The sequence below is a fragment of the Alloalcanivorax balearicus MACL04 genome (assembly GCF_025532145.1).
GTDB classification, from domain to species: domain Bacteria; phylum Pseudomonadota; class Gammaproteobacteria; order Pseudomonadales; family Alcanivoracaceae; genus Alloalcanivorax; species Alloalcanivorax balearicus.
The window spans coordinates 1-57,671 of the sequence record NZ_ARXS01000016.1 but is presented as its reverse complement, the minus strand read 5'-3'; the positions used below and the strand labels follow the sequence as shown (position 1 = coordinate 57,671).

Genomic DNA, 57,671 nt, shown 5'->3' with positions numbered 1-57,671 from the left:
GTTCTCACACGGTATTGCTGCTGCTGGAAGCAGGCCACCGGGTGGTGGTGGTGGATAACTTCAGCAACAGCAGCGCCGAATCGCTGCGCCGGGTGGAAGCTCTGGCGGGCAAAAGCGTGGCGCTGGTGGAAGGGGACATCCGTGACGGCGGGCTCATGGAGCAGGTGTTGCGGGATCACCAGGTGGAAGCGGTGGTGCATTTCGCCGGCCTGAAGGCGGTGGGCGAGTCCGTGGCTCAACCGCTGCGTTATTACGACTGCAACGTGGTGGGCACGATTCGCCTGCTGGAGGCGATGGAGAAGGCTGGCGTGCGCCGCTTGGTGTTCAGCTCTTCCGCCACCGTCTACGGTGATCCCGCCACGGTGCCGATCCGCGAGGATTTCCCGCTCAGCGCCACCAATCCCTATGGCGCCACCAAGCTCCACATCGAGGACATGCTGCGCGATCTTTATCGCGCCGAGCCGTCCTGGGGGCTGGCGTTGCTGCGTTATTTCAATCCGGTGGGGGCGCATGAGAGCGGCCGCATCGGTGAAGATCCCAACGGCGAGCCGAATAACCTGATGCCTTATATCGCCCAGGTAGCGGTGGGCAAGCGTGAGAAACTGCGAGTATTCGGCGGTGATTACAACACGCCGGACGGTACCGGCGTGCGGGATTATATCCACGTCATGGATCTGGCCCAGGGCCACCTGGCGGCGCTGGAGGCACTGACCGGTCCGGGGCTGATCACCACCAATCTGGGCACCGGCCAGGGTTACAGTGTGCTGGATATGGTGCAGGCCTTCGCCCGCGCCAGCGGTCGCGATATTCCCTACGACATCGTCGAGCGCCGGCCCGGTGACGTGGCGGTGTGCTATGCGGACCCGGCTCACGCGGAGCGGGTTCTGGGCTGGAAAGCCACCCGCGGGGTGGATGCCATGTGCGCGGATCACTGGCGCTGGCAGGAGAGTAATCCCGAGGGCTATCGCTAGGGGGCCGTCCCGACTGCCTCCTCACAGTCGCTTTGTAGGCTTTTTGTGGGAGCTTGCCTGCAAGCGAATTGTTGCGGTGATTGGAGACAAGACCATTCGCCAGCAGGCTGGCTCCCACAGAGGCGCTACAGAGCAGCAGCAATGTAATCCCGCTGGCGTGTGGTGCGGGTCGGTGATACAAGGAAAGGACGCTTTGACGAGACCAAGGAGGTTGCCATGACGCGTTCATTGGGGATTCTGGGAGCCGGGGGGCACGGCAAAGTCATCGCCGATACCGCCATTGCGTCCGGGTGGCGCAAAATCGCTTTTTACGATGACGCCTGGCCCAAGAAGCAGACCAACGGGCGCTGGCAGGTTTCCGGGCGCAGCGGCGAACTGCTGGAGGAACTCGGCGCCATGGATTCGGTGACCGTCGGTATCGGACGCAATAATGTCCGCTTGCAGAAACTGTCGGAGTTGCTGGAGTCGGGCGCGACCTTGGCGACCATCATTCATCCCCATGCGTCGGTGAGCCGGTTCGCGGAGATGGGCGCGGGCAGCGTGGTCTTCGCCAGCGCCGTGGTTAACGTGGATTGCGTGTTGGGCATGGGCTGTATCGTCAATACCGGGGCCACGGTGGATCGCGATTGCCGGCTGGCCGCTTGTGTCCATGTCTGTCCCGGCGTGCATCTGGCCAGTGATGTGACCGTGGGGGAGGGCAGCTTCATTGGCATTGGCGCGGTGGTGAAGGAGGGGGTCACCATTGGCGCGAACGTGGTGGTGGGCGCGGGGGCCGTGGTGCTGCACGATGTGCCCGACGGCGTCACCATCATGGGTGTGCCGGCGCGATAAGGAGCCTGTTTTCCCCCGATGAGTCTGGATACTTTTCAGTGGGCCAAGGTAGTGGCCTCATTGGCGATGCCGGTGTCGCCGGTATTGCTGCTTTTGATCTGCGGTACCGTGTTGCTGTGGTGGGGCCGGGCGCGCCGTTGGGCGCTGGCCATGGTCACCACGGGCACGGCGCTGCTGCTGCTGTTCACCTTGCCGGGCACTGCCCGCTGGCTCGGCGGCCCTCTTGAACACGCCTATCCGCCACTGACCACGCCGCCGCCGGCATCCTGGGTGGTGGTGCTCGGCGGGGGCGCGCTGGACGATCCGGCCTTGCCGCCGCCTTCCCGATTACGACCTCATTCCCTGGCCCGCTTGGCCGAAGGGGTACGCCAGTTCCAACTGCAGCCCTCGGCGAAGCTGATTGTGTCCGGGGGCGCCCCGGACACCACCCCGGATACCGTGACCTCGGCGGATGCCATGGCGGCGGTGGCGACGGCCTGGGGCGTGCCGGAGGAAGCGATCTGGCGCTCCCGGGATGCGCTGAATACGGAGCAGGAAGCCCGGGCGGTGGCGCGCTGGGTGCCGCCGGAAGAGCGAGTGATCCTGGTGACGTCGGCGCTGCACATGCCGAGGGCGTTGGCGCTGTTTCGCCAGCATGGCATTGATGCGGTGCCGGCGCCGGCCGGGCCCTACTGGACCCCGGGGCTGGGGCGGGCTCACTGGGGGGACCGTTTGCCAGGGGCGGAGCCGCTCTATGTGCTGGAACTGAGCTGGTGGGAGAGGCTGGGTGCCTGGTGGCAGGGAGACACGCGGTAAACTGCAGCTTTCCACAGACAGGACTACGAAGCCGCTGTAGGAGCCAGCCCTGTCTGTGGGAGCTTGCCTGCAAGCGAACGGGCTCTTGGTCCCCAACAGATTCGCTTGCAGGCAAGCTCCCACAGCGGTTTCGTAGCTATGTCCGGGATATGTGGGGCATGAAATAAAATGCGCCTCTGAAAGAGGCGCGGAATGCGAAATCAAAAGGAGATAATGTCGTAAAGAAAGCTTTGATCATCACGCTCCGGCCACATCCATGTTGTTGCTCATCCATTGCGCGATAATCCGAGCATGCCGTGTCACTTCGCCGATTACAATTACCAAATGTTGCGGAGTGTTGCTCCCTGAGCCGACGTTGCTCTTTCCCCTGTTACAAAAATGTCGTTTTCGAACACTTCCTTGGGTATTAAACCTGTTATTATATCGCCCCTTCACCGGATGGATTCGGTCAGGTGTTGTCAATCCCCTGAACGGGGGATTTTCCTGCTCAGCCGGTCGCTGTAAAAATGTTAAATTATTGCAAAATCAGCAGGGCGTCGTGGGTGCGTCACATAGAGTGTCATGCATTCACATTTACACTCGGTTTACCTAACGCGCGGGCTATAAAACGTTACGTGCGGGCCTGGAAGTGTGAACTGCATCACACGATAATGGCTCTCTTTCGTTGACATCGAGACGACTAAGGACAGGTCCTATGCATACCGCTTCTTCACCACTGCACCGTGCCGTGGCTCGGGTGCTCAAGTGCCCCCGCTGGCAAAAAAGGGCCATCATGCTGGTGTCGGACGCGGTGGCACTGCCGGTAATGTTGTGGGCCGCCTACGCCTTGCGTTTTGGCAATCTGTTCCCGCCGATCGAGGACCCCTGGTTATTCCCCCTGACCGTGCTGGTGGGACTGCCCGCGCTCTATTTCCTTGGATTTTACCGTTCCATTGTCCGTTACCTTGGCGCCGAGGTGGCCTGGTCGGTGGTGCTTGGCATGACCGCCACGGTGGTGGTTTTAGCGAGCCTCTCCTATATGGTGCCGGCGATGGTGCCACGGTCCGTGTTTTTGATTTTCTGGGCCCTGGGCGTGCTGTATTTGGGATCCAGCCGGTTTTTGGCACGGCGGTTCCTGTACCGGATTATGTCCGGCTATTTTACCACCGAGCCGGTGGCGGTTTATGGCGCCGGTGGCGCCGGAGGACAATTGGTTACCGCTTTACAGCAAGGGCGGGAACTGCATCCGGTTTTAGTGGTGGATGACGATCCGGGTAAACAGGGCACTTTGCTTTCCGGTGTGCCGGTGGTGGATCGCCTGACCTTGAAGCAGGCGGTGGCGGAAGAACGTATTCGCACCGTATTGCTGGCGATGCCGAACCTGTCCCGGCAGCGGCGCATGGCGGTGGTCAGCTGGCTGGAGAAGTTGGATGTGCGGGTGCAGACAGTACCGGCCTTCGCCGACATCGCCAGCGGCAAGGCGCGCCTGGAAGAGATTCAGGACGTCGCCATCGAGGATTTGCTGGGCCGCGATGCGGTGCCGCCGCGGCTGGATCTGCTGAGCCGCTGTATCAGCGGTAAGCATGTGATGGTGACCGGGGCCGGTGGCTCCATCGGTTCCGAGTTGTGCCGCCAGATCCTGAAGTTGAATCCGAGCCGCCTGGTGCTGCTGGAACAGAGCGAGGTGGCGCTGTACGACATCGAGCGGGAACTGGGCGGGGTACTCCGGGAGAGTGGCAAGGACATCGAGCTGGTGCCGATGCTGGGTTCCGTGGTGAACCGGGGGCTGGTGAAGAGCCTGTGCGAGGAACAGCGCATCGATACCCTTTACCACGCCGCCGCCTACAAACATGTTCCCATTGTCGAGGCCAACCCGGACGCTGGGGTACGCAACAATATTATCGGTACCCTGGCCGCCGCCGAAGGGGCACGGGATGCCGGGGTACGGCATTTCATTCTGATTTCCACCGACAAGGCAGTACGACCCACCAACGTGATGGGGGCCACCAAACGCTTCGCCGAACTGGTACTGCAGTCCCTGGCCAGCAGCAGTGACAACACCATTTTCTCCATGGTGCGGTTCGGTAATGTGCTGGGTTCTTCCGGCTCCGTGGTGCCGTTGTTCCGCAAGCAGATCATGCAAGGTGGCCCGGTGACGGTGACCCATCCGGACGTGATCCGTTACTTCATGACCATTCCGGAGGCGGCCCAGCTGGTGATTCAGGCCGGTGCCATGGCCAAGGGCGGCGAGGTGTTCGTGCTCGATATGGGCGAGCCGGTGCGGATCATGGATCTGGCCACCACCATGATTCGTTTGATGGGGATGAGTGTCCGTGACACCACCAACCCGGACGGTGACATTGAAGTGGTGTTCTCCGGTTTGCGTCCTGGTGAAAAGCTGTATGAGGAACTGCTGATCGGTGAGTGCTCCATCGAAACCGAGCATGAGATGATCATGCAGGCCCACGAAGAGAAGTTGACGCCGGCTGAGATCAACGAGGCGTTGGACCGTTTCCGTACCGCGCTGGAACGCGGTGATCAGGATGCTCTGCGTGCTCTGCTGCGTTCTTATGTGAACGGCTACCAGCCACGTCAGGATGACGACGACGCTCTGGTTCTACGGCCGACCGCCGATCAGGCCGTGCACAAGAAGGCGGCTCCCTACAAGGCGCCTTCGCCAACGCACTGAGTTCCTTCAATCTTTTCTCGAGCCGCTGCTGTAGGAGCCTGCCTGCAGGCGAATCTTTTGGGCCTGAAGCCCAATGCCCAATTCGCCTGCAAGCAGGCTCCTACAGCGGCTGAGAAACAAGCCGTCGAAAGGGCGATCACATTCCCAGCGGATCATTCAAAAACCGTATCGCCCGCCGGTCACGGGTATAAGCCACATTGAGCCTCAACCAGGGCGAGGCCGTTTCACCGGGCAGGAACAGATGCCCCGGGGACAGGCTGACGCCGGATTGCCGGGCCAGATCCACCAGTTTTTGCGAATCCGCCACGCCCGGATAACGGGCCCAGATGAACATGCCTCCCGCCGGTTCGGAATGCACCTCCCAGCCCGCCGACCGCACCAGGTTGAGGGCGGTGACCATTTGCGCTGAAAGCCGAGTGCGCAGCCGTTCCACCAGCTTGCGGTAGGCGCCGTTGTGCAACATGGTCATGACCACCTGCTCGGAGAAACGGGAGGCGGAAATGCTGGTCAGCATTTTGATGTCCACCAGCGGCTTGATCCGCGCCGGTGCCGCGGCGATAAATCCCACCCTCAGTGAGCTGGAAAGGCTTTTCGAGAAGCTGCCGAGATAGATCACCCGCCTGAGGCCGTCGAGGGCCGCCAGGCGTAATGTCGGCTCATGTTGAAAGTCGGCATAAATATCGTCCTCGACGATCTGGAAGTCGTGCTGCTCCGCCAGTTGCAGGATGCGGTGGGCAAAGGTTGGCGCCAGAGTGGTGCCGGTGGGGTTCTGGAACACGCTGTTGGTGAAAAACAGTTTGGGTTTGTGGGTCTTGAGCAGGTGCGCCATGCGCTCCGGGTCGGGCCCGCCGGCCAGCCGAGGCACCCCCACTACCTGCACCTGCTGCAGCTTCAGCAGGCCGAGCAGATTGTAGTAACCCGGCGATTCCACGAACACGGTGTCGCCAGGCTTCAGCAGTAGCCGCACCAGCAGGTCCAGAGCATGACTGCCGCCGCCGGTAAGCAGGATCTGCTGAGTGCCGGCGTCGATACCGAGCAGCCGAAGGCGCTCTCTGATCAGTGAACGCAACTCCGGGGTGCCGAGGGGCGTGCTGTAATCGAGGATACCGGCGCTGTCCTGGCGGGTGACCTGGCGGATGGCGTAGGAGAGGTCTTCCACTTCCAGCCAACTGCCCGGCAGCCAGCCGCAGCCGAGCTTCAGCGTGGAAGCGTGGCTCTGAAACAGGCTCCAGCGATCGTCGGCGACCTCCTCCTCGGAGACCGGCTCGGTGCCGGCCAGCATTCTGGCGGCGCCATCCGCCACATAGAAGCCGGACCCGGGCTTGGAACGTACCAGCCCCTGAGCCACCAGGCGTTCATAGGCTTCAATGGCGGCGTTGCGGCTCACATGCAGTTCACTGGACAGGCGGCGTATGGAAGGCAGGCGGCTGCCGCCGCCAGCGCCGTTCCGCACGATCCAGTGGCGGATTCCGTCTTCGATTTGCAGCGCTATGGGAAGCCCCGAGTCCGGGTCCATATCCAGCTTCATGCCAAGTCCTTAAGGCCGTTGTGGGAAGCTTGCTTGCAAGCGAATTCTCGTGGAGCCCCGATTCGCCTGAATTCAGAGGTCGCTACAGGGCTGCTGTGGGAGCTTGCCTGCAAGCGAATTGGGGGGCTCCACAAGAATTCGCTTGCAGGCAAGCTCCCACAGTGGCTTACAGACCGCGATACCCGCGACCGTTACCGGAAAACCCGGAACAGTTCATCAATAACCAGAGCCAAGTGTACCTTACCGTCGAATCCGGCGAATACGACCATGGTGTGGTCCCGCCCAGGTCGGGGCGCGCATGCGTGCCCGAGTGAGGCGGCCCATGTATCCCGTTTTCTCAAGGTCCGTTATGCGCCGTTTCGACGCCCTGCGTTTGGCTTTTGCCCTCTGCATCATCACCTCCGCTTCCAACCTCCAGGCGCCGCTGTATAGCGCCCTGGCCGCCAAGGACGGTGTTGGCGTTGGAGCCACCACGGTGGCTTTCGCTTGCTACGTATTCGGCATCATCCCCGTGCTGTTGGCGTTGAATGGCTTGTCGGAGCGGGTAGGGCGCAAGCCGCTGATTCTGGCGGCGCTGGTATTGTGTCTGATGGCGACGACGCTGACCCTGGTCGCCCCGGGAATTCTGGCCCTGGGCGCCGCCCGTTTCCTGGTCGGGGTGGCCACGGCGCTGGCCTCCAGCGTGGCGCCCGGTTACATGTATGACCTGTTCTCCGGTGGGGACCACCGGCGTGCCGCCAACTGGGTCACCGCTGCCACCTCTCTGGGCTTCGGTCTGGGCCCGGCGGTGACCAGCCTGTTTCTGCTACAAGCCAGTAGCCTGACACCGCCCAGTTTTCCACTTTATCTGCTGGCCGCGGCGCTGGCCTTTGTGCTGGTCGCTGGCCTGAGGGATGACGCGGCCAGATCAAGCCTAGCGCCGCTGGCCCGGCTACCGTTCTTCCCGGCGGGTTCGTTGATCTTCGGATGGGCGATCCTGCTGGCCTGGGGCACGGTGGGGCTGGTCATCGCCATTCTGCCTTCGGCACTGCAAAAGCACGGCCTGAGCGAGTGGTCCGGCTTCGCGGTGCTGGCCACCTGCAGCTGCGGTGTACTGTTCCAGCCCCTGGCCCGGCTGCTGCCATCGCGCATTGCCACCCGTATCGGATTGCTGATCCTGCCGGTGGCCTACGCTCTGATCGCCTGGGGAGCGCTGCACGGGCAATTCGCCGGCGTGCTGGCGGGCGCGGTGCTGGCGAGCAGCGCCTGCTATGGCTTCATCTACCTGGGTGGCCTCAGCGCCGTGCTGGCGCTGGGCGAGGAACGCCGTGCCGCCGCCAGCGCCGGGTTCTTCCTGATGGCCTATTTCGGTTTCATCCTGCCGGTGATGGTGACCGGGGTGCTGGTGGACCTGTGGGGACATCAGGTGGCGCTGACGGCGTATGGAGCGGTGTTGGCTATCGGGGTTCTAGCGGTCATTGCTTCCCTGCATGGAGAGACCGCCACAGCGACGGGCCGTCTGGCCGCGAATAGCAAGTAGATTTGCCGCCAAGGCGACTTCCCGCGGTGGCTTCGTAGTTCCCCCGCTGTGGGAAGCTGGCTTGCCAGCGAATACGGCGCAAATTCATGTCTCCAAGGCCATGGTCTCCCCTCGGGCACTTCCTTACTGTGCAATGTCCCGTAAAACTTATGTGATAGCGCGAAAGGGTTCTGGTTCCTCCAAGGACAGAGTTGGGGCAAAGAGGTAGAATTCGTGGTTTGCCGGCTGACCAGCTCCAGGAAGGCAGGGGTTGAAGCTCCAAATGTAGGGGTATGTAAGTCAGAGTTGACGTAACTGATAGCGATGAATGGGACGCTGATAATGACCACCGCTTTATCCGATACTTTATTCCGAGCCTACGATATTCGTGGCATTTTCGAAGACACCCTGACTGTGCAGGCAGCGGAGTTAATCGGCCTGGCCATTGGGTCAGAGGTAATTGATCGGGGTGGGCTCTCTGTTGCCGTGGCTCGCGATGGCCGTTTGTCTTCGCCCACTCTTCTGGATGCGCTTGCCAAAGGGCTGCAAGCAAGTGGTTGTAACGTCATTGATGTTGGGCTGGCGCCGACCCCTGTGCTGTATTTCGCTACCTGTCATTTCCAGGGTGCTGACTCAGGCGTAATGATCACCGGTAGTCATAATCCGCCAGACTATAATGGTGTTAAAATCGTTATCAGAGGAACGACACTTTCCGGGGATGCCATTCAGGCACTGAAGAATCGTATCCAACAACGGAATTTCTCGGAAGGGCAAGGTACGCGGGACCAACACGAAATCCTTCCTGCCTATTTGGCAGCGCTGAGAAAGCGCCACCACCTGGCGCGCCCGATGAAGGTTGTGGTGGACTGCGGCAACGGCGCCGCCGGCGTACTGGCCCCGGAAGCTATTGCTGCTCTCGGGTGCGACGTCATCCCTCTCTATACCGAAGTGGATGGCACCTTTCCCAATCACCACCCCGACCCCGGTGATATCGAAACCCTCAATGACCTGATCGATACCGTTCAACGGGAAAACGCTGACCTGGGGCTCGCCTTCGACGGCGACGGTGACCGCTTGGGTGTGGTTCTGCCCGATGGAAACGTGGTCTTCCCGGACATCTTGCTAATGGCGCTGGCCGAAGATCTGGCGGGCCGGGTGCCGGGCGCCAAAGTGATCTTCGATGTTAAATGCACGGGCGCGCTTTTCGGCATTATTCGTGCGGCTGGTGGCGAACCGGAGATGTGGCGTACAGGCCATTCCCTGATTAAAGCTCGAATGAAGGAAACCGGTGCCTTGCTTGCCGGTGAAATGAGCGGGCATATTTTCTTTGCCGAAGACTGGTACGGGTTTGATGACGCCACCGTCGCTGCTGCGCGAATTCTTGGAATTCTCAGCCGCCATGACGGCGATGCCGTTAGCTTTTTCGACCGCTACCCCAAGCTCTGCACCACCCCTGAGATCACTATCCCTGTCACCGAGGAAACCAAGTTTGCCATCGTCGAGTATCTGCAGAATCATGCCGACTTGGGTGAGGGCAAGTGCACAGCGATCGACGGCATACGCATGGATTATGAGGACGGCTGGGGGCTGTGCCGGGCTTCGAATACATCGCCTAAGTTGGTGACGCGGTATGAAGCGAAGACCAAGGACGTACTCCTGCGCATCCGTACCCGCTTCGAACAGGCCATCGAGCAGGCAATCAAGGCGGTCGGCTAACCGACCGTCGATGACGAGATAACAGACAGAGTGTGCAATCACGCCGGGGTGGCACTTTTTGCTGCCCGATAGGTCAAAAAATAGAACGTACGTTTAAGGAAAGGCTGTGAAAAAAGCGATTATTACCGGTGTTACCGGCCAAGACGGCACCTATCTTGCCGAGCTGCTTCTGGAAAAAGGGTATAAGGTTTATGGCGCTTACCGGCGCACGGCTTCCGTCAATTTCTGGCGGATCCAGGAGATGGGCATCGATCGGCATCCGAACCTGCATCTGGTGGAATACGATCTGACCGACCTGTCATCGTGCATTCGCCTGTTGCAGACCTCGGAAGCGACGGAAGTCTACAACCTGGCGGCGCAGAGTTTCGTCGGTGTGTCGTTCGATCAACCGATCACCACCGCGGAAATCACCGGATTGGGTGCGGTCAATCTGCTGGAGGCCATTCGCATCGTAAATCCCTCGATTCGCTTCTATCAGGCCTCGACCTCGGAAATGTTCGGTAAGGTTCAAGAGATTCCACAGACCGAGAGCACGCCGTTCTATCCGCGCAGCCCCTACGGCGTAGCCAAGTTGTACGCACACTGGATGACCATCAACTACCGGGAATCCCACGGCATTTTTGGCGCCAGTGGCATTCTCTTCAACCATGAGTCGCCACTGCGGGGCCAGGAGTTTGTGACCCGCAAGATCACCGATTCGATCGCCAAGATCAAACTCGGCAAGCAAGAGCGTTTGGAACTGGGCAACATGGACGCGAAACGGGACTGGGGTTTCGCCAAGGATTACGTTAACGGCATGTGGCGCATGCTTCAGGTTAACGAGCCGGATACTTATGTACTGGCCACCAACCGCACCGAGTCAGTTCGCGATTTTGTCAGCATGGCCTGCAAAGCGGCGGAGATCGATATTGACTGGCGAGGCGAGGGCGAGGAAGAGACCGGTGTCGATACCTCCTCCGGCAAGGTTATTGTCGCGGTCAATCCAAAGTTTTACCGTCCCGCGGAAGTCGATCTGTTGATAGGTGATCCGGCCCGGGCCAAGGAGAAGCTGGGTTGGGAACCAACCACCACCCTCGAGGAACTTTGTCGGATGATGGTTGAAGCCGATTTGCGCCGCAATCAGCAAGGATTTTCGTTTTAATGGCAAAGACGGTTCTAATAACGGGGAGCCAGGGCTTTACCGGTCGTTATATGAGCGAGGAGTTGGTGTCCGCCGGTTATCGGGTGGTCGGGCTGGGTAGCCAGCCCGACGAGGATCCCGGCTATATCCAGGTGGACATTACCGATCCGGAAGCCGTTCGGGTCCGCATCGCCGAGTTGCAGCCCGATATTGTCGTCCATCTGGCGGCGGTGGCGTTCGTCGGTGAGGGCAACGCCAACAGCTTTTACGAGGTCAATCTTATCGGTACTCGTAACCTGCTGGCGGCTCTGGCGGCTGCCGATAAACCGCCGGAAAGTGTGCTGCTGGCAAGCAGCGCCAACGTCTATGGCAATCAGCGGGGCGGTAAGCTAGCCGAGGACACCCCGCCTGCTCCGGCCAACGATTACGCGGTCAGCAAGCTGGCCATGGAACATATGGCATGGCTGTGGATGCCCCGGCTGCCGATCGTCATCGCGCGGCCATTCAATTACACCGGTGTCGGCCAGGCGGAACACTTCCTGGTGCCCAAGATTGTTTCCCACTTCAAGCGTCGCGCGGCGGTCATCGAGCTCGGCAACCTGGAGGTGTGGCGTGATTTCAGCGACGTCCGCTCGGTGGTGGCGGCGTATCGTGCCCTGATTGAGCGGGGGGCGGCCGGTGAGGTGTTCAATGTGGCTTCCGGGCAACCTCATTCGCTCAAGGAGATTCTGGCGCTGTGTGCGGAGATTACCGGCCATCAACTGCAAGTGCGAGTGAATCCCTCTTTCGTCAGAGCCAACGAGGTGAAAACGCTGTGCGGCGATGCTGCTAAGCTGGCAGCGTGCGTCGGTGAATGGCAGAAGTCTGATCTGAAAAGCACCCTTCGGTGGATGTTGGCGGAAAATTGATGAAACTGATCCTATCCGTGGAACCAATCCGGTTTCCTCTGACCGGTATTGGGCGCTACACCTATGAATTGGCGAAAGGGATGCTGGCGGCGGATACCTTCGATGAATTCAGGCTGTTTTCCGGGGTGCGTTTTGTCTCTGATCTGCCAGAGCCGGTGAATCAATCACCAGCCTCCCACGATTTCAGACGCCTGGTTCAGAAAAGCCGCCTTGTTACTTCGTTGTACGGGGTGCTGATGCCGTTGATTCGTAAGCGGGTGCTGTCCGGATTCGATGGCTTCATTTACCACAGCACCAACTTTTTCCTGCCCCCTTTTCCCGGGCGGAAAGTGGCCACTTTTCACGATCTTTCCCCATTCACTTGGTCACATTGCTATGATCCGGCGAAGATCGGTTATTTGCAGCGAGGCCTTAGCAATACCTTGCATACGGCGGACGCGTTGATCACCGATTCCGAATATACCCGCCGGGAGCTCGCTGAGTTCGCTAGTTGGCCGCTGGAGAGGATTCACGCGGTTCCTCTGGCGGCCGGACCCGAATTCCAGCCCCGAAACGAAGCGGACATCGGATCGATTCTGGAGCACTATGGTCTGTCTTATCGAGGCTATACCCTATTTGTCGGGACCATTGAGCCGAGGAAAAATATCATCGCCTTGCTTGATGCCTACGGCCGTCTCCCCCGGGAAGTGCGGGAACGCTATCCGCTGGTCCTGAGCGGCCATCAGGGATGGAAGAGTGAACAGATTCACGACAGGATACGACAGGCGGAAAGTGAGGGTTGGGTCCGATATCTGGGCTTTCTGCCCGCGGCGCACTTGCCGGGCCTGTATTCCGGTGCTCGATTGTTCGCCTTTCCGTCGCTCTATGAAGGATTCGGATTGCCGGTGCTGGAGGCCATGCAATCCGGAGTGCCGGTGGTCTGCTCGAACAATTCGTCCTTGCCGGAGGTGGCTGGAGACGCTGCCTTGACGGTGGAAAGCGCGGATGTGGTCGGATTATCGGAGAATATGCGACGTGTGTTGCTCGATGAGGAATTGTCAGGGAGCTTGACCGAAAAGGGGCTGCAACGTGCGGGTGAGTTCTGGTGGCAATCCACTGTTGACCGGACCTATGACGTCTATGCCTCAATGTAACGACCCAGTATGGTGCGATGAGAATTCTACTGGTCAATAAATTTTATGACCCGACCATCGGGGGCGTGGAAAGCGTGGTGAAGCAGCATGCCGCTTTTCTACGCGAGCAAGGGCATGAGGTCACCGTCCTGTGTTGCAGTGACCGCTTTGCCGTCCACACCCTCGTTGAGGAGCATAATGGTGTTCGTGTGGTGCGTTGCGCGTCCTTCGGTACTTTTATGTCCATGCCGCTGGCGCCGGCGTTGTCCCTGCATCTGCTTCGTTTGCTGTTCTGGTCAGAGCTGGTGATCTATCATTTGCCGTTTCCGTTGGCCACGGTGTCCGCGCTGTTTCAGCCGGTAAGGAGGCCAGTGATTGTATTCTGGCACAGCGATATTGTTCAGCAGAAGCGTCTCAAGCCGATTGTACAGTTCTTTCAACGCGCCCTGTGCCGTCGGGCACGACGGGTGCTGACGACGTCGCCACAATTGCTTGAGTTTTCCGAGGTGATTCGCGATTTCCGTGACAAGGCGGCGGTGGTGCCGCTATCGGTACCCACTGGAGGAAGAAGCATCGCCGCGCCTGACTGCCGGCCGACAGGACTGCCCGAACTGCCTGAACGTTATGCGCTGTTTCTGGGCCGTTTGTGCTATTACAAGGGGGTCGACGTGCTGCTCAAGGCGTTGTCTGATCTGTCCAAAAGCGGTAACCCTTTTCCGGTGGTGCTCGTCGGCGATGGCCCGCTGAAGACTGATGTTGAGGCGGCGATACAAGGTCATGACCTGCCCCAGGTGATTTTTATCGACCGCCATGTTGATGAGGCCGAAAAACACTGGTTACTCGCCAATGCCTGGTTCCTGCTTTTTCCGTCCACGCAGCCCAGTGAGGCCTTCGGTATCGTTCAGCTTGAAGCCATGTATCATGGGGTTCCGGTGATTAACACTTCATTGCCTACCGGTGTTCCCTGGGTCAGCCAGGACCAGGAAACCGGGCTGACGATCGCGCCTGATGACGTCCCTGCGCTGACCCGGGCCTTCCTTCACCTGATGGAGAATCCGAGCACTCGGGAGCGCTGGGCGAAAAACGCCGTGGCTCGAGTGTGTGATCATTTCTCCGATGATCGGGCTAGTGAACTGCTCAATAAAGAGATCGAACGCGCCACCGCAGGCAGCGTATCGGTAGATCAGGGCTCCTAACTGTCTGATTAGCCCGGAAATTTTCTTCTTTTGGCAGGAGAGCGGGAATTTATACGGGTTTCGGCCCTCCAAGAGACTCATGGCTCTTATTATAGTGGCCGTTGAGGCTTCCGAATAAGGAGGTGGCAACGTACCATCATGAAATGCTACCGCAGCCAGATTTGTCGAAGGTTTGGAGTAAAGCCGCTGAATTACTGGGGTGTCGCACCATGATCCGGATCGTTGCGCGTCGTGTATGAGTTAGCTAGGCTTTGCGCGGTCTGGAGCAGAAGCCTTGATTATCCAGGACAGGAAAGGACAGGAAAGGAAGAAAGAATGACCGCTGCGTTTTTACCCGTATTGCTCGCCGGAGGTAACGGAACCCGGCTTTGGCCGCTTTCCAGAACGTTGATGCCAAAGCAGTTCATCCGTCTGGCCGGTACAGACACCATGCTCCAACAGACATTGTGCCGGCTTGATGGTCTGTCGCTAGAAAAGCCGTTCATTATCTGTAACGAGGAACATCGGTTCATCGTCGCCGAACAGGCCCGGCAGGCCGGGGTAGAAACGCAAGGCATCTTGCTGGAGCCGTTTGGTCGTAATACCGCGCCGGCGGTCGCGATGGTCGCGTTCGAGCAGCTTACGCAAGGTAACGATCCGCTGATGCTGGTGTTGCCGTCGGATCATCGAATCGAGAATGTAAAGGCGTTCCAGGCCAGTGTCATCGAGGCCGCCGCAGCTGCCGGACAGGGCAAGCTGGTTACTTTCGGTATCGTCCCGAGCCATGCTGAAACTGGTTACGGTTACATCGAGGCGGGCCAGCCGTTTTCCGCCAGCGGAGCACGAGCCGTGAAGCGCTTTGTTGAGAAGCCGGATAAGGCGACGGCAGAAGAGTTTTTGGCAAACGGCCACTTCTTCTGGAACAGTGGCATGTTTCTGTTTCGTGCCTCCCGTTATCTTGAAGAACTCAAAGCCGCCCGCGCGGATATTTACGATGTTTGTGAGCAAGCCGCGCAAAATATCGAGCGGGAGTTTGATTTTGCTCGAATACCGAAAGACATATTCGAAGCCTGTCCCGATGAATCCATCGACTATGCTGTTATGGAACCGACCGCCGAGGCGGCGATGGTCCCTCTGGACGCCGGGTGGAGTGACCTGGGGTCTTGGAGTGCGCTCTGGGAGGTGGAAGAAAAAGATTCGGACAATAACGTCAAAATCGGTGACGTGGTTGCCGCTGATACCCGGGGTGCCTACATCCGTGCGGAAAGCCGCCTGGTTGCCACTATCGGTCTGGAAGACGTGGTGGTGGTGGAAACCAAGGATGCGGTCCTGGTGGCCGAAAAAAGCAGGGTTCAAGACGTCAAGCGGCTGGTGGAGCAGATTCGAGGGGAAAAGAGAACCGAGCATCACTGTCATGTTCAGGTGTTCCGCCCCTGGGGTGATTACGAATCCATTGATGATGGGGCTCGCTTCCAGGTTAAGCGGATTACCGTCAAGCCTGGCCAGAAGCTATCCCTGCAAATGCATTATCACAGGGCGGAACATTGGATCGTGGTCAAGGGCACGGCTCTGGTTGAGTGTGGTGATGAGACGACCCTGCTAACCGAAAATCAATCCACGTTCATTCCTGTTGGCACCAAACATCGTTTGATTAATCCCGGCAAAGTGGCTCTGGAGCTTATTGAAGTTCAATCAGGTTCGTATCTCGGCGAAGATGATATTGTACGCTTCGATGATAATTATGGGCGGAGCTGATTGAATTTTGGGCAATGCCATAGCTCTTCCAGTTGATCGGAAACCCGCTGTGTCGCCGGTGGCCTTCTGGGGGATTGGCGCCAAACTCAATCTAGCCTGGTCGCTCAGGCGGGCAGAACCTAACCTGAGCGGGCGGTAACCGGTATAAGTTATTTTGTGAGGGTGATGATGAATGCCATCCGGGCTCTTTGGCGTTACCGCGGATTTATCCTCGGAAATGTAAAAAGAGAATTCCAATCGAAATACCTGAATTCGTTACTTGGTGTAGCCTGGACAGTCATTCAGCCGCTATCGATGATTCTGGTTTACACCATAATCTTTTCCCAAATCATGCAGGCCAAGTTACCAGGTGCGACAGCGGGTGCCTTCGGTTACAGCATTTACCTTTGCGCGGGTGTCCTGACCTGGGGGATGTTCGTTGAGATTCTCAGCCGAGGTCGGAGCACCTTTATTGAGAATGGTAACCTTCTCAAAAAGCTAAGTTTTCCCAGACTATGTTTGCCGACCACGGTTGTGGCAATGGCGTTATTGAATTTTTCGATCATCTTTGGCTTGTTCACAATTTTTCTTGTGATCAGTGACAACTTTCCTGGTTGGATTTATTTTGCCATTTTCCCAGTACTAATTATTCAGGTGTTGTTTGCGATCGGGCTAGGAATCACCCTTGGCGTTCTGAACGTGTTCTTCCGCGATGTCGGGCAGGCAGTCGATGTGGTTCTTCAATTCTGGTTTTGGCTGACACCGATTGTATATGTAAAAACTATTTTGCCAGAGGATGTACAACGACTGATGGTATATAACCCCATGACCGGACTGATGGACGCCTATCAATCCATTTTGGCCCATGGTGTGATGCCGGACTGGCAGGGGGTGCTGCCCGCTCTGTTCTTGGGAGTGTTTTTCTGCTTTCTAGGGATGCGACTGTTCCAAAAGCATTCCGGCGAAATCGTGGATGAGCTGTAATGGGACAGATCAGAGTTGTTGGTCTGGGAAAAGCCTATAAGCAGTATGGAAATCGTTGGAAACGGCTTGCGGAATGGGTACTCCCCGGTGATCGCAGATGGCATGAACTGACCTGGGTCTTACGGGATATTAGTTTCACCGTTGAGCCTGGAGAGGCGGTGGGTATTGTCGGTATGAACGGCGCGGGAAAGAGTACGCTGCTCAAAATGATCACTGGCACCACTATACCAACCACCGGTTCAGTGAACATGAGCGGCCGTGTCGCGGCTCTACTGGAACTCGGCATGGGCTTCCATCCCGATTTCACTGGACGACAGAATGTGTTCATGGCAGGCCAGCTATTGGGGTTAACCAGCGAAGAGATCAAGGGGTTAATGCCGGAAATTGAAGCGTTCGCCGAGATTGGTAAATACATTGACCGGCCAGCACGCTTGTACTCCAGCGGAATGCAAATGCGTCTTGCATTTAGCGTCGCTACCGCACGAAGACCGGATATTCTAATCGTCGATGAGGCTCTGTCTGTTGGGGATGCTTATTTCCAGCATAAGAGCTTTGATCGTATACGTCAGTATAGGGAACAGGGGACTACGTTACTGCTTGTGTCTCATGACAAATCCGCGATCCAGGCAATTTGTGACCGTGCAGTTCTCCTGAATGCAGGGGAATTGGCAATGGAAGGCGAGCCAGAGGCTGTAATGGATTACTATAACGCCATGTTGGCTGATCGCGAGAATTATTATATTCAGCAGACAGTTCAACCGGACGGAAGGACGCAAACTGTTTCCGGATCCGGTGAAGCGGAAATTTTCGATATTGCTCTAATTAATCAGGAAGGGGTGCGTGCTGAGGTAATTGACGTTGGTGAGAATGTTGTCCTTAGTATAAAAGTTAGAGTTCATAAGGATGTGCCGAAGCTGGTTCTTGGTTATGGTATCAAGGATCGATTAGGGCAAGTTATCTATGGCACCAATACCTTTCATACTGATCAGGTTCTGATGAATGTCAAAGGAGGATCAGAGATCCTCTTTGATATAAAGTTTCCGGCAAATGTTGGGGAAGGGAACTATTCGGTACAGACTGCCATCACGAGTTCGGATACTCATCTGGTGGATAACTACGAGTGGCGGGATCTGGCCCTCGTATTCAGCGTTGTGAACATGTCCAAGATTCACTTTGCCGGGTCGTCCTGGATCGAACCGACAATTGAGGTAACCAGTTAATGTCGATGATTTCCTATGCTCAGAATTTCGAAGACGTGATGCTTTGGAGGGCTCTAGGACATATAGATAATGGTTTCTATATCGATGTAGGTGCCAACGACCCGGTGGTCGACTCCGTGAGCCTTGCCTTTTACAAGAAAGGATGGCGAGGAGTTCATGTGGAACCAGTTCCTTCTCTTGTTTACTCAATTTCCAAGTCTCGCCCTGATGAGAGCCTCGAGCAAGCCGCTGTAGGCACGAATGAGGGTAAAATAATTTTTTATGAGGTGGAAGGAACTGGTCTGTCGACAGCGGAGGAGAAGATTGCCGCCCGGCACCGGGAGAGTGGTTTTAAGGTTTTTGAGAGGGAGGTCGAATGCATTACTCTGGACAATATTTTTGAAAAGTACCATAAAAATGAAATTCATTGGTTGAAAATTGATGTTGAAGGGCGTGAAAAAGATGTCCTTAAAAGCTGGCATGTTTCCGAAGCCAGGCCCTGGATTATCGTTGTTGAAAGTACCGTTCCACTCAGCGGAGAAGAAAATTTTCAAGACTGGGAAGCCGGTCTGTGCGACAAAGGGTACTCATTTGTCTATTTTGACGGTTTAAACCGATTTTACTTGCATGAGACTCATGCGAATCTACAGCGACACTTTAACGTTCCGCCAAACGTATTCGATAACTTTGTACTAAGTGAATCGAATTGGATGTGTGCTCACATCATTGAAAGAAAAAAACAACTTGAAGAGTCAGAAGAGCATCTTTCTCGTCTTGACAGTGAGATAAAGAACTTAAGAACCTCGCTGGAGCATCTGGAACTTGAGCATTCTCGATCAGAATCCAGGGCAGCCCGTGCGGAAGCTGCTGAGGAGGCTTTGTCCCAACAACTAGAGGATGTTTTTTTAAGCCGATCCTGGCGTATCACCTCCCCAATGCGCTGGTCAGGTCATCAGCTGTCCTTACTACGCCAGCATGGCGTCAAAAGTCGATTAAATGCTCTGGCAAGAAAATTGGCTATTGGCTTGATTCAGTACTCGAATCGTCATGCCCGCCTCAGACATTGGCTGGTTTCCTTGGCCCAACATCTTGGCGTGAAGGAACAGCTAAAGGTTGTTTATCATCGCTGTTTAAATAACGATTTACGAGGAAATATAAACGCAACTCCCAAAGTGCCTTTAGAAGTTGCTCACCTTGGCCCACATGCGCGCCAAGTGTATCAGGACATGAAACAGGTTATTGAACGTCAGGGAGGGGGTCAGTAATGCTTATCGTTATTGACATGCAAGGAGCTCAATCTGGAAGCAGGCTCAGAGGTATTGGTCGTTATACTCTGATGTTGGTCAAGGCGATGGTGCGCCAACGAGGTACGCATGAGATCATCCTCGCTCTTAATGGTTGTTTTTCGGACACAATAGAACCTCTACGCGCCGAATTTGATGGGCTTCTGCCACAGGAGAACATTCGTGTATGGCACGCTGCTGCTGCGGATGGAAAGGCCAGACACGGAGAGGAGGCAAGCTATCGACTAACAGAACTCACGTACGAAGGCTTTCTGGTAAGTCAAGATCCTGATTTTATTTATGTTACGAGTCTTTTTGAAGGTTTAGGAGAAGGGGCAATTACTTGTATTCATCGGCTTCAGAAGCAGGTGCCGGTGGCGGTTACGATTTTTGATTTGATTCCGTATATAAAACCTAAGCCATACCTGGATGATCCTACGGTTAGACGATGGTACTTGGAAAAGATTGAAAATCTGAAGCGGGCGGATGTCTGGCTTGGAATATCAGAATCTGCTCGAAACGAAGGTATAGAGCATCTGAACCTTTCCGAGGATAGAGTTTATAACATTTCCTCGGCGGCAGATGATGAATTTCAGAAGATCACGATTTCGCTTAATCAGGAGCGGAAGCTCCGAGATAAGTACGGGCTGAAGAAGCCCTATGTCATGTATACGGGTGGTATTGATTACAGGAAAAATATTGAAGGTCTCATTCGTTCCTATGCGCGTCTGCCAGGAGCTATACGTAAAGATCATCAGCTGGCCATCGTATGCTCGGTGAGACCGGAGAACCGCGTTCAGCTTGAAAAACTTGCCCAGAAGGAGGGTATGGAAGGTTCGGAGCTTGTATTGACTGGCTTCGTTCCGGAGCAAGATCTGATTGCTCTGTATAACCTGTGCAAGCTTTTCGTCTTTCCTTCGTTGCATGAAGGATTTGGCCTGCCAGCTTTGGAGGCAATTCAGTGCGGTGCTCCAGTGATAGCTGCCAATACTTCAAGCCTTCCCGAGGTCGTAGGCTGGGAAGAGGCACTGTTTGATCCGTATTCTGATGAATCTATTGCCGCGCTGATTGAGCGTGGACTATCTGATCAATCATTTTGTGACGAGGCCAAGCTGAGACAATCGGAGCACGCAAAAAAATTCTCATGGCGGGGTAGTGCTCGAACTGCATTGGCGGCCATGGAAGATTGGTATAACCGCGCCGATTCTGCTGCATTGAGTTTTGAGGTTCCATCTGAACGGCCGCTACTTGCCTATGTCTCTCCTTTGTCTCCTGTTCGTAGCGGAATTGCTGACTATAGTGCTGAGCTGCTACCCGAGCTTTCTAGATATTACGATATAGAGTTGATCGTTGATCAATCTAAATGCGATCTTAATCCGGGTATCCTTAACGGTAAACAATTACGGTCGCCTGAATGGCTTATCCAGAATGCAGATAAAGTTGATCGTGTTCTCTATCATTTCGGTAATTCTTCCTTTCATCGACATATGTTTTCGTTGTTGGAGAAAGTGCCGGGAGTGGTGGTGCTACATGACTTCTTTTTATCGGGAGCTCAGGCATATCGTGAGATAGATGGCTTGGAGCCCAATGCGTACGCCCTGGCTCTCTATCATAGTCATGGGTACCAGGCTCTGAGGGAGCGCTTTGATTCTGACACAGGCCAAGATGTAGTCTGGCGTTATCCTGCGAATCTGCCTGTTTTGCAGCGGGCTCAGGGTCTTATCGTTCACAGTGAGCATTCTCTTGAACTGGCTCGTGATTGGTTTGGGGAAAAAGCAAGGAGCGATTGGACTGTGATTCCTCATCTGAGAACTCTCGATGAGTCTATGGACCGTGCCAGGGCTCGTGAGGATCTGGGATTTAATGCTGATGATTTGGTCGTTTGCTCATTTGGGGTTTTGGGGCAGACCAAGCAGAATCATCGTTTGTTAAAGGCCTGGCTTGACTCTCCTTTAAGCAGGGATCCGCGCGCGCACCTGATTTTCGTGGGTCAAAATTCTGAAGATGAGTACGGCCGTTCTTTTGCTAAATCCGTTGCGAAAAGTGGTTCTTATAATCATATAAAGATTACTGGCTGGGCAGACGCGAAGATGTTTCAACAGTATCTCGCTGCCGCCGATATAGGTGTGCAGTTGCGCACCTTATCGAGAGGGGAAACATCCGGAACGGTGCTGGACTGCATGGGGAAAGGCCTGGCTACAATCATCAATAGGCATGGCAGTATGTCCGATATCGATTCCGCCGGGGTGTGCATGTTGCCGGATGAGTTTAAGGATGAGGACCTATTGGAAGCGTTGACGACCCTTGCAGGCAATGTGGAGTACCGTCAGCAATTAGGCGCTCAGGCGCGCGAAATAATACGTCATAATAATAATCCGGCGAAGTGCGCGAAGCAGTATCATGAAGCAATAGAGAGATATCATTGCAAGTCCTCCATCGGGCTGACCGGGTTGGTAAGAAAAGCTGCCCTAGAGTTGAAGGAGGGGACGGATTTGATTTCTTGGGCGGCCAATCTTTCAGCAAATTTCGCTCCCACTCCTCGTCCGAAGCAGTTATTGGTGGATGTCTCTGATTTGGTTCAGGGCGGTGATCAATGTGAGAACCACCGTGTGGCTCAGGCAATCCTTAAGGAATGGCTCGGGAACCCTCCTTCGGGTTATCAGGTGCAGCCGGTTTATGGTTCGAAGCATGGAGAAGGCTATTGGTATGCGCGTACCTTTACTCTGGATTTCCTCGATGTGCCAGCGTGTTTGGTTTTCGACGAGCCGGTGGAAGTCTGGGAGGGCGATCTTTTCATCAGTCTCGACTCGCAACCTCATGTTATCACTTCTCAAAGAGCGACTTTGGAGGATTGGCGTCGAAGGGGCGTGACAGTATGGTTTGTGATCTACGATCTTTTTCCTCTATTAACGCCTGAGTTTTTTGTTTCGGCTGGTAAAGATATTTATACGCAATGGTTTAATACTATTTGTCAATTTGATGGAGTGACGTGTATTTCCCGGACGGTGGCAGACGATTTCTCAGCTTATATGGCGAGGCTTGATATTGAGAGGGAACGTCCAATTAATGTCGATTGGTTTCATCTTGGTGCAGGCGTTTCCGGCACTTCCGCCAGTCGTGGAATTTCTTCGCAAGCGCAGTGGGCTCTGGACTCAATGGCTATCGCGCCATCTTTCCTGATGATCGGAACCATTGAGCCCCGTAAAGCCCATACGCAAGTTCTTGATACCTTTGAACAACTTTGGGCCGGCGGGATATCCGTACATCTATTTATCGTGGGTAAAGAAGGGGAAATGGTGGATCAGTTGACTAAACGCTTGTCTCACCACCCAGAACTTAACAAGCGATTATTCTGGCTGGATGACATCAGTTATGAATACCTTGAGGAGACCTACTCTAGGGCAAGTTGTCTGATTGCTGCCTCTTATGGCGAAGGGTTCGGGTTGCCTTTGATCGAAGCCGCGCAATATGGGCTTCCGATTTTGGCTCGCGATATTCCTGCTTTTAAGGAGGTGGCAGGCGACCACGCTTTCTACTTCAAGGGTGAATCGACGGATGATCTTGGCGAAGCGGTGAAGCAGTGGCTGGATTTGTATGCTAAGAATCAACATCCGGCATCCAATGACATCCCGTGGCTTACTTGGGAAGAGAGTGCTCAGAAGCTGTTAAGTTTGATTATTCCGGATATCGTTTGATGATTATTGATAGCTAGAAAGGCGCTCCTGATATGTTGTTTCCAGGGAGCGTCATGCCTGAGGAAATCGGTTTCTCACAGGCGTATTGAAAAGAGTATTAATTCTGAATAACGCCGCCGATCTTGGAGTAAATAAAATTGCTCTCCTACTTGGCACCGAACCCAGTAAGGATGGTGCGAATGGTCTTCAAGACAATCAGAATATCTAACCCGAAGCACTGATGTTTGATGTAGTAAAAATCGTGCTCCACTTTCTTTCGTGTTTCAGCCAGCCCGGCCACATAGCCTTGTTGTACCTGAGCCCAACCTGAGATGCCGGGCTTAATGATGTGACGGTAGCTGTAGAAGGGTACGTCCCGCTCGAAGGCTTCGGCGAATTCAGGCTGCTCGGGCCGAGGTCCGATCAGGCTCATATCGCCGATTAGTACATTCCATAGTTGTGGAAGCTCGTCCAGGCGGCTGCGACGAACGAGGCGGCCGAACCGGGTAATGCGATGCTCGTCATCGATAACGAAACGCGCTCTCTCTGGACGGTCGTCCATACTCATGGAGCGGAATTTCAGCATATTGAAAGGGCGATTTCCGACCCCCATCCGTTTCTGTATGAACAGGGCCGAACCCGGCGTTTCCCAACGAATAATGCAGGCGGTAATGAGACAAACCGGAAGTGCGATTGGGGCGAGTAGCAAGACCCCAAGAATGTCCAGCGTCCGCTTCCCGAGAAGATAAAGGGGGTTGGGCTGGAAGGCCTCGAAATCGGAGTTGCTCAGCGTATCCAGATTGACGCTGCCCGTCATTGCTTCCAAAAGGGAACGGCCGTTGAGCACCGGGATGCGTCGGGAATGGTGACGGGCGATAAAGCGCACCCAGTCGTCGTTGAGTTTGGTCTCCATGTCTACCACCAGAACATCGAAACGCCGCTTATCGTTGGGGTCGGTCAGATAGCAGAAGCGATATTGTTCGTGCTCCCGTTCCGGTTCCTCGAAACGGGTGCCGGGCACGAAGGCCAGTTTGGTGTAACGGAAACGGGCCTTCACCGCCAATGCCAGGCCCTGGTGAGCGAGAATCAGGACAAAGCCGATGAACAAGGGCAGACGTGAATAACCCAGCCGCAAGGCTATAACGGTGAAGATTGCCAGGCTGATGGTGATTCCCGTGACGCTCAACTGATAAGGCAAGAGGTTGCCCCCGGGGTATTGGCCCAGCGCACGGGAGAGCAGCAGATTGGTGATGAAGGTGGCGGCCAGTACAAATAAGGTCGTCGTCTGGTTTGTGTCACCAGGGAGCCATTGCCGGTATGCCAGCCAGAATGGGGCGAGAAGCACCAGGGCGAACGAAATGGACTGCCAGAGCGGCGAATTCAGGAGGATACGTTCGTACCATCGCTGGTGCCGCTTGGGTTCCAACCGGTGGTTCTGCTGTGATTCAAGCTGATGTAATGCATCACCCTGACTCATACTGCTCTTACCCTCGTTCCATCTCAGCGAATGACTAGAGCCTGACTTGCGACCGGGTGTCGCCAGTTCAATTTGGCCATTCTTAGGTGCTCAAGGCGTCGTCCATTGCCTCAAAAATGACAATTTTAGCATGGTTTTACCGGTTGAAGTCTGGCCGGTTGGTCAGATAGGGGCGGCTCCTTTGCGAATTCGGGCCAACTCCTTTGCAAAACAGGAAAAGGGGACAACAAAGGGATGGAGGAAGGGAAAAGAATTCGTCTGCAAGCAGACTTCCCACAGCGATTGGAAAGAAGACGGGAGTCCGTTGTTGGGGGAGAGGCGAGCGGGCAAAGAAAAAGGGCCTACCCGATGGATAGACCCTTTTCTATTTGGCTCCGCCTGCTGGGCTCGAACTAGGCGAATTCACTGGATTCGCGCGCTGATTAACAAGCGGCCTTGGCCGCTCAATCAGCGGGCAAAGAAAAAGGGCCTATCCGATGGATAGACCCCTTTCTGTTTGGCTCCGCCTGCTGGGCTCGAACCAGCGACCCGCTGATTAACAGTCAGCTGCTCTACCAACTGAGCTAAGGCGGAATGTCTTGAGGCCGCGTATATTAGTGGCGGCCTTCGGGGGCGTCAACACCCCCGAGTCCGTTTGTTGCTTATTTGTTCAATACCTTCTCGATTCGGCTCACCGCGTCCTTCAGGGTGTCCAGGCCTACCGCGAAGGACAGGCGCAGACAGCCGGGGGCGCCGAAGGCGGAGCCCGGTACCAGAGCGACGCCTGCCTCTTCCAACAGCCTGGTGGCCAGCTCGGTACAGCTGGACACGCCGTCCATCTCGGCGATGGCGCCGGAGAAGTCCGGGAAGGCATAAAAGGTGCCGTCACCGGGGGCGCAGCTGACGCCGGGCAGGGCGTTCAAAGCTTCCACCACATAGTCATGGCGCTCCTTGAATGCTTTGACCATGTCCGCCACGCATTGCTGATCGCCGGCCAGGGCCGCTTCGGCGGCGGCCTGGCTGATGGAGGCCGGGTTGGAGGTGCTCTGGCTCTGCACCTTCTTCATGGCGCCGATCAGCTTCTGCGGGCCGGCGGCATAGCCGATCCGCCAGCCGGTCATGGAGTAGGCTTTGGAGACGCCGTTCATGACCACGGTGCGGTCGTACAGGTCCGGGCAGGCGTTGACGATGTTCACGAACGGCTGGCCGGTCCACAGGATGTGCTCGTACATGTCGTCGGTGGCGACCACGATGTCCGGGTGCTGCTTGAGCACCTCACCCAGCGCCGCCAGCTCTTCCTTGGTGTAGGCCATGCCGGACGGGTTGGACGGGCTGTTGATCACGAACAGGCGGGTCTTCGGCGTGATCGCCGCGGCCAGCTGTTCCGGGGTGATCTTGAAGCGGTTTTCCAGGGTGGTTTCCAGGATCACCGGTATGCCGCCGGCCACTTTCACCATGTCCGGGTAGCTGACCCAGTAGGGGGCCGGGATAATCGCTTCGTCACCGTCGTTGAACAGAGCCAGCGCCATGTTGAAGAAGCTCTGCTTGCCGCCGCTGGAGACCAGCACCTGGGCCGGTTCGTAGCTCAGGTCGTTCTCACGTTTGAACTTGTCGACGATGGCCTGTTTCAGGCCGGGAGTGCCGTCCACCGCGGTGTATTTGGTCTTGCCGGCATTGATCGCCTCGATGGCGGCCTGTTTGATATGATCCGGGGTATCGAAATCCGGCTCGCCGGCGCCCAGTCCAATAATGTCCTTGCCCTGAGCTCGCAGCTCGGCGGCCTTGGAGGTCACCGCCAGGGTCGGGGAAGGCTTGATGCGTTGGACGCGGTCGGAAAGGTTGATATCGGACATGCACTCCTCATCTATCGGATGATGATTGGAACCCGGTTTTTGGCACGGACCGGGGCACGCAATATTACCGCATCCGGCCTGGATCTCATAGGGTGACTGCGTTTGGCGGGAGCGGTGGACAGTCCGTGATAGGGCGGCCCGCGGCCGCTCCCGCGGGCCCATGACCGGTTGGTCAATCACTACTGACATAGACTGTCGGGAAGCGGGCGGATACTGGCTCGCGCCGCTCTTACCCCACGGCAGTACAGCCCCACAGCAGGACAGCGACACACCATGGCAGACACCGCGTTTAAATTGCACTCGGATTACCAGCCCGCCGGGGATCAGCCCACGGCCATCGCGCAATTGGTGGAAGGGCTAGAGGATGGGCTCGGCCATCAGACCCTGCTCGGGGTGACCGGGTCGGGGAAGACGTTCACCATGGCCAATGTGATCCAGCAGGTGCAGCGCCCGACCCTGGTGATGGCGCACAACAAGACCCTGGCCGCCCAGCTGTACGGGGAGTTCAAGGCGTTTTTCCCGGAAAACGCGGTGGAGTACTTCGTTTCCTACTACGACTACTACCAGCCGGAAGCCTACGTACCCAGTTCGGACACCTTCATCGACAAGGACGCCTCGGTGAACGAGCACATCGAGCAAATGCGCCTGTCCGCCACCAAGGCCATTATCGAGCGCCCGGACACCATCATCGTGGCCACGGTGTCGGCCATTTACGGTTTGGGGGATCCGGCCAGCTACCACGCCATGGTGCTGCATCTGGTGCGTGGCGATCATATTGATCAGCGCGACCTGCTGAGGCGCCTGGCGGAGCTGCAGTATACCCGCAACGAGATGGACTTCCGCCGCGCCACCTACCGGGTGCGCGGTGACGTGATCGACATCTTCCCGGCGGAAGAGGAGAGCAAGGCGGTACGTCTGGAGCTGTTCGACGATGAGATCGAGGACATCAGTATCTTCGATCCGCTCACCGGCGAAGTGATCAAGCGGGTGGGGCGCGTCACCATTTACCCCAAGAGCCATTATGTGACGCCACGGGAGACCGTGCTCAAGGCCATCGAAATGATCAAGGAGGAGCTGGCCGACCGTCTCAAGCTGTTGCGGGACAACAACAAGCTGGTGGAGGCGCAGCGGCTGGAGCAACGTACCCGTTTCGACATCGAGATGCTTCAGGAACTGGGCTATTGCAACGGCGTGGAGAACTACTCGCGGCTGTTCTCCGGCCGCCAGCCCGGCGAGGCGCCGCCGACGCTGTTTGATTATCTGCCGCAGGACTCGTTGCTGATCATGGATGAGTCCCACGTCACCGTGCCGCAGCTGGGCGCCATGTACAAAGGCGACCGCTCCCGCAAGGAAACCCTGGTGGAATACGGCTTCCGGCTGCCCTCGGCGTTGGACAACCGGCCCCTCAAGTTCGAGGAATGGGAGCGGCTGGCCCCGCAGATGGTGTTCGTCTCCGCCACACCGGGTCCCTACGAGGAAAAACACGCCGGCCAGGTGGTGGAGCAGGTGGTGCGGCCCACCGGGCTGGTGGACCCGGCCATCGAAATCCGTCCCGCCGGCAGCCAGGTGGACGACCTGGTGGGCGAAGCCCGGGAGTGCATCGCCAAGGGTGAGCGGGTGCTGGTGACCACGCTGACCAAACGGATGGCGGAAGACCTCACCGAGTACCTGAACGAAAACGGCATCAAGGTGCGCTACCTGCACTCCGACATCGACACCGTGGAACGGGTGGAAATCATCCGCGACCTGCGTCTGGGCAAGTTCGATGTGCTGGTGGGGATCAACCTGCTGCGGGAGGGCCTGGATATGCCGGAAGTGGCGCTGGTCGCCATTCTTGACGCCGACAAGGAAGGCTTCCTGCGTTCCGACCGTTCCCTGATCCAGACCATTGGCCGGGCGGCGCGCAACATCCAGGGGCGGGCCATTCTCTACGCCGACCAGGTCACCGGCTCCATGCGCCGGGCCATGGACGAAACCGAGCGCCGCCGGAACAAGCAGATCGAACACAACAAGGAAATGGGCATCACCCCGCAAGGCCTGATCAAGCAGGTGCGGGATATCATGGATGACGCTTATACCACCGGCGCTGGCCAGCCGGAGCGCAAGCGTACCCGCAAGGTGGCGGACGACCGCGAGGAATACATGGCCCGCTCACCGGCGGAGGTGGCCAAGGAAATCGATCAGTTGGAAGCGAAGATGATGGAGCACGCCAAGAACCTGGAGTTCGAACAGGCCGCGGCCCTGCGCGACCGCGTCCATCGCCTGCGGGAAGAGGGCTTCATGCGGTAAGTTCCTTCGCCTGCGGACAGGCTCCCACAGCGGCTTCGTCAGCACGGTTTTTTGTGGGAGCCTGCCTGCAGGCGAATAGTCGGCCGTGAAGTCTCGCTACGCCACCTCCGGCATCACCTCCGGGCTCAACTCCTTCACCCAGATCAGCGTCCCGGCGATCACCGCCACCGGCATGATGAACAAATTCACCAGCGGCAGCATGGTCAGCCCCATCACCAGCGAGCCGAACGTCAGCACCAGCCAGCGCTTGCGCTTGAGCCGCACCAGCATCTCTTCGAACGACACCTGACGGTTATCCGCGCCATAGTCGATGTACTGCATGCCCAGCAACCAGCCGGACCACAGGAACCACACCGCCGACGCGAAGACGTTCACCACCGGAATGAAATAAAGCACCACCACCACGAACAGCACCAGGAGCGCCCGCCACAACCAGTACAGTGTCTTGCGGATCTCCCGCTTGAAGGTCCGCCAGATCATCGCGCCGATGGACTCATCCGGCATCGGCCGGCTGGTGACCTGGATATCCACCTTCTCCGCCAGAAAACCCATGAACGGCGCCGCGATCAGCTGTACGCCCAGGGTGAAAACGCTGGCGAACACCCCCAACAACAAAATCCACACCAGCACCACCGCCGCGTTGGCCAGAAACTGGATCAGCCCGTTGAGAAAGCTCAACCCGCCATCCAGTGCCCAACCCGCCGTCACCGCCGAAATCCAGCCTCCAATCCAGGTCGCGGAGAGCCAGTACAGCACCCCGAACACCAGCACGTTAAAGGCCATCGGCACCATGACATACCAACGCAGGCCCGGGCTGCGCGCCAGACTGAAGGCCTGACTCAAATAGGAAAACGCACGACTGATCTGCTGCACGGTCCACCCTGTCTTCGGCTACGGAAACACCGCGGAGTCTAACGGGGTGGGAGGGTATGCGCCAATTTGTCGTGAAATGACAATTGAAAAATATTGTGGAGAAGTAGTAGTTATTAGTGTCGTGCAAGGGAGCATAACTGCACAGCAACATTGGGGCTAAAATAACTGACATGGAGATTGTCGACGTATGAACAGGGTGAAGTCATTTCTTGCGTTTATCTTGATCGCTTTTTGTGCTCAATCCGTTTTTGCTGCTCCTCAGTGGTATAGAGGTGAGGTGACCCGCATCTACCAATATGGGGCTGCAGGTCAATTTGCCATCACCATGGATCCCCCCCTTAATTTCTGTAAATACAACTACGCTTACTTCTCTGGAGAGAAATTCGAAGATCCAGAGCGTCTGCAGGTCGCGTTGTCCATCGTCCTATCCGCTATGCATGGCGGGCGCACGATCGGTGTTGTTATTGATCCCGAGGATCTGACATCCGATGGCCTGTGTTTGGTGCGTAGCCTGGACATACGGTAAGTCTCTCTGACAAGGATGAAAAAAGGGGTGGGGTATGTTCACGCGCTGCATCGCGGGTTTGTTGCTCTTATGTCTTCGAGGCTCGAATCAAGTAGCAGTTCGAGTCCATCGTAAATGTCTTCGTGTTCTTCTTGTGGTTTTGTTTGCCGTTGCGGGCTCCGCAATGGCGGCTCTTCCCTTGAATGAAAACAGGTATGACATTTACTACGGTGATATCGACAGCGTGGAACATGGGCTGGATGGGCTCCCTGATATCCTGCTTAAGCCTCGTCAGCAGTATGTCCTGATATCGACCAAGGTTTCGTTTCCCGCTCCGATTGATTCTGGTTATCAACCATTGCTGTTTTGTGGAACCAGTAGTGGCAATTTTGTTGCCTGTACGATGAGCGAAGGAGCTGATCTGCCGGCGTCGCCAACCAGTGAATTCGAGTTCCTGATCGGAGATCTTGACAATGATGGCATTCCCGACGTTCTTCTGAAGTCCAATTCTCCCAATGAAAACAGCCTCTTCCTGAGGAACAAGGGTGATGGAACTTTCCAGCTGGCGGACCAGTTCACCCATATCGGTGATGAATTGGTGTCGGGGGGCGCCGAAGTCGATATAGGGCAAAATCGGGATGCTGATGGTGATGTCATTCAGTTCGACGTTAATAAATACTCTCAGTGGACAGGATCCGGGTTCTCGGAACCCAAATCGATTGAGCTGAGCACATCTCTGGTCGGGTCCTCCGCCTCTTCCTTCTCTGTGGAATTGGGGCAGGCCCAGTTTTCCTTACCTATCCAGCTCCCCAAAGGCGGCGCTGGCGTTGATCCTTCATTCTCCGTCCAGTACTCCAGCGGCTCGGGTTATGGCCAGGCGGGCATGGGATTCAACATATCCGGGACTTCCGCCATTGAGCGTTGCGGAAAGAGTTATGAGCGGGATGGCCTGGTAACCGGGGTTAAGGGGAACGATCAGGATCTGGCCTGCCTTGATGGCAACCGACTGGTACTGGTATCTGGTGCCTATTGGGGTAACGGCTCTATTTATCAGACCGAGGCGGAGTCCGATCGTAAGATCGTCTATAGCCAGGGAGGCTTTACCGTCCATGGGAAGAACGGTGATGTCATGTATTACGGCAGCCGGGCGGATACCCGTATCACTGGCCGCTTGTCCAGCAACGCGGTTGGGCGTTGGGTTCTGGATGGCGTGGAAGACCGCTTGGGGTATGGATATCGGGTAACGTACGAGCCTGGCTCCGCCGGCTACTTCCCCCAGAAGATCGAGTACACGGTCAAGGACGGCCAGGCCGGCAGTGGGGATGCGGAGGTGGAGTTCACCTATGAGCCGGACCCCTATGGCTGGCACACCGCGGTGCTTGGCAAGGTGTATAAGGTGGGGCTTCGTTTGGCCAGTGTGACCTCTCGAAGTCACGGTTCCGTGGCACGCCAATATCATTTCCGCTATGAAACCAGCCCAGCGACCAAACGCTCGCTGTTGGCTCAATTCTTCGAGTGCGATGCCTCGGTTCGCTGTTTCGAACCCATCACTTTGAACTGGAAGAAAGAGCGTCAACCGGATTTTTCCAAGACCACTTACTCCCGCTTCCCTGGAACTCCTTCGACCGATTATGTGTTCGAAGAGGGACTGCATTATCCAGGCTTTGCCCGCTGGGTGGATATCAATCGGGATAAGTATGACGACTATTGCCGGATATCAGGTACCGGGGCTGGCTATGGCTCCGCCGCCGAAATTATATGTTATCTGAGCGATGGAAACGGGGGCTTTGGATCGCAGGTCGAAATTGATGCCGGACTGGTGGGAACACGCTTGCAACAAGATTCGGAGTCTCCGGTTCCTGATTGGGGGCGCCATAACTGGAATGTGGACCCTGCCTGGATCGATATCAACGATGACGGTCTGGTGGATCTGTGCTACTCCACTATCCAGGGTGATAATGACCGGCTGACCTGCCGCTTGAATAAACCCAATCTGCAGAATGCGTTCAAAGAGCTCATTACTTTTGACGTGTCCCGCCCCGTCGGCAAGTTTTATGTCGGTCCCCGCTCCTGGATGGACTTTAACGGTAATGGCAAGATCGACTATTGCTATACCTATTTGAAAGACAACAAGAAGTATATTCGCTGTCTGGTTCAATCGGTCAACGGGTTCACGTTCTCACAAGCCTTCACCAAGGAAATCACCGACATGGCCGGCTACTGGGCCGATGTCAATGGTGATGGGCTGCCAGACTATTGTATTACCACCAAAACCAAAGTTACCTGCCATATCAACAATCAGGGAGAGAATCTGAACGGTGGGGTTTGGTCCAAGACGGGTTCTCATTTCAAAGCTAGTGAACCGGACCGGTGGGTTTACAAGGGTAGCTCTACTAAATACTTCAGTGCGTTGTTCACGGATTTCACTGGCAATGGATTCTCCGATTTCTGTCGTATCTATTGGACCACCAGTAACGGCAAGGGAGGTTATCGCGCTTCGTGCCTGGAATCCTTGGGCGATGGCTGGGGTAATGAAATCACCTCACCGTTCCTGCAGGTCACCCCAACAACCGCGCAAGACTATGAGCGGATGCCGGAAGCCACTCAGTTCATGGACGTCAACCAGGACGGCCGCATGGACTGGTGTGTGGAAAACAGCCTTCCCACCGCCTATACAGATACACACCTGACCTGTTTTATTTCCACGCCAGACGGATTCGGTACGTCTCCGGTGAAGTATCGTCTGCCCTATCTTGGATCAAACATTCGCGGTATGCGGGACATCAATCGGGGCTGGGCGGACATCAATGGTGATGGCCACGATGCCTATTGCGCCCTGTATTGGAAGTCTCTAGTCCCCCGAAATCGCGGCATGGCCTGCTTCGGTCCCCAGGTGCCGGAGCAAGGAGACCTGCTCACCGGCGTCACCAACGGCTTTGGGCTTGAGTACGGGGTTACCTACAAAGATATCGCTGATCCGTCGGTGTACGCCTATGGAGACCCCACCGGCAGTCACGGCCAGGTCTTCCTGACCAAAGGCATGAACGTGGTTTCGGAGCTGGAGGCCTCCGACGGCATCGGCGGCTACAACACCCAGCAATATTTCTACCGGAACTACGGCTACTACCCCAATGAGTTCGGTGGCGTCGGCTTCGAGATGCTCAGGGTGACCTCGGAGAACGGCAGAAAACGCCATGACATCTGGTTCAATCAGGACGTCCGCAATCATACCGTCGGTCAGGTGGATCGCTCCGAAACCTATTACAAGGTCGGTGGCGGCTTCCAACTGGTCTCCAGCGAAGAAAATGAGTGGCAGACCCAGGTTTACCGGGGCCAGGGATTCCCGTTGCAGTCCGCTTCCAATATATGGAACCGCAATGCCGCTATCTCCCTGCGTTACCGGTCTTTGCTCAAAGGCAGCGTCAGCAAGGAGTATGAGCTCGACGGCAGCCTGATCAAGACGGTGGAATCCAGCAATACCTACAAAAACACCGGTGACCTGGCGATGCAGGAGGTCACCACTTCCGGAACGGGCCAGACGTTCAGCAAACGACTGGTCAACCAGTATCTGACCAACAACCTGACCTACTGGATCCTCGGCCGTCAGTCCCGTTCCGAAGCCACTTACTCTGGTTCGTATCAGGGACAGGCGACGCCCACCATTACCAGAACGTCGGCCTGGACCTACTATTCAGCGTCGCAGCCCGGTATCGGCGGCATGCTGCAATCCGAGATCGTGGAGCCGGATCAGCCGCAATTACGCAAGGAAACCCGCTATACCTACAACGCCTATGGGCTGACGGAAACACGGGTGGAGAAGGGCGCTGGCGGCGCGGAACGAAGCACGCAATTCACCTATGATCCCACCGGCCGCTTCGTGGTGGAGAGCCGCAATACTCTGGGGCACACCTCGAAAGCGACCTATGACCCGGTGCTGGGTGTCAAGCTGACGGAGAGTGACCCGAACAACGTCACCACCCGTTGGGACTACGACTCTCTCGGACGCCCGCTGACCGAATTCAGCGCGGATGGGCAGCGCCGGGAGACCCGCATCAAGGCTTGCATAAGCAATTGCCCGGCCAACGCGGTGTACTACACCGAAAGCTGGCTGGCAGGCCGTAACGGCACGCCGATCAGCGGCCCGACCCGGGAATACACGGACTTGCTTGGCCGTACCATCGAAACCCGGGCCACCGGCTTCGCCGGCGAAACCATCGTGGCGAAGACGGAATATGACGCCAACGGCGACGTGACCCGCACCTCCGAGCCGCATGAGCTGGGCGGAGCGGTGTACTGGAATCAGGTGATGTCCCGTGATGTCCTGGGGCGCCCCCTGGTGGAGCGGTCCGCGTCCGGTTTGACGTCCAACCATCAGTACAGCGGACTCACCACGCAACAAACGGTGTCCTGGAGCGATCCCGTGGGAGGTGGTCAGACCACCCAGGTGACCGTTCACACCAACGATGTTCAGGACCGCTTGCGCCGGGTGGTGGACGCAGCCAATCGGCAGCTTACCTACCAATACGATGCTTCAGGCAAGCTGCTGAAGGTGGTGCTTCCGGACCAGGTGGAGCTGGTTAACACTTATGACGCCCTGGGCCGTAAGGTCGGCTCCCAGGATCCGAATATTGGTCAATGGCAGTACGCCTATGACGATTTTGACCAGATCGTTCTGCAACAGAACGGCAGTGGCGCCCGGACCTGTTCGGCCTATGACGAGCTCGGGCGGCTGATTTCTCGCACCGATGATTATCGGCCTTCTCTGAGCTGGGCCCAGGCATCACAGGCCGCCTTGAACGGCTGCGCGGGGCAGACCGCGACCCATAGCTGGAGCTATGACGCCCCGGCCAAAGGGGTGGGGCGCCTGGCTCTGGTGACCGCCAACAATGGCTATCGGGAAGAGCCCTTCTACGATGGGATTGGCCGGGTGGTGCAGGTGGACACCCGTTTCGATGGCCGTCAGTTCACCCGTTCAAGCCAGTTCGACAGCAATACCGGCCGCCTTGTACAAGAGACGTTGCCGCACCGGATCAACGGCCCGAGCCTGAGCGTGGAATACCGCTACAACGCTCAGGGCGAACTCCATGAGATCGGCAAGCCCGGTGAGGAAGATTATTACTGGCGGGCCAATGCCAAGACCGTGCGTGGTCAGATCAAGGATGTGTACCAGGGTAACGGCATCATCCGCAAACTGTACGACCATGATTCGGCGTCCGGTTTCCTGACCCAGATCCGCTCCAAGATGACTTTCGATACCGCCTGGGGCATCCAGAACGAGTTCTACGACTTCGACGCCAAGGGGCTGATGCGCAAGCGCACCCAGCAGGCGGTGGGTAACCTGGAACAAGTGGAGGAAACCTTCGCATACGATGTGGTGGACCGCCTGGTGCAAGCCACGGTGGCCAACATGACCACCCCGGGGAACTCCTTCGAGCAGTCCATCGACTACGACGTCAGCGGCAACATCCTGCAGCGAAACGACGTCGGCCAGTACCAGTATGGCGAAAGCTGCGAAGTAGGCGGCACCCAATACACGCCGGGACCCCATGCCGTCACCAGTGTTACGGGAACCCGCAACGCCAGCTACTGCTACGACAGTGGCGGCAACATGCTTGCCGGCGGTGGCAAGACCATCTCCTACACCGCTTTCAACAAGCCGGACCAGATTCAGGGCACCAGCGCGACGGTGGACCTGGTCTACGGACCGGACCGCTCTATCCTGAAGCAGGTCACCACCACCTCCGAGAAAACCACCAACAAAATTTCTCTGGGGGGCTACGAATATCTGGATATCCAGAAGAACGGGCAGACCACCATCAAGGAACGCTTCCGGATCACCGGCGACGTGGTGGTGTCCTTCGAAAACGGTGACGCCACCTCACCCAACGAAGAGCACCTGTTCATGGACGGCATGGGCTCCGTGGTGGCCGTGGCCCACGGCCTCGGCGGTGTCACCGAACGCTACCGCTACGACCCCTGGGGCCGGCCACGAAAAGACGTGGACTGGACGGCGATCAGCGACGCCGCCTGGTTCGGCATGGAACGGGCGGAAAAAGCCACCAGCAAAGGCTACACCGGCCACGAAATGCTCGACGACGTCGGCATCATCCACATGGGCGGCCGCATCTACGACCCCACCATCAGCCGCTTCCTCAGCGCCGACCCGGTGATCAAGGGCCTGGACCAGGTGGAAAGCTACAACCGCTACAGCTACGCCCTCAACAACCCCATGAGCATCACCGACCCCAGCGGCTACTCCTGGCTGAGCAAGACCTGGAAGAAACTGCGGAACTCGATCAAGAAGCGGATGGGGATTGTACTGGCGGTGTTCAATCCGCAAATGGCCATCGCGGAAGTGACGTCCCGCTACGCAGGCAAGGAAATGGCCCGGTTTGCTGCGAGGAACAAGTTTGCGGGTGAGGTGTTTGGGATTGTTGGCATGGCGGGGTGCGGGGTATTTACCGGAGGGGCCGGAGCGGCGGGCTGCCTCAGCGCCTATCAGTCCTGGGCGGCCGGGGCCGTGGCCTACGGCAGCGGCGCACCTATCGAGAAAGCCCTGCTGGCCGGCGCGAAGTCCGCCGCCTTGGCCTACGCCGATGCCGGTGTCGCCGGTGCCATCGGTGACTTGAGGCTGGGCTGGACAGGCAGCGGCCTCGCCCACGGCGCCCGCGGTGCCGCCTTCGCCCGTTTGAGAGGATCGGATGTGCGATCCGGTGTTATCGGTGGTATGACACAGGGAATGCTCGGTGACAGAATCAAGGGATGGACCGATGGAGATCGAGTCAGTGGAACAGCCCTTGCCGCTCTTATCAGCGGGGCGACCTCTGAAGTCACTGGTGGCAAGTTCCTGGTTGGTGCGGCTACCGGGGCCATGGGGTATATCTTTAATGACATGGCTGAGCATGGTGCGCAAGAGGCCGAGAAACAAGGAGGTAAGTGGGTCAGAGCTGGAGAAGTAATCGGCGAAGGAAGCGAAGATACCTTCAGGTTAGGGCACAAAATAAAAATAGAAGGAGCTGATGATAGAGCTTCCTTGCATGTCAGTAATGCAGCTTATAGGCTGACATTTACTGAGATCGGAGCCGATGGAAAGCCTGTCCCTGGAGTTTATCCTACTTACAAAGGAGTCCTGTCTTCTGGTGTAGCTAACTCTCTAACTACTGATAGAGTGATTGAGCTTTACGGTCCTCCTGGAACGAAGTTCGATTGGACGCTGAGGATCAACCACACACCAAAAAGTTGTGATAATTGTGGTTCTCCGATGATAAATATTTATGACTGGAGGGCTGAATGATTAAGAGCGGTTTGATTATATTTTTCTTACTATTTGGTACAATTGCTTGTGCCGAAGGCGCTAAGTATACCCGCGAGGAATGTATTGTAAGAATTAATATTGACTGGGGTGATGCGTCATTGAATAGCAAGGAAGCTACCATTAGGACAATTACTGATGCGATCAGGAAAGCTCCTGATATGGGCTTCAATAAAACGCCAGCAAGTTCAGCTATTCAAGGCAATGCCAGGGAATTTATTTATTATCAATACAAAGATGACTGTGAAAATAGGATAGAAAATACCAAGAAATTGCTGAGATATGTCCGCGACAATATTACTGATTTGCCACCGCTGGAAGTTGATAGTGGTAGTTTTAGGCCTGGCGTTGATACGATTCGATCATCGGGGCCGTGGTGGAAGGACCGAGAGACACCTGTCGGCGAACGGGTCATTATTGATGATAAGGAATACATTGAAGTTGAATAAAAAAGGAGCTCTGATCCGAATGGCACTTACTTTGGAGCTTGGGGTCAGGTCTTGCCATTTGCCTTTTTGGGTTGGAAAGAGTGACTGCGGGGCACCGGGCAAGACCTGACCCCCACCCAGGGGCAACTGTTACCTGGGCGATAAAGGGGGGAGGGCCAAGATCAGGGCTTCCTTTCCATTACCATGTACATAAGTATAATTGGAATAAACCGTGGATCTGGTTTAAAAACACAGAAATAATAAAGCCGAAAAAATGATGAAATACACCTTTGTTGATAATAGTGATATTGAAGGCTTGGAGAAAGTCTTTGGGGTCTCTGTCGTGTATTTGGAGTTGGATGAAAAAAACAGAGTTTTAAGAGAGGTGGGGGTTGATGCTTCGGGAGAAATAGTTCACGTTTTCCCAGCGAAAAAGGGAGAGTATGGGAGATACGGGATTTTTGATTCTCAAACCGTTTCGGCCTCTTCTGAAGTCGATCCCCTTTTTTTTAGAGAACTTTGGGATAAAGCGTTGAGATAATGTGATCGGGGCTCTGGGGGTCAGGTCTTGCCTTGTGCCTTTCGAAGGGGTGAGGCTGGAATTTTTGTATAGATAAAGTAATGACTGGAGGAGCCACGGATGGCCAGACCGTTGCGCCTGACAAGATCTCTGGGGGTCAGGTCTTGCCCTTTGCCTTTCTTGACTGGAAAGAGTGGCGGTGAGGCACCGGGCAAGACCTGAGGGGGGGTAAATCAATATTTAACTTAGGAGCTATTGATGATTAACAGAAAACGGGCTCTGGGGTCAGGTCTTGCCATTTGCCTTTTGGGGTTGGAAAGAGTGACTGCGGGGCACCGGGCAAGACCTGACCCCCACCCATAGCATATGGAGAATCAGCCTGAGTCTGTAATCAGGTCGGCGCAACAATCCCGGATTCGGCATCTGGAAAAGGAAATTCGAACTTTTCAGAGTAATATCGAAAAACTTAGAAGAGGGAGATGAAATATGACGCTCCATATGGCTAAGTTTGGTGCACGAGAAATTACGCTGGCTTTGCTAAGTGATGTCTTGAGTATCGAAAAAAAGAGGAGTTTGTTGCTTTAGAGAGGGGGGCTGGGGGTCAGGTCTTGCCATTTGCTTTTTGGGTTGGAAAGAGTGACTGCGGGGCACCGGGCAAGACCTGACCCCCACCCATACAAATATTAACAAATCAATTAATAGGTCGATAATACAAATGCAAATAGGAAAAGAGACGATCGGTTTGGGGTATCCTGTCTCTGATGCAGGGCATGGCTTTATTCACTTTAGGAATGAGGTTCTTCCTGTGGTTAACTCGGATATAATAAGATATGGCGGAGTTAGGGTAAGGGAACGGTATGATGCGAGGTAGTATTTATGGATCTGGTATACAGGCTGAGGGTTAGTTTAAATGTTCTTTCAGATGAACGTCTTCCTAAGACATTTTCTATTGATGTTGGTCATAGGTTTAGGGCTTATTTCAATGGTATTTATCATCCTGCTCAGGTTGATGCCATAGATAAAGTTCTGCATATCGGGGAATCTGGTGGGGCGGAAATTTCTATTATATGCATGCCAGAGGAGGAATGGCAGGTATTTCCTGGTCTTGCAATTGATTTTGTTGGTGGGGTTGATATCGAAGTTGGTTGGGGAGAGGTAATTGCTGTACTGGAAAAGATAGAGGACTAAAAGCTCAGTGAGCTCTGGGGGGCAGGTCTTGCCCTTTGCCTTTCTTGGCTGGAAAGAGTGGCAGCGAGGCACCTGGGGTGGGGGGCAGGTCTTGCCTTGTGCCTTTCGAAGGGGTGAGGCTGGAATTTTCGTATAGATAAAGCAATGACTGGAGGAGCCACGGATGGCTAGACCGCTGCGCCGGGAGCTTCTTACCCACTCTGAATCCTGTGGGCAGAGGCCGGCTATAGATCTGATGATTGTTTGTATTCTCGAAATCCAAAGGAGCGGGCTCTGGGGGTCAGGTCTTGCCATTTGCCTTTCTTGACTGGAAAGAGTGGCGGGGAGGCACCGGGCAAGACCTGAGGGGGGTAAATCAATATTTAACTTAGGAGCTATTGATGATTAACAGAAAATGGATTTTCGTATTTTTTGGGGGGGCTTTGATTTCCGGTCAAGCGCTTTCTCTCAGCAATGAAAGTTTTAAAGTGTCACAGGTCGATGTCACTAAGGGTCTTGGTATTGTTTGGATCGATGCATCCAGCAAGGAAATTGCAAATCGGCCTGTATGTGATCCGAAAAACTATAACGCTGTGGCATGTGAGATAAGCGATGATTTTTGCAAGGCAATGATATCCATTGCCTTGACGGCTAAAAGCACAAATAATGTGGTTGACTTCGAGTATGATGGGCAGTGTAAGGACGTTTTTGCTACTGGATCTAGATTCCGTCTGTCAAATTAAGGGGCAGGGCTCGGCTCTGGGTCGGCTTTGGGGGGCAGGTCCTTTCGAAGGGATGCTGCTGGAGTTTTCGTATAGATAAAGCAATGAGTGGAGGAGCCAAGGATGGCCAGACCGCTGCGCTTGGAATTTGCAGGCGCTTTATATCATGTGACGTCGCGTGGAAACCGGCGCGATCTGATTTATGAAACGGACGAAGATCGGCACGCTTTTCTTGCTGTTCTTGATGATGTGGACGAGATCTTTAACTGGGTGTGTCACGCCTATTGCTTGATGGGGAATCACTATCACCTTCTGGTTGAAACCCCGGACGGCAATCTCTCGAAGGGAATGCGCCATCTTAACGGTGTTTATACGCAGGTTTTTAACCGCCATCATCGCCGGGTGGGGCATGTGTTCCAGGGGCGTTATAAGGCGATCCTGGTGGATAGGGAGGAGTATCTTCTGGAACTGGCACGTTACATCGTGCTCAACCCGGTTCGAGCGGGTCTGGTTCGAGATGCGTTGGACTGGCCATGGAGTAGCTATCGGGCAACTCTGGGCTATAAGTCTGAGCTGAAGACGCTCCATACAGATGCTGTTTTGGCGGTATTTGGTGGAACTTGGCGAGCAGCAGTACGACGATATGAGCGCTTTGTGTCTGAAGGTAGGGGGCAGCCCTCACCTTGGGGAGAGCTGAAGAATCAGGTCTATCTTGGTAGCGAGTCGTTCGTGAATGAGATGCAGAGCCATATCGAAAGGCCAGATGAACTGAGTGAGGTGCCTGCCGCGCAGCGCCGCCCTACAGCACGTTCCTTGATGTTATATGCCGAGGCGGCAGGTTCTCGAGATGAAGCTATAGTCAGAGCGTATGCAAGCGGAGGGTATAGCATGAAGGAGATCGGTCAATTTTTCGGATGCACTATTCCCGGATCAGTCGAATCATTGGAAAGGCAAATGGCAAGACCTGACCCCCAGAGCCGGAAGTCACTGGTGGCAAGTTCCTGGTTGGTGCGGCCACCGGAGCCATGGGGTACATCTTTAACGAGATGGCCCATGAAGCCGACCCTACCGGGTTTGATAGTTGGAGTTATGATACCGAGCTAAATAGCTCTGATGCCCTGCTGGCAGGGATATCTCTTGCGCCGTTGGCGGCTATAGAGGGAGGGGCCGCCTGGGTAGTCGGTGGAATATCTAGAGTTCTTGGTTTTTCTACCAAAAGAGGCCTGGGGAGAGGTGATACATTCATAGTTCGCACAACGCGCCAGGGGCAAAACGCTGTTCGAATTACCAGAAGGGATGGTAGCGTTATCGATATATCTCCAAATCGCGTGAAAGAGTTTTTTCCGAATACTCATCCAAAAGCTCCACCCGGAACGATGCAAAAAGTAAGATTTAAGAACTCCTTGCCTGGATCGAAAGGTTTCAAAAGGAGCCCTACAACCGAAGAGCTGAATTTGCTAAGGAATCTAACGAGATGAGTTCACTGAAAGTGGCTTTATCGCGCTTCACTACGCTAATAAATTCCTGTTGGGGCTCTTTGTCTTCTATTATCGAGAGTGATCGAACGGGGTCCTTTCTTGAGGACTGGCTTCAGGCTAACTGGGAGTTGATAGTTGAAGGTTCTCTATATGATAAAGGGGTTGTCTTAGAGCCATATGGTGAGGGTGCTGATTGCAATGGGGGGAGCTCTAGGGTTTTGTATCCTGATCGAGATCCAACTCACAGATTGGTTTGTGTTTCTCGAAAAAATGATGGTGTATTTGATTTCTTGAATCAGAAAGAGGTTTTTTTAGATGGAGGGGCTGTTTTCGATCGGTTCGTCTCTATTGGTGATGATGGTTGGTATTACGAGGTGCCTCCGTTTGATAAAATTCTGAGTGAGTTTGATGGGGAGGCTGTGGTGATAGGATTTAATGCTGTTGACATTGTGTTGCAACTGCTGGAGTAAAAACGGGGGCTTGGGGGCAGGTCTTGCCATCTGCCTTTCGAGTAGGGGATGTCGATTTTTTGTATAGACGAAGGATTGAGTGAAGGAGCCAAGGAGAGCTAGGCCCATGCGCTTGGTATTCATGAACGCATTATAAGGAATATGAGAGGTGGATATGAAAAAGGTCGTTGCACTGCTGCTTTCCTTTCTTTTGCCAGGGCTGCTCCACGCCGGTGAGCCAACTTGTCATACCAGCACGGCGGCGCCTTACTGTTACTATTTGGGTAAAGTCAAGCAACTGTACATCAATGAAAGTGGTGTAATGCTGCTCTACTTTGATACCCCTATGTCATCAGGAGCCCCTGCAAGCGTTGGTATAGGTGGCGTGTCGAAATTCGTGGCGGGTGCAATTTCTTATAAGGACAAGTCGGAGTTTGCTTCCTACTTCTACAGCACGGCTCTGGCGGCCCAAACCACGGGTAAAGACGTTAAGATCCAGATGAGGGGAACGGTTGGGGGATATTTAAAAATTGACCGTATATGGGTGGAGTGACCGGGAAGGCTCGCCAAATTCATCAGGTGGGTCGGTTCCGCGTTTTTCGGTGTTACTGATCCTCCAACCTCGACCTTCGATGCCATTCGGCAATACTCTCCTCCGGATAGCCGTCAAAGCATTTGTCGTCCTTTCCGGCTTCCACCTCCACCCAGTTGGCTTTGCTGTCCAGTAGAGGTCGGGGTCTACGCGCTCTGGGGTCAGGTCCTGCCCTTTGCCTTTCTCGACTGGAAAGAGTGACTGCTAAGCACCGGGCAAGACCTGCCACCGGGGCGTGCCCCCTGAACGCATGACCCATATGATCGTATTGTAGAATTAGTGGTGTAGTATTATTTTTTCACCACCAATTTGCAGGATGGAAGATGCTTATGGAATGGATCGCCTTGATTTTAGCAATGGCCTTGATTTTAGCTCTCGTCTTTTTCACCAACTGGATAATCATGCTGTTCCGCAAAAAGACCAAGAAAATTTACCATGAAGCCCAGATCAGAGCGGGCGGAGAGTTTGACATTGATGTAGTAGGGGAGTCTCACTACCAAGACAATCTGGAAATAGTGGCCTCTGAGAGCGGTCGTGGACGGGATGATGACCTGCAAGCCTGGGTCGTGCCCGAGCCTGACAACCCACATGACAAAAATGCCTGCGCGATCTACATAGATGACCTTAAGGTAGGGTACCTGCGACGCCAGAACGCAAAGGAATTCAAGGAACTGATCAAACTGCTAGACCTGGACAAATACTCCAAAATCGGCGTCAAAGCCAGGCTTGTCGGGGGGACCAATAGCAAGCCCAGCTTTGGTGTCATTCTGGATATGCCTGCGCTGGATAGTTTGGATTAGAGGCTCTGGGGGGGCAGGGCCTAAGGAATCTGGATGGCACGAATCTGGACGATAAAGAGAAGGAGCTGATTTTTAAGATTTTCAGCCGTTTCAAGTTTGTGATCAGCGGTGTCGCCTTTGTATTTTTCTTTCTTGTTTTTGTCTTTGCATAAAGTACTTCAAGCGAGGCTAGCCCTCCTTATCCTCCAACCCCAATCTCCGATGCCACTCGGCAATACTCTCCTCCGGATAGCCGTCAAAGCATTTGTCGTTCTTTCCGGCTTCCACTTCCACCCAGTTGGCTTTGCTGTCCAGCAGCAGATGCACCCGTTCGGGCGGGATTGGCAGGTCGGTGTCGATGGCCGAGGCGAACGGGTGGACCAGTTCCGGCCAGCGCGGATCGAATACCCACAGGGCGCTGGCGCAGTGGTGGCAGAAGTGCCGTTCGCCAGGACTGGGTTCACCATCGATGACGGCATGGTAGATGCTCTTATGCTCGACGCCTTCCACGGAAAGCGTTTCGGCGCGGCCGCTGAGGTTGATGGCGTAGCCGCCACCGCCGGCGGTTTTGCGGCAGATGGAGCAATAGCAGCGTTGATAGGGATAGGGGTGTGGTGACTCGACGCTGAAATGTACCGCGCCGCAGTGGCAGGAACCGTGAAGCAACATGACTTTCCCTCCCGAGGTCCGGGCCGTCACTGACGATGGTGTCAGCACGGCAGGGGGTAATGCCGATGGCTATGGCACGAGGGTAAGTCGATCAATCTGGACAGGCAATGGGAGAGCACGGAACTCCCCGGGTGAAGGAGCCTCCAACGTGATGAGGAAGGAAATGCCGTGTTTACCTTCTATACATTTTTCATCTGGGAGGAGAGTGTCATGTCCATGGGGGCCCGATTCGTAGCCACGGGATTCGCTATGTGCGCTTCGATTTTGTCCACTGCCGGCGCCTGGGCGTCGGAAGGAGAGGCGGGAAAAGCCGTTTATGACGGTGAGCTGTCCGGTTTCGACTACGCTTATCCGGTAAATCGATTTGAATTTACTTCTCAAGGTGAGCCGGTGCGGATGGCTTATCTGGATGTCGCGCCGGAGACGCCGAACGGGCGCACGGTGGTGTTGATGCACGGCAAGAATTTCTGCGCGGGCACGTGGGAGGGCACCATTGAAGCGCTCTCCGAGGCCGGGTACCGGGTGGTGGCGCCGGATCAGATCGGCTTTTGCAAATCCACCAAGCCCGAGAATTATCATTTCAGCTTTCATCAGTTGGCGGCCAATACCCATGCTTTGCTCGAGACGCTTGATATCGACAAGGTCACGGTGATGGGGCATTCCATGGGCGGCATGCTGGCCACCCGTTATGCGCTGATGTACCCGGATGGGGTGGAGCAGTTGGTGCTGGCCAATCCTATCGGGTTGGAGGATTGGAAAGCGAAAGGCGTGCCGTATCAGGGCATCGACCAGGCCTACCAGTCGGAATTGAAGAAGAGCGCGGAGGGCATCCGGGCGTATCAGCAATCCACTTATTACGCCGGCCACTGGGAGCCGCGTTATGACCGTTGGGTGGAGATGCAGGCCGGGATGTATCGCGGCAAGGACCGTGAGCGGGTGGCGTGGAATCAGGCGCTGACCTCCGACATGGTGTTCACGCAACCGGTGGTTTATGAGTTCAATCAGTTGCGGGTACCGACTCTGCTGCTGATCGGCGAGCAGGACAACACGGCGATCGGCAAGGCGTTGGCCAGCGAAGAGGTTAAAAAGGAACTGGGCCGCTATGAGGTGCTGGGTGAGCAGGCCGCCGAGCGGATTCCCGATGCCACTTTGGTGGAGTTCCCGGATCTGGGCCATTCTCCGCAGATTCAGGCGCCGGAGAAGTTTCACAAGGCACTGTTGGAAGGGCTGAGCGAACTGTAGCGGATTCTGCTCGGGACGGGGGCGTCGGCCGTCGATGCGGTGCCGGCGGTCCCTAATCCGGTGGCGCGATGTTAGGATGCGCGCCTTGCCGACTGTATCGATGGAGCGCTGATGTTATCGAAACGGACCTTCCTGCTTCCGCTTGCCTGCCTGATCTCGCTTGCCCCGCTTGGTGCCAAGGCCGCTCCCGAATGGGCGGATCCGGATTACCCGGAGATCGATTACGGCGGCACCTATGGCATGCTGGCCAGTGAAAACGGGTTCAAGGAAATGATGGGCTGGTGGGCCTACGGCGATAGCGGGGCGGCATACAGCAACATCGACTCCCTGAAGAGCGCCGCTAATAAATCCCTGCTCATGCGCGAGCATGATCACACCCGGTTCGAGGCCGAGTGCACGGACGGGAAACTGGCTTTCGTGGTGACCCACGCATCAGGTATGGGAAAAGGGCCGAGTGCCTTCGCGGTGACCGACAGTGGCGATATCGAGGTGGTCTACAGCTTCGATGGTGGTGAGGCCCATAAAGCCGCCTGGCCGGACCTGTTCGAGGGGAGATCCACGGGGTTGCGCCAGGATCAGGCGTATCGGTTCATGAAAGCCCTGGAAAAGGCGGATGACGTGGTCCTGCGGATGCACAGCTCCGACGGCTCACCACTGGAACTGAATTTCGCCCTGGCCGGCGCGGAAGAGGCGTTTGCTCCGGTGCTGGAGGCTTGTGGTTACCAATAGCCAGGGGCCTTGTAAGACTCCCTCACACGGAAATCTTCAACTCCACTCCCAGTGCTTTTAATACTCGCACCACAGTGTCGAACCGCGGCTTGGCGCCGGGGCTGAGGGCCTTGTACAGGCTCTCCCGGCCCAGCCCCGAGGCGCGGGCGATTTCACTCATCCCCTTGGCACGGGCCACGTGGCCGATGGCATCGATCAGTTCATTGTGGTCGCCACTGGCCAGAACCTGGGACAGGTATTCGGCAATGGTGGCTTCGCTGTCCAGATGGCGAGCGAGGTCAAAAGGTTGGATGCCGAGGTCTTTCAGTGTGTTGTCAGGGCGGTTCATGGTGGTCACCTCGCTATGGTGTTGTGATCCGCATGGCCAGAGCTTGCGCGCGCCGGATGTCCCGCTCCTGTGATGCCTTGGTGCCGCCGGTCAGCAGCAGGCAGGTGACCGGGTCAAGATACACGTAGTAGACGCGATAGCCTGGCCCCTGGTGCAGGCGTATTTCGTGGAGCTGCTTCCCCAGGCATTTGTGATCGCCGATCTGCCCGTTGCGCAAGCGGTCCAGCCGGCGGAGCAACGCGGCCTTGCCAACCGGGTCCCTCACTTTGGACAACCAGAGGCGAAACGCCTGAGTGTCCAGTACGGTATAAGTCCGAATTGTATCCTTTTGGATACGGCTGTCAAGGCTGTAAGGTTCGGAATCGGAACAGGGTTTCCGACCAGGGGAACCGGAGGCGTCGGGGCCGTTCATGGCAAATGCTCGCTGGTGTGATCCAGCTTAGTATCGGGGCAGGGGGCCGGCGGGTCTGTCGGCCAAATCGGAAAGGTCTGTAGGCCCGGCCCGCAAGAGGGCGTAAGCCATGCCTTTATAAATATGTGTTTTTATGCGCATGGAAGAGTTTGAGAGCTCATCCTCCCTCCTACGCCCTTTGTGTGATGAATTCAGGGCGGCATGTCGCTAGACTAACCGGTTTAAACGGTTTGTCCGTGGCCGGCGACGGCGTGGCCGGGCAGGGACGGTTCGCGGGAAGCGAGTAGCGCACTCTATGAGACTGAAAAGCATCAAGCTGGCGGGGTTCAAGTCGTTCGTGGATCCCACGACGGCCCTGTTCCCGGATAACCTCACCGCCGTGGTGGGGCCCAATGGCTGTGGCAAGTCCAATATCATCGACGCCGTGCGCTGGGTGATGGGGGAGTCCTCCGCCAAGCATTTGCGCGGCGAGTCCATGGCGGACGTGATCTTCAACGGCTCCAACTCCCGCAAACCGGTGGCGCAGGCCTCCATCGAGCTGGTGTTCGACAACGCCGAGGGCAAGATCCAGGGCGAGTACGGCAAGTTCAGCGAAATCTCGGTGCGGCGCCTGGTGACCCGGGACGGCCAGTCCAATTACTTCCTCAACGGCGCCAAGTGCCGCCGCAAGGACATTTCCGATATCTTCATGGGCACCGGTCTCGGCCCCCGCAGTTACGCCATCATCGAGCAGGGCATGATCTCCCGGTTGATCGAGGCGAAGCCGGAAGAGTTGCGGGTGTACATCGAGGAGGCCGCTGGCATCTCCAAGTACAAGGCCCGCCGCCGTGAGACCGAGAACCGCATGCGCCGCACCCGGGAGAACCTGGAGCGCCTGACCGACATTCGCGAGGAACTGGAACGGCAACTGGAGCGCCTCAGCCGTCAGGCCGCCGCGGCGGAGAAATACAAGCAGTACAAGGAAGAGGAGCGCCACAAGGGCGCTCAGCTCAAAGCCTTGCGCTGGCAGGGCCTGGATCATCAGGTCAAGCAGCTGGATCACGTGATCGGTGAGCTGGACGTGAGCATGGAAGCCAAGGTGGCTGAGCAGCGCCACGTGGACGCCGAGATCGAGCGGCTGCGCGAAGGGCATAACGAAGCGCAGGAGCACTTCAATCAGGTTCAGCAGCACTTTTACGCGCTCGGCGCCGAGGTGGCGCGGCTGGAGCAGAGCATCCAGCACCAGCGCGAGCGCCATCAGCAGTTGCACGAAGAGTTCGAGCAGGTCCGGGCCAGCTGGAAAGAGGCCGATGAGCACCAGCGGCTGGACGGCGAAAAGCTGGCCATGCTGGAGGAACAGCTGGCGGAGCTGGAACCGCGGCTGGAAGAAAGCGGCGAGCTGCAGGACAGCGCCACCGAGACGCTGACCCTGGCCGAGGAGGCCATGCAGGAGTGGCAGCAGGAGTGGGAGACCTTCAATAACCGGGCCGGCGAGTCACGCCGCCAGGCGGAGGTGGAACAGTCCCGCATCCAGCATCTGGAAAAATCCATCGAGCGCCTGCGTGATCGCATGGGACGGCTCGACAAGGAGCAGGAGTCCCTGGACTCCGGCCCGCTGGCCACCGAGATGCGTGAGTTTCAGGAGCAGGTGGCCGAGCTGCAGATGCAGCGTGAAGAGAGCGAGATGAGCAGCGAGCGGCTGCAGGATGAGATCAACCAGCTGCGCCGCCAAAACGGCGATCGTGGCCGCGAGCTGGATGAAGCCCGCGAGCGGCTGCAAACCCTGCGCGGCCGCCATACCTCCCTGGAGGCACTGCAGAAAGCGGCCATGGGCGATGACGGCGCGGTGAGCGAATGGCTCACCCGCCACGAACTGGACGACCATCCACGCCTGGCGGACCGCATCAACGTGGCCGAGGGCTGGGAAAAAGCGGTGGAAGCGGTGCTCGGCGATGCCCTGCAGGCGGTGGCCGTGGAAGGTCTGGACCAGGTCGGCGACTGGCTGGCGGACCTGACCCACGGCCGTGTTGCCATGGTCCAGCCGGGTTCGGCCGCCGCCGGCGGCCATACCGGAAAAACAGGCACGCCGTTACGGGACAAGGTCTCCGGCAATGCTCCGGAAGGGCTGCTGGCCGGGGTTTATGCGGTGGAAGATCTGCCCGGAGCGCTGTCCCTGCGGGGGCAGTTGAGCCCCGGTGAGTCGGTGGTCACCCGCGACGGCATCTGGCTGGGGCCGGACTGGCTGCGCGTGGTGCGGGAACAGGATCAGGAAGCGGGCATTCTGGAACGCCGCCGGCAACTGGAAGCGCTGGAAGAGCAGATCGAAACCCTGACCACCACGGTGGAAGATCTCAAGGCGCGACTGGAAGAAAACCGCGAGCAGGTGGCGGCGCTGGAGGAAGAGCGCGAGGAAACCCAGCGCCAGGGCAGCCGGCTGAGCCGGGAACTGGGCGAGGTCAACGCCCAGGTCAGTGCCCGCCAGGTGCGCCTGGAGCAGATCACCATGCGCCAGGAACGGCTTGGCCGCGAGCTGGAGGAAACCCGCGGTCAGCTCGAGCAGGAACAGGAACAGATCAAGGAAGCGCGGACGGTGCTGGCGGAAGCCCTGGACGCCATGGAGCAGGACTCCGGCGAGCGCGAGGCGTTGCTGTCGCGGCGCGACGATTACCGCCTGCGTCTGGACGAAGCGCGGCAACAGGCGCGGCAGCATCGCGATCAGGCCCACCAACTGGCCATGGAGGCCCAGGGGGCCCGTACCCAGGCGGATGCCCTGCGTCAAAACCTGGCCCGTCTGGAAGGCCAGGTGGCCAGCCTGGCCGAGCGCAAGGCGCTGCTGGAAAGCCAGCTCAGCGAGGGCGGCGACGACCTCGGCCTGGAACTGCAACAGCAGTTGGAAGAAAAACTGGAGCTGCGCCTGGAGGCGGAGCAGAAGCTGGCCGACGCCCGCCGGAAGCTGGAAGAGGTGGAACACCAGATGCGCGATCTGGAAGGCCGCCGTGGCCAGTTCGAGCGTCAGGCCCAGGAAGTGCGTGACGCCATCAGCCAGAAGCGCATGCTGTGGCAGGAACTGAGCACCCGCCGGCAGACCGTGGCTGAACAACTCAGCGAGCAGCACTTCGATCTGGAAACGGTACTCGCCAATTTGCCGGAGGACGCCGACGAGCAGGCCTGGAATCAGGATCTGGAGCAGATCGCCCAGCGTATTGCCCGGCTCGGTCAGATCAACCTGGCCGCCATCGACGAATATCAGCAACAGTCCGAGCGCAAGCAATATCTGGATCGGCAGAACGAGGATCTGGAAGACGCGCTGCGTACCCTGGACAATGCCATTCGCAAGATCGATCGCGAGACCCGGACCCGCTTCAAGGAGTACTTCGACCGCATCAACAAAGGGCTGCAGGCGCTGTTCCCGAAGGTGTTCGGTGGCGGGCACGCTTACCTGGAGCTGACCGGCGAGGATCTGCTGGATACCGGCGTGGCGATCATGGCGAGGCCACCGGGCAAGCGCAACAGCACCATTCACCTGCTGTCCGGGGGCGAAAAGGCCCTCACCGCCTTGTCGCTGGTGTTCAGTATTTTTGAACTCAACCCGGCACCGTTCTGTCTGTTGGATGAGGTGGACGCGCCTTTGGACGATGCCAATGTGGGTCGTTTCTGTAATCTGGTGCAGGAAATGTCGTCCCGGGTGCAGTTCATTTATATCACCCACAACAAGATCGCCATGGAAATGGCCCACGCTCTGATGGGCGTGACCATGCACGAGCCCGGCGCCTCGCGTCTGGTCTCCGTGGACGTGGAAGAGGCCGCTGAAATGGCGGCCATGTAACCGCGATGATGTAACAAGAGACAAACAGGCCCGGGGCCGCCGGGCCGTTAAACTGCTTATATTTTTATGTAACCAGGACACGCTCTTAAGAAGTTTTACCTTATCGGCGTGAATCGCCCGGCTTCCATGCGGATAGCGCTTTGACAGCGGCGGGCGTGTAGCGAATGATTATAAGCAGTTCACTGAACTCGACGTTCAACCCTAATGTGGTGTCCGCTTGGGGCACACGCTAAGGAAGGGGCAAATGGGCCTGAATTTGGAAACACTGATCGGCATTCTGGTTATTCTGATTCTGCTGATTCTGGCCGACGGTGTGCGAAGAATGATCCGCGAACGGCACGGGCGCTTGCGTATGCGCATCGATCGCCGTTTCCGTCGTGCCGCCGGCGAGGATGATGAAGAAGACGACTTTCTCGACAGCAACCCGGAAGTGATCGGTCGCCCCCGGGTGATCCGTCGCGGCGCCGACGGCGAACCGTTGCCGGAGGACCGTGATGATCCGCCGATCATGATGGAAGAAGAGGCATCGCCGGACGACATGGCCGGACGGCGGGCGGAACAGCAGAATCTGTTCGATGATGAGGCCGAGCTGGAGCCGGAGCGGGAAGAGTCTCTGCCGTCCATGCGCGCCAGCCGGGATCTGCCGGAGGACGAGCTGGAAGCGCAACCGCAACCGGCTCGCGAGGCCCCCCGGGCCCGGGCCGAAGCCCGCCAGCCCCGTCGTGATGCGCCACCGCCGGAACGGCAGGTGCAGGAAGTGATCGTGTTCCATCTGATCGCGCGCCGCCCGGACCGTTTCGACGGCGAGGCGATGCTCCGTTATCTGCTGGAATGCGGCCTGCGCTTCGGTGAGATGGACATCTTCCATCGTCATCGGCAAGGCGACGAGTATCCGGAATTCTCCGTGGCCAACGCGGTGGAGCCGGGTACCTTCGATATCCAGACCATGGAAGAGCAGGAATTCGCCGGCATTACTTTCTTCATGCAGTTGCCGGGGCCGCAGGATCCGCTGGCGGCGCTGGATCGCATGCTCACCACTGGCCGGCGCATGGCTGAAGGGCTGTATGGCGACCTGCGTGACGAGCAGCACAGCGTACTGACGCCACAGACCATGGAACATCTGCGCCAGCGCGTGCAGGAGTTCGAACGGCGCCAGCGCGTATCTCATAGCTGAGATCGGAGGCCTCAAGACCACTGTAGGAGCTTGCCTTGCAAGCGAATCTGTTGCGGAGAGGCCGATTCGCTTGCAAGGCAAGCTCCCACAGCGGCTCCGTAGCCTTCTCTGTGGGAAGCTGCCTGGGCAGCGAATCAGCGCGAATTCATATCTCCACGATCAATAGACTGGCCACGGCCATGAATTCATCGAGCATGTTAAAACCGCCCCCCAGCGCCTGTAGAAAGCAAGGACTCACCCCACCGTGACATCGCCGAAAACCCCGTCTCCCGCCGAGCAAATCAAACAACTGCGGGACCAGCTCAACGACTGGTCCTACCGTTACTACGTGCTGGACGATCCCGCCGTTCCCGACCCCGAATACGACCGTCTGTTCCGCCAGTTGCAGGCGCTGGAAAGCGAGCATCCCGACCTGATCAGCCCGGATTCGCCAACGCAGCGGGTAGGGGACGTGCCGCTGGAAGGCTTCAACGAAGTGCGTCATGCCGTGCCCATGCTGAGCCTGGGCAATGCCTTCAATGACGAGGAACTGCGGGACTTTGACCAGCGCGTCCGCGAGCGTTTGGATGTGAGTGGCAGCATCGACTATGTCGCCGAGCCCAAACTCGATGGCCTGGCGGTGTCGCTGGTCTATGAGAATGGCGAGCTGGTGCGCGGCGCCACCCGTGGCGACGGTGAGACCGGCGAGGACATTACCGCCAACGTGCGCACCATCAAGTCCATCCCGCTGCGCCTGCGTGGCGACGAGCCGCCGGCCCTGATGGAAGTGCGCGGCGAAGTGGTGATGACCCACCGGGGCTTCGCCGACTTGAACCGGCGCCAGCAAGAAGCGGAGCAGAAGACTTTCGCCAACCCCCGCAACGCCGCCGCCGGCAGCCTGCGGCAATTGGATTCCCGCATTACCGCCCAGCGGCCGCTGGAGTTCTACGCTTACTCCCTGGCGCAGCTGGAAGGGGAGAACTGGCCGGATCGTCACTCCGCCATCCTTGAGCGGCTGCGTCAATGGGGGCTGCGGGTGAATCCGGAAGTGAAGCTCTGTGATGGCGTGGATGCCTTGCTGGCGTTTTACCACGACATCCTGGCGCGTCGGGATCAGTTGGACTACGACATCGACGGCGTGGTCTACAAAGTGGATCGGCTCGACTGGCAGCGTGACCTGGGCTTCGTCAGTCGCGCGCCGCGCTGGGCCATCGCGCACAAGTTCCCGGCCCAGGAAGAGATCACCGTTCTCAACGAGGTGGACTGGCAGGTGGGCCGCACCGGGGCGCTGACGCCGGTGGCGAAACTGGAGCCGGTACAGGTGGGCGGGGTCACTGTCAGCAACGCCACCCTGCACAACATCGATGAAATCCGCCGCCTGGATATCCGGGTCGGTGACACCGTGGTGGTGTACCGGGCCGGCGACGTGATTCCCAAGGTGGTGCGGGCGGTGCCCGAGCGGCGCCCCGATAATGCCGAGGAAATCCACATGCCGGCGCAGTGCCCGGTGTGCGGCAGCGATATTTTCCGCGCCGACGGCGGCGTGGTGGCGCGCTGCACCGGCGGCCTGATCTGTGGCGCCCAGCAGCGGGAGGCCATCAAACACTTCGCCTCGCGCCGGGCCATGGACATCGAGGGGCTGGGCGAGAAGCTGGTGGACGCGCTGGTGGACCAACAGTTGATCGCCACCGTGGCCGATCTGTACCGGCTGCAAGCGGAGCCGGTGGCGGCGCTGGAGCGCATGGGCGAGAAGTCCGCCGCCAACCTGATCGAGGCACTGGAGCACTCCAAGACCGTGAGCCTGGAGCGCTTCCTGTTCGCTCTCGGCATCCTGCAGATCGGCGAGGAAACCGCCAAGGCGATGGCCGATTGTTTCGGTGACCTGGAGACGATCCGGCGGGCGCCGCTGTTGCTGTTCCTGGCGGTGCCGGATGTGGGGCTGGAAGTGGCCAAGGCAATTCATGCCTTCTTCCGCGAGCAACATAACGAGGACGTCATCGACGGTCTGCTGGCCGAAGGCGTCCAGCCGCGCGCCAATGGTCATCCCTCCGCGGCCTTCGTGCGGGAACTGACGCTCGGGTACTTCCTCAAGGCGGCCAAGCGCCTCGGCATGGCGCTGGACGGCGTCGGAGAAAAGTCCCTGGAAACCCTGGGCGGCCACTATAAGACCGTGGCGGCTCTCGCCGAGGCTGATGCCGATGAGGCGCCGGTTCGTCCGGCTATGCTGGAGCAGGTTTACAAGGCGCTGGAGCAGGACGATTGGCGGCAACGGCTGGAACAGGCCGAGGCGCTGACCGCTGAGTTGTCCGAAAGGGCGCCTCGGGAAGCGGCGGAGCAGGCCCTGGAAGGGCAGACCTGGGTGCTGACCGGTACCTTGTCCCGGTTGACCCGTGATCAGGCCAAGGCCCATCTGCAAAGCTTGGGCGCCAAGGTGGCCGGCAGCGTATCGAAGAAAACCCATTGCGTGGTGGCTGGCGAGGCCGCCGGCTCCAAGCTCGCCAAGGCGGAAGAGCTGGGAGTGAACGTGATGGACGAGGACACCTTCGCCGACTTTCTCGCCGGCCACGGCATCGTTGTATAAGGCGGGATGCCGCTGTGGGAGCCAGCCTGCTGGCGAATGCGGTCTCTGGTGTGAGGTGTTCGCTTGCAGCGGCCCGCCGCCCGGACAAGCTCCCACAGTGGCTTCGTAGTCCGGTCCGCGGGCCGCACGCGATTCCCGTTTTCCCTTTCCGGAGGCCAACCGCTACCATGTCGCAAACCAGAATTCCGAGGTTACCCATGCGAGCCCTGTTGTTGGCGCTGTTGCTGGTCGGACTGGCGGGCTGCGCGTCCACCCCGACCCAGACCGAAAACGTTTGCGCCGTGTTCGATCAGAAAGGGGGGTGGTTCAATAATTGGTACAAGGCCGCCAAGCGCACCGAGAAGGAATTCGGCGTGCCGGTACCGATCCTGATGGCGACGATCTACAAGGAATCCGGCTTCCAGGCCCGGATCAAACCGCCGCGCACCAAATTGTTGTGGATCATCCCCTGGAAGCGTCCTTCCAGTGCCTACGGCTACCCGCAGGCGCTGGACGGCACCTGGGCCTGGTATCAGAAGGAGACCGGTCGCCGGGGAGCCAAGCGCTCTGATTTCGCCGACGCGGTGCACTTCGTCGGCTGGTACCACTACCAGAGCCATGTGCGTAACGGCATCCCGTTGAACGATGCCTACCACCTGTACCTGGCTTATTACGCCGGCCACGGCGGCTATTCTCGCGGCGTATGGAAAAACAAACCCTACATGCAACGATCCGCCCGCCGGGCCGCTGCCATGGCCGATCAGTACCGGGCGCAGATGGCCCGTTGCGGGCGTTGAGGAGGGGAAATGCCGATCGAAGTGCCCTGGCGGGAAGTGAGTGCCGAGACCCTCACCAATCTGATTGAGGAATACGTGACCCGTGACGGTACCGACTATGGCGAACAGGAAGTGTCGCTGGTCACCAAGGTGGAGCAGGTGCGCCGCATGCTGGAGCGGGGCGAGTGCCGGCTGATGTTCGATGAAGCCACCGAGTCCGTGGACCTGGTGATGGTGTCCTGAATTCAGATTGGTGCCACATCGATGGCATATGGAGACAGCCATTCGCGAGCAAGCTCGCTTCCCACAGCGGCTTCGTAGTCCCTATCTGTGGGAAGCGAGCTTGCTCGCGAATTGGCGTGTAGACGTGCCAGCAAATCGTTCCTATGCCCGCCGGGGCCGCTTCTTGCGCCGCTGGCGGTGCAGGAAACGCACCGGCGCCAGGGCTTCCGCCAGAGTGTCATCCACCGGCAGCGGCAAGCCGCTAAGCCGGTCCGCCAGCAGATCCGCGCACAAGGGCGTGCCGGTGATACCCCGGCTGCCGTGGGCCAGATTCAGCCAAACGCCGGGCGCTTCATCCAGAATCGGACCCAGCACCCGGGGCTGCGGGCCGCACAGTGGCAGGAAGTCGTTGCTTTGGCAGCGGAACGCCACCCGCCGATCCACCACTTCGATGTGCTCGCCGCCCAGTTCCCGCCACGCTTCCGGTAAGTACTGCTTTAGCTGCAGCAGATTCACCTGATCGTGATGGTCACTGGGCCGAGGGTTGTCATCGTGCAGATCAAAGGTGGCGCCGACGCAATGCAGGCCGTCCACCGCCGGTGTCAGATAGCCGCCATGACAGCGGGCCTGTTGCCACTTGGCGCTGGCTTCGGTGGCCCGGCAGTAGCTGACCTGCCCGCGAATGATCTTGAGCGGCAGCCAATGCAGATCGTCGAAACGGCGGGCCTGGGCGGCGGTGGCCAGGATCAGCGTGTCGCCCTCCAATTCGCCACCTCCCTGCAGGGACACGCGCACCGGGTCGCCGGCCACATAACCGGTGACCTTGTCCCGGCGCACTTCGATGGCCGGGTGATCCAGCAGTGTCTCGCACCAGGCGCCCGGGCGTAGATAGCCGCCGCCGGCGAGCAGCATGCCGCCATCTTCCCGGGGCGTCAGCAGGGTATCGGGCCAGGCTCCGCTTTCCAGGGCCCCGTCCAACTTGTCCTGCTGACGTTGATCCACCGGATACTGCACCACGCCGTTCAGACGGCCCTGTTCCGGCCCGGGAAACTCAAACCGGTTCAGCCAGCGCAGTGCGTGCACGTAACTCATCTGATAGAAGCGGTTCTGCGGTGTCAGATGAGCACTGGGCGTCGAGTAGACCACGCCGGCCAGATTGCCGGAGGCGCCTTGGGCAATGCCGGCCGGGTCCAGCACCGTTACCCGCCAGCCCCGTTCGGCCAGTGCCCGGGCGCTGCTGGCGCCGGCCAGGCCGGCCCCGGCGATCACCGCATGGCCACGCTGCCAATGCCGGGCGGTCCAGTTGTGGTCGCCGAATTCGCCCACCGCCATGTGGCGTTTATGGCCGAAGCCGTCGATGCGACGCACCTGAAAGCCCGCTTCCTGCAAGCCGCGACGCACCACGCCGGCGGCGGTGAAGGTGGCGAAAGTGGCACCGGGGCGGCTCAGCCGGGCCAATTGCCGGAACAGCTCCGGCCGCCACATGTCCGGATTGCGGGACGGCGCGAAGCCGTCCAGGAACCAGGCGTCCACGGTACTGTGGCAATGCCGCCACTGGGCGGTGGCCTCGCCGTACATCAGGGTGAGGCGCACCCGCGGATGCAGTTGCAGGCGATGGTAGCCGGGGCAGGGTGGTGGGTACTGCCGCTGCAAGGGCGCCGCCAGATCGGCCAGATCCGGCCAGTGGGCCAGGGCGCGAGCCAGATCCTCGGCGTGCAGGGGGTGTTTTTCCACCGACAGCAGATCCAGCAGGGTGTCTTCCGGCGCCAGTCGCAGGAACAGGCGCGCCGCCAACAGCATGTTCAGGCCGGTACCGAAACCGGTTTCGCCAATAACGAAATGCTGCCCGGGACGCAGCGCCCGAAAACGTTCCTGCAAACGGTTGCCTTGCAGGAACACGTAGTCGCTTTCCGCCATGCCGTCCTGACGGGAGAAGTACGGATCATCGAAATCCGTCGCCACCGGCGTGTCCGCCTGCCAATCCAGCCGGGCCGGTTGCAGGGGTTCGAAGTCACGGTCGGATTCGCCGTTGGACATGGGCGGAGGCTCTCCTCAGAATTGGGCTTTCGATCGCGCCGGCGAGTTTATCACGATGCGGGTCTGGCGTTTGCACGGAACCAGGAGTAACTACGAAGCCGCTGTGGGAAGCTTGCCTG

At 57.3% G+C, this 57,671-nt stretch carries 41 protein-coding genes and 1 tRNA gene (1 of these 42 running past the window's edge); 33 read left to right on the top strand and 9 right to left on the bottom strand.

Annotated elements, in window-relative coordinates; all coding sequences use genetic code 11:
• From galE to MA04_RS13945, 4 genes are all read left to right on the top strand, one after another.
• On the top strand, positions 1–971 hold the 3' portion of the coding sequence (gene galE, locus MA04_RS13960) for a UDP-glucose 4-epimerase GalE (RefSeq protein WP_262461069.1). It extends 40 nt beyond the left edge of the window; 971 of the gene's 1,011 nt are visible here — the last part of the coding sequence; its start codon lies beyond the left edge, outside the window; it ends in the stop codon at positions 969–971.
• 216 nt (positions 972–1,187) lie between these two features.
• A complete protein-coding gene (locus tag MA04_RS13955) occupies positions 1,188–1,802 on the top strand; it encodes an acetyltransferase (protein WP_262461067.1) in 615 nt (204 codons plus the stop codon).
• Positions 1,803–1,820: 18 nt separating this feature from the next.
• Complete coding sequence (locus MA04_RS13950) at positions 1,821–2,597, top strand: ElyC/SanA/YdcF family protein (RefSeq protein ID WP_262461066.1); 777 nt, start codon at positions 1,821–1,823, stop codon at positions 2,595–2,597.
• 694 nt (positions 2,598–3,291) lie between these two features.
• On the top strand, positions 3,292–5,265 hold the full coding sequence (locus tag MA04_RS13945) for a polysaccharide biosynthesis protein (RefSeq protein WP_262461065.1): 1,974 nt from the start codon (positions 3,292–3,294) through the stop codon (positions 5,263–5,265).
• A gap of 136 nt (positions 5,266–5,401) precedes the next feature.
• Here the strand turns inward: MA04_RS13945 and MA04_RS13940 are convergent, their stop codons facing one another.
• Positions 5,402–6,793, bottom strand: a complete 1,392-nt coding sequence (locus MA04_RS13940; protein WP_262461064.1) for an aminotransferase-like domain-containing protein — start codon at positions 6,791–6,793, stop codon at positions 5,402–5,404.
• Positions 6,794–7,142: 349 nt separating this feature from the next.
• Here MA04_RS13940 and MA04_RS13935 point away from each other — a divergent pair, with 349 nt between their 5' ends.
• The 11 genes from MA04_RS13935 to MA04_RS13885 all read left to right on the top strand — a co-directional run bounded on the left by MA04_RS13935 (position 7,143) and on the right by MA04_RS13885 (position 23,217).
• Positions 7,143–8,312: an MFS transporter gene (locus tag MA04_RS13935; protein ID WP_262461063.1), complete on the top strand. Its 1,170-nt coding sequence runs from the start codon at positions 7,143–7,145 to the stop codon at positions 8,310–8,312.
• Between the two features lie 321 nt (positions 8,313–8,633).
• Positions 8,634–10,007, top strand: a complete 1,374-nt coding sequence (locus MA04_RS13930) for a phosphomannomutase/phosphoglucomutase (protein ID WP_262461062.1) — start codon at positions 8,634–8,636, stop codon at positions 10,005–10,007.
• Between the two features lie 106 nt (positions 10,008–10,113).
• Positions 10,114–11,148, top strand: coding sequence for a GDP-mannose 4,6-dehydratase (gene gmd, locus MA04_RS13925; RefSeq protein ID WP_262461061.1), 1,035 nt, complete (start codon positions 10,114–10,116; stop codon positions 11,146–11,148).
• Positions 11,148–12,035 (top strand): NAD-dependent epimerase/dehydratase family protein, encoded by an 888-nt coding sequence (locus MA04_RS13920; protein ID WP_262461060.1) that lies wholly within the window; start codon positions 11,148–11,150, stop codon positions 12,033–12,035. Before gmd ends, MA04_RS13920 begins: the two co-directional genes overlap by 1 nt.
• Positions 12,035–13,168, top strand: coding sequence for a glycosyltransferase family 4 protein (locus MA04_RS13915; RefSeq protein WP_394356155.1), 1,134 nt, complete (start codon positions 12,035–12,037; stop codon positions 13,166–13,168). Before MA04_RS13920 ends, MA04_RS13915 begins: the two co-directional genes overlap by 1 nt.
• A gap of 17 nt (positions 13,169–13,185) precedes the next feature.
• The gene (locus MA04_RS13910) at positions 13,186–14,343 is read left to right on the top strand and encodes a glycosyltransferase (protein WP_262461058.1); all 1,158 of its coding nucleotides are present in this window, start codon (positions 13,186–13,188) and stop codon (positions 14,341–14,343) included.
• Between the two features lie 315 nt (positions 14,344–14,658).
• Entirely contained in the window at positions 14,659–16,077 is a 1,419-nt protein-coding gene (locus tag MA04_RS13905) for a mannose-1-phosphate guanylyltransferase/mannose-6-phosphate isomerase (protein ID WP_262461057.1), read from the top strand.
• 165 nt (positions 16,078–16,242) lie between these two features.
• Positions 16,243–17,040 carry an ABC transporter permease gene (locus MA04_RS13900; protein WP_262461055.1) on the top strand — a complete coding sequence of 266 codons (798 nt, stop codon included), beginning with the start codon at positions 16,243–16,245 and terminating at the stop codon, positions 17,038–17,040.
• The gene (locus MA04_RS13895) at positions 17,040–18,260 is read left to right on the top strand and encodes an ABC transporter ATP-binding protein (RefSeq protein WP_262461054.1); all 1,221 of its coding nucleotides are present in this window, start codon (positions 17,040–17,042) and stop codon (positions 18,258–18,260) included. The genes MA04_RS13900 and MA04_RS13895 overlap by 1 nt, the downstream gene beginning before the upstream one ends.
• On the top strand, positions 18,260–19,504 hold the full coding sequence (locus MA04_RS13890; protein ID WP_262461053.1) for an FkbM family methyltransferase: 1,245 nt from the start codon (positions 18,260–18,262) through the stop codon (positions 19,502–19,504). The genes MA04_RS13895 and MA04_RS13890 overlap by 1 nt, the downstream gene beginning before the upstream one ends.
• Positions 19,504–23,217: a glycosyltransferase gene (locus MA04_RS13885; protein WP_262461051.1), complete on the top strand. Its 3,714-nt coding sequence runs from the start codon at positions 19,504–19,506 to the stop codon at positions 23,215–23,217. The genes MA04_RS13890 and MA04_RS13885 overlap by 1 nt, the downstream gene beginning before the upstream one ends.
• Before the next feature lie 145 nt (positions 23,218–23,362).
• Here the strand turns inward: MA04_RS13885 and MA04_RS13880 are convergent, their stop codons facing one another.
• The 3 genes from MA04_RS13880 to MA04_RS13870 form a co-directional block, all read right to left on the bottom strand.
• A complete protein-coding gene (locus tag MA04_RS13880; protein ID WP_262461050.1) occupies positions 23,363–24,673 on the bottom strand; it encodes a sugar transferase in 1,311 nt (436 codons plus the stop codon).
• 497 nt (positions 24,674–25,170) lie between these two features.
• Positions 25,171–25,246: transfer RNA gene (locus tag MA04_RS13875), tRNA-Asn, on the bottom strand.
• A 68-nt stretch (positions 25,247–25,314) separates the two neighbouring features.
• Positions 25,315–26,505, bottom strand: coding sequence for a pyridoxal phosphate-dependent aminotransferase (locus MA04_RS13870; RefSeq protein ID WP_262461048.1), 1,191 nt, complete (start codon positions 26,503–26,505; stop codon positions 25,315–25,317).
• Between the two features lie 273 nt (positions 26,506–26,778).
• Between MA04_RS13870 and uvrB the strand changes: the two genes are divergently transcribed.
• Entirely contained in the window at positions 26,779–28,794 is a 2,016-nt protein-coding gene (uvrB, locus tag MA04_RS13865; protein WP_262461047.1) for an excinuclease ABC subunit UvrB, read from the top strand.
• A 96-nt stretch (positions 28,795–28,890) separates the two neighbouring features.
• Here the strand turns inward: uvrB and cysZ are convergent, their stop codons facing one another.
• On the bottom strand, positions 28,891–29,667 hold the full coding sequence (gene cysZ / locus MA04_RS13860; protein ID WP_262461046.1) for a sulfate transporter CysZ: 777 nt from the start codon (positions 29,665–29,667) through the stop codon (positions 28,891–28,893).
• 187 nt (positions 29,668–29,854) lie between these two features.
• Here cysZ and MA04_RS13855 point away from each other — a divergent pair, with 187 nt between their 5' ends.
• The 10 genes from MA04_RS13855 to MA04_RS13810 all read left to right on the top strand — a co-directional run bounded on the left by MA04_RS13855 (position 29,855) and on the right by MA04_RS13810 (position 43,640).
• Positions 29,855–30,193 (top strand): hypothetical protein, encoded by a 339-nt coding sequence (locus tag MA04_RS13855; RefSeq protein WP_262461044.1) that lies wholly within the window; start codon positions 29,855–29,857, stop codon positions 30,191–30,193.
• A gap of 34 nt (positions 30,194–30,227) precedes the next feature.
• On the top strand, positions 30,228–37,466 hold the full coding sequence (locus MA04_RS13850) for an RHS repeat-associated core domain-containing protein (protein WP_262461042.1): 7,239 nt from the start codon (positions 30,228–30,230) through the stop codon (positions 37,464–37,466).
• Positions 37,463–37,933 carry a hypothetical protein gene (locus MA04_RS13845; RefSeq protein ID WP_262461041.1) on the top strand — a complete coding sequence of 157 codons (471 nt, stop codon included), beginning with the start codon at positions 37,463–37,465 and terminating at the stop codon, positions 37,931–37,933. Before MA04_RS13850 ends, MA04_RS13845 begins: the two co-directional genes overlap by 4 nt.
• 253 nt (positions 37,934–38,186) lie before the next feature.
• The gene (locus MA04_RS13840; RefSeq protein WP_262461039.1) at positions 38,187–38,453 is read left to right on the top strand and encodes a hypothetical protein; all 267 of its coding nucleotides are present in this window, start codon (positions 38,187–38,189) and stop codon (positions 38,451–38,453) included.
• An 855-nt stretch (positions 38,454–39,308) separates the two neighbouring features.
• Complete coding sequence (locus tag MA04_RS13835) at positions 39,309–39,620, top strand: hypothetical protein (protein ID WP_262461038.1); 312 nt, start codon at positions 39,309–39,311, stop codon at positions 39,618–39,620.
• Positions 39,621–40,000: 380 nt separating this feature from the next.
• Entirely contained in the window at positions 40,001–40,342 is a 342-nt protein-coding gene (locus MA04_RS13830) for a hypothetical protein (protein WP_262461037.1), read from the top strand.
• 102 nt (positions 40,343–40,444) lie between these two features.
• Positions 40,445–41,425, top strand: coding sequence for an REP-associated tyrosine transposase (locus tag MA04_RS13825; RefSeq protein ID WP_262461036.1), 981 nt, complete (start codon positions 40,445–40,447; stop codon positions 41,423–41,425).
• A gap of 370 nt (positions 41,426–41,795) precedes the next feature.
• Positions 41,796–42,269 carry a hypothetical protein gene (locus tag MA04_RS13820; RefSeq protein ID WP_262461034.1) on the top strand — a complete coding sequence of 158 codons (474 nt, stop codon included), beginning with the start codon at positions 41,796–41,798 and terminating at the stop codon, positions 42,267–42,269.
• Between the two features lie 154 nt (positions 42,270–42,423).
• Positions 42,424–42,801 (top strand): hypothetical protein, encoded by a 378-nt coding sequence (locus MA04_RS13815; protein ID WP_262461032.1) that lies wholly within the window; start codon positions 42,424–42,426, stop codon positions 42,799–42,801.
• A gap of 368 nt (positions 42,802–43,169) precedes the next feature.
• Positions 43,170–43,640: an HIRAN domain-containing protein gene (locus tag MA04_RS13810; RefSeq protein WP_262461030.1), complete on the top strand. Its 471-nt coding sequence runs from the start codon at positions 43,170–43,172 to the stop codon at positions 43,638–43,640.
• 168 nt (positions 43,641–43,808) lie between these two features.
• Here MA04_RS13810 and MA04_RS13805 read toward each other — a convergent pair whose 3' ends face one another.
• Complete coding sequence (locus tag MA04_RS13805; RefSeq protein ID WP_262461029.1) at positions 43,809–44,288, bottom strand: GFA family protein; 480 nt, start codon at positions 44,286–44,288, stop codon at positions 43,809–43,811.
• Between the two features lie 249 nt (positions 44,289–44,537).
• Between MA04_RS13805 and MA04_RS13800 the strand changes: the two genes are divergently transcribed.
• Positions 44,538–45,530: an alpha/beta fold hydrolase gene (locus tag MA04_RS13800; RefSeq protein WP_262461028.1), complete on the top strand. Its 993-nt coding sequence runs from the start codon at positions 44,538–44,540 to the stop codon at positions 45,528–45,530.
• Positions 45,531–45,641: 111 nt separating this feature from the next.
• On the top strand, positions 45,642–46,259 hold the full coding sequence (locus MA04_RS13795) for a hypothetical protein (RefSeq protein WP_262461027.1): 618 nt from the start codon (positions 45,642–45,644) through the stop codon (positions 46,257–46,259).
• A gap of 22 nt (positions 46,260–46,281) precedes the next feature.
• On the opposite strand, the gene MA04_RS13790 is transcribed toward MA04_RS13795, so the two are convergent.
• Positions 46,282–46,587, bottom strand: coding sequence for an addiction module antidote protein (locus MA04_RS13790; protein WP_014994121.1), 306 nt, complete (start codon positions 46,585–46,587; stop codon positions 46,282–46,284).
• A gap of 13 nt (positions 46,588–46,600) precedes the next feature.
• Positions 46,601–46,999 (bottom strand): type II toxin-antitoxin system RelE/ParE family toxin, encoded by a 399-nt coding sequence (locus tag MA04_RS13785; protein ID WP_394356154.1) that lies wholly within the window; start codon positions 46,997–46,999, stop codon positions 46,601–46,603.
• Between the two features lie 295 nt (positions 47,000–47,294).
• Between MA04_RS13785 and smc the strand changes: the two genes are divergently transcribed.
• The 5 genes from smc to MA04_RS13760 all read left to right on the top strand — a co-directional run bounded on the left by smc (position 47,295) and on the right by MA04_RS13760 (position 55,536).
• Positions 47,295–50,804: a chromosome segregation protein SMC gene (gene smc, locus MA04_RS13780; RefSeq protein ID WP_262461025.1), complete on the top strand. Its 3,510-nt coding sequence runs from the start codon at positions 47,295–47,297 to the stop codon at positions 50,802–50,804.
• Positions 50,805–51,048: 244 nt separating this feature from the next.
• Positions 51,049–51,978 carry a cell division protein ZipA gene (gene zipA, locus MA04_RS13775; RefSeq protein ID WP_163121227.1) on the top strand — a complete coding sequence of 310 codons (930 nt, stop codon included), beginning with the start codon at positions 51,049–51,051 and terminating at the stop codon, positions 51,976–51,978.
• A 244-nt stretch (positions 51,979–52,222) separates the two neighbouring features.
• The gene (gene ligA / locus MA04_RS13770; RefSeq protein ID WP_262461024.1) at positions 52,223–54,538 is read left to right on the top strand and encodes an NAD-dependent DNA ligase LigA; all 2,316 of its coding nucleotides are present in this window, start codon (positions 52,223–52,225) and stop codon (positions 54,536–54,538) included.
• A 197-nt stretch (positions 54,539–54,735) separates the two neighbouring features.
• Positions 54,736–55,314, top strand: a complete 579-nt coding sequence (locus MA04_RS13765) for a transglycosylase SLT domain-containing protein (protein WP_022994385.1) — start codon at positions 54,736–54,738, stop codon at positions 55,312–55,314.
• Between the two features lie 9 nt (positions 55,315–55,323).
• On the top strand, positions 55,324–55,536 hold the full coding sequence (locus MA04_RS13760; RefSeq protein ID WP_262461021.1) for a YheU family protein: 213 nt from the start codon (positions 55,324–55,326) through the stop codon (positions 55,534–55,536).
• A gap of 141 nt (positions 55,537–55,677) precedes the next feature.
• On the opposite strand, the gene mnmC is transcribed toward MA04_RS13760, so the two are convergent.
• The gene (gene mnmC, locus MA04_RS13755; protein ID WP_262461019.1) at positions 55,678–57,552 is read right to left on the bottom strand and encodes a bifunctional tRNA (5-methylaminomethyl-2-thiouridine)(34)-methyltransferase MnmD/FAD-dependent 5-carboxymethylaminomethyl-2-thiouridine(34) oxidoreductase MnmC; all 1,875 of its coding nucleotides are present in this window, start codon (positions 57,550–57,552) and stop codon (positions 55,678–55,680) included.
• Between the last annotated feature and the right edge of the window lie 119 nt (positions 57,553–57,671).

Excerpts from the sequence above, each read along its gene's own strand:
- MA04_RS13920 (WP_262461060.1), top strand. The coding sequence starts at position 11,148 with ATGGCAAAGACGGTTCTAATAACGGGGAGCCAGGGCTTTACCGGTCGT.
- MA04_RS13885 (WP_262461051.1), top strand. The coding sequence starts at position 19,504 with ATGCTTATCGTTATTGACATGCAAGGAGCTCAATCTGGAAGCAGGCTC.
- MA04_RS13850 (WP_262461042.1), top strand. The coding sequence starts at position 30,228 with ATGTTCACGCGCTGCATCGCGGGTTTGTTGCTCTTATGTCTTCGAGGC.
- zipA (WP_163121227.1), top strand. The coding sequence starts at position 51,049 with ATGGGCCTGAATTTGGAAACACTGATCGGCATTCTGGTTATTCTGATT.
- mnmC (WP_262461019.1), bottom strand. The coding sequence starts at position 57,552 with ATGTCCAACGGCGAATCCGACCGTGACTTCGAACCCCTGCAACCGGCC.
- MA04_RS13900 (WP_262461055.1), top strand. The coding sequence starts at position 16,243 with ATGATGAATGCCATCCGGGCTCTTTGGCGTTACCGCGGATTTATCCTC.
- smc (WP_262461025.1), top strand. The coding sequence starts at position 47,295 with ATGAGACTGAAAAGCATCAAGCTGGCGGGGTTCAAGTCGTTCGTGGAT.
- MA04_RS13955 (WP_262461067.1), top strand. The coding sequence starts at position 1,188 with ATGACGCGTTCATTGGGGATTCTGGGAGCCGGGGGGCACGGCAAAGTC.
- MA04_RS13905 (WP_262461057.1), top strand. The coding sequence starts at position 14,659 with ATGACCGCTGCGTTTTTACCCGTATTGCTCGCCGGAGGTAACGGAACC.
- MA04_RS13760 (WP_262461021.1), top strand. The coding sequence starts at position 55,324 with ATGCCGATCGAAGTGCCCTGGCGGGAAGTGAGTGCCGAGACCCTCACC.
- MA04_RS13810 (WP_262461030.1), top strand. The coding sequence starts at position 43,170 with ATGGAATGGATCGCCTTGATTTTAGCAATGGCCTTGATTTTAGCTCTC.
- MA04_RS13950 (WP_262461066.1), top strand. The coding sequence starts at position 1,821 with ATGAGTCTGGATACTTTTCAGTGGGCCAAGGTAGTGGCCTCATTGGCG.
- MA04_RS13940 (WP_262461064.1), bottom strand. The coding sequence starts at position 6,793 with ATGAAGCTGGATATGGACCCGGACTCGGGGCTTCCCATAGCGCTGCAA.
- MA04_RS13935 (WP_262461063.1), top strand. The coding sequence starts at position 7,143 with ATGCGCCGTTTCGACGCCCTGCGTTTGGCTTTTGCCCTCTGCATCATC.
- MA04_RS13890 (WP_262461053.1), top strand. The coding sequence starts at position 18,260 with ATGTCGATGATTTCCTATGCTCAGAATTTCGAAGACGTGATGCTTTGG.
- MA04_RS13785 (WP_394356154.1), bottom strand. The coding sequence starts at position 46,999 with ATGAACGGCCCCGACGCCTCCGGTTCCCCTGGTCGGAAACCCTGTTCC.
- MA04_RS13895 (WP_262461054.1), top strand. The coding sequence starts at position 17,040 with ATGGGACAGATCAGAGTTGTTGGTCTGGGAAAAGCCTATAAGCAGTAT.
- MA04_RS13765 (WP_022994385.1), top strand. The coding sequence starts at position 54,736 with ATGCGAGCCCTGTTGTTGGCGCTGTTGCTGGTCGGACTGGCGGGCTGC.
- MA04_RS13930 (WP_262461062.1), top strand. The coding sequence starts at position 8,634 with ATGACCACCGCTTTATCCGATACTTTATTCCGAGCCTACGATATTCGT.
- MA04_RS13800 (WP_262461028.1), top strand. The coding sequence starts at position 44,538 with ATGTGCGCTTCGATTTTGTCCACTGCCGGCGCCTGGGCGTCGGAAGGA.
- MA04_RS13790 (WP_014994121.1), bottom strand. The coding sequence starts at position 46,587 with ATGAACCGCCCTGACAACACACTGAAAGACCTCGGCATCCAACCTTTT.
- MA04_RS13820 (WP_262461034.1), top strand. The coding sequence starts at position 41,796 with ATGAGTTCACTGAAAGTGGCTTTATCGCGCTTCACTACGCTAATAAAT.
- MA04_RS13845 (WP_262461041.1), top strand. The coding sequence starts at position 37,463 with ATGATTAAGAGCGGTTTGATTATATTTTTCTTACTATTTGGTACAATT.
- MA04_RS13870 (WP_262461048.1), bottom strand. The coding sequence starts at position 26,505 with ATGTCCGATATCAACCTTTCCGACCGCGTCCAACGCATCAAGCCTTCC.
- MA04_RS13880 (WP_262461050.1), bottom strand. The coding sequence starts at position 24,673 with ATGAGTCAGGGTGATGCATTACATCAGCTTGAATCACAGCAGAACCAC.
- MA04_RS13795 (WP_262461027.1), top strand. The coding sequence starts at position 45,642 with ATGTTATCGAAACGGACCTTCCTGCTTCCGCTTGCCTGCCTGATCTCG.
- MA04_RS13840 (WP_262461039.1), top strand. The coding sequence starts at position 38,187 with ATGATGAAATACACCTTTGTTGATAATAGTGATATTGAAGGCTTGGAG.
- MA04_RS13915 (WP_394356155.1), top strand. The coding sequence starts at position 12,035 with ATGAAACTGATCCTATCCGTGGAACCAATCCGGTTTCCTCTGACCGGT.
- MA04_RS13855 (WP_262461044.1), top strand. The coding sequence starts at position 29,855 with ATGAACAGGGTGAAGTCATTTCTTGCGTTTATCTTGATCGCTTTTTGT.
- MA04_RS13945 (WP_262461065.1), top strand. The coding sequence starts at position 3,292 with ATGCATACCGCTTCTTCACCACTGCACCGTGCCGTGGCTCGGGTGCTC.
- MA04_RS13815 (WP_262461032.1), top strand. The coding sequence starts at position 42,424 with ATGAAAAAGGTCGTTGCACTGCTGCTTTCCTTTCTTTTGCCAGGGCTG.
- uvrB (WP_262461047.1), top strand. The coding sequence starts at position 26,779 with ATGGCAGACACCGCGTTTAAATTGCACTCGGATTACCAGCCCGCCGGG.
- MA04_RS13910 (WP_262461058.1), top strand. The coding sequence starts at position 13,186 with ATGAGAATTCTACTGGTCAATAAATTTTATGACCCGACCATCGGGGGC.
- MA04_RS13835 (WP_262461038.1), top strand. The coding sequence starts at position 39,309 with ATGGATCTGGTATACAGGCTGAGGGTTAGTTTAAATGTTCTTTCAGAT.
- MA04_RS13805 (WP_262461029.1), bottom strand. The coding sequence starts at position 44,288 with ATGTTGCTTCACGGTTCCTGCCACTGCGGCGCGGTACATTTCAGCGTC.
- MA04_RS13825 (WP_262461036.1), top strand. The coding sequence starts at position 40,445 with ATGGCCAGACCGCTGCGCTTGGAATTTGCAGGCGCTTTATATCATGTG.
- MA04_RS13830 (WP_262461037.1), top strand. The coding sequence starts at position 40,001 with ATGATTAACAGAAAATGGATTTTCGTATTTTTTGGGGGGGCTTTGATT.